51 protein-coding genes (2 of these 51 running past the window's edge) are annotated in these 57,671 nt (G+C 41.5%); 32 read left to right on the forward strand and 19 right to left on the reverse strand.

From position 1 onward, the window contains the following. The 13 genes from M3O96_RS07650 to M3O96_RS07710 form a co-directional block, all read left to right on the forward strand. Positions 1-2,165, forward strand: the 3' portion of a protein-coding gene (locus M3O96_RS07650) for an SLBB domain-containing protein (protein ID WP_502798905.1). It extends 451 nt beyond the left edge of the window; 2,165 of the gene's 2,616 nt are visible here — the last part of the coding sequence; its start codon lies beyond the left edge, outside the window; its stop codon occupies positions 2,163-2,165. A gap of 4 nt (positions 2,166-2,169) precedes the next feature. Further along, a complete protein-coding gene (locus M3O96_RS07655; RefSeq protein WP_249719741.1) occupies positions 2,170-3,234 on the forward strand; it encodes a Wzz/FepE/Etk N-terminal domain-containing protein in 1,065 nt (354 codons plus the stop codon). A 20-nt stretch (positions 3,235-3,254) separates the two neighbouring features. Further along, entirely contained in the window at positions 3,255-4,565 is a 1,311-nt protein-coding gene (locus M3O96_RS07660) for an oligosaccharide flippase family protein (RefSeq protein ID WP_249719742.1), read from the forward strand. Continuing rightward, entirely contained in the window at positions 4,555-5,481 is a 927-nt protein-coding gene (locus M3O96_RS07665) for a class I SAM-dependent methyltransferase (RefSeq protein WP_249719743.1), read from the forward strand. Before M3O96_RS07660 ends, M3O96_RS07665 begins: the two co-directional genes overlap by 11 nt. Positions 5,482-5,509: 28 nt before the next feature. After that, positions 5,510-6,436 (forward strand): glycosyltransferase family 2 protein, encoded by a 927-nt coding sequence (locus M3O96_RS07670; protein ID WP_249719744.1) that lies wholly within the window; start codon positions 5,510-5,512, stop codon positions 6,434-6,436. 8 nt (positions 6,437-6,444) lie between these two features. Then, positions 6,445-7,437 carry an NAD-dependent epimerase/dehydratase family protein gene (locus M3O96_RS07675; RefSeq protein ID WP_249719745.1) on the forward strand — a complete coding sequence of 331 codons (993 nt, stop codon included), beginning with the start codon at positions 6,445-6,447 and terminating at the stop codon, positions 7,435-7,437. Positions 7,438-7,692: 255 nt separating this feature from the next. Next, complete coding sequence (locus tag M3O96_RS07680) at positions 7,693-7,986, forward strand: hypothetical protein (protein ID WP_249719746.1); 294 nt, start codon at positions 7,693-7,695, stop codon at positions 7,984-7,986. After that, positions 7,983-9,374 carry an O-antigen ligase family protein gene (locus tag M3O96_RS07685; RefSeq protein ID WP_283773966.1) on the forward strand — a complete coding sequence of 464 codons (1,392 nt, stop codon included), beginning with the start codon at positions 7,983-7,985 and terminating at the stop codon, positions 9,372-9,374. Before M3O96_RS07680 ends, M3O96_RS07685 begins: the two co-directional genes overlap by 4 nt. After that, positions 9,361-10,494 carry a glycosyltransferase family 4 protein gene (locus M3O96_RS07690; RefSeq protein WP_249719747.1) on the forward strand — a complete coding sequence of 378 codons (1,134 nt, stop codon included), beginning with the start codon at positions 9,361-9,363 and terminating at the stop codon, positions 10,492-10,494. The genes M3O96_RS07685 and M3O96_RS07690 overlap by 14 nt, the downstream gene beginning before the upstream one ends. After that, the gene (locus M3O96_RS07695; RefSeq protein WP_249719748.1) at positions 10,487-11,191 is read left to right on the forward strand and encodes an acyltransferase; all 705 of its coding nucleotides are present in this window, start codon (positions 10,487-10,489) and stop codon (positions 11,189-11,191) included. Before M3O96_RS07690 ends, M3O96_RS07695 begins: the two co-directional genes overlap by 8 nt. Continuing rightward, the gene (locus M3O96_RS07700; RefSeq protein WP_249719749.1) at positions 11,192-11,950 is read left to right on the forward strand and encodes a class I SAM-dependent methyltransferase; all 759 of its coding nucleotides are present in this window, start codon (positions 11,192-11,194) and stop codon (positions 11,948-11,950) included. Then, entirely contained in the window at positions 11,950-13,113 is a 1,164-nt protein-coding gene (locus M3O96_RS07705; protein ID WP_249719750.1) for a glycosyltransferase family 4 protein, read from the forward strand. Before M3O96_RS07700 ends, M3O96_RS07705 begins: the two co-directional genes overlap by 1 nt. Continuing rightward, positions 13,106-14,236 carry a DUF1972 domain-containing protein gene (locus M3O96_RS07710; protein ID WP_249719751.1) on the forward strand — a complete coding sequence of 377 codons (1,131 nt, stop codon included), beginning with the start codon at positions 13,106-13,108 and terminating at the stop codon, positions 14,234-14,236. The genes M3O96_RS07705 and M3O96_RS07710 overlap by 8 nt, the downstream gene beginning before the upstream one ends. A 64-nt stretch (positions 14,237-14,300) precedes the next feature. Here the strand turns inward: M3O96_RS07710 and M3O96_RS07715 are convergent, their stop codons facing one another. Together M3O96_RS07715 and M3O96_RS07720 are read right to left on the reverse strand one after the other, a co-directional pair. Beyond that, complete coding sequence (locus tag M3O96_RS07715) at positions 14,301-15,296, reverse strand: mannose-1-phosphate guanylyltransferase (protein WP_249719752.1); 996 nt, start codon at positions 15,294-15,296, stop codon at positions 14,301-14,303. A 147-nt stretch (positions 15,297-15,443) separates the two neighbouring features. After that, positions 15,444-16,013 carry a 2'-5' RNA ligase family protein gene (locus M3O96_RS07720; RefSeq protein ID WP_249719753.1) on the reverse strand — a complete coding sequence of 190 codons (570 nt, stop codon included), beginning with the start codon at positions 16,011-16,013 and terminating at the stop codon, positions 15,444-15,446. Positions 16,014-16,142: 129 nt separating this feature from the next. Between M3O96_RS07720 and M3O96_RS07725 the strand changes: the two genes are divergently transcribed. Continuing rightward, positions 16,143-17,054, forward strand: a complete 912-nt coding sequence (locus M3O96_RS07725) for a universal stress protein (RefSeq protein ID WP_249719754.1) — start codon at positions 16,143-16,145, stop codon at positions 17,052-17,054. A 95-nt stretch (positions 17,055-17,149) separates the two neighbouring features. Here the strand turns inward: M3O96_RS07725 and M3O96_RS07730 are convergent, their stop codons facing one another. Next, positions 17,150-18,520, reverse strand: a complete 1,371-nt coding sequence (locus tag M3O96_RS07730; RefSeq protein ID WP_249719755.1) for an exopolysaccharide biosynthesis polyprenyl glycosylphosphotransferase — start codon at positions 18,518-18,520, stop codon at positions 17,150-17,152. Between the two features lie 198 nt (positions 18,521-18,718). Between M3O96_RS07730 and M3O96_RS07735 the strand changes: the two genes are divergently transcribed. Further along, positions 18,719-19,390 (forward strand): class I SAM-dependent methyltransferase, encoded by a 672-nt coding sequence (locus M3O96_RS07735; RefSeq protein ID WP_249719756.1) that lies wholly within the window; start codon positions 18,719-18,721, stop codon positions 19,388-19,390. 34 nt (positions 19,391-19,424) lie between these two features. Here the strand turns inward: M3O96_RS07735 and M3O96_RS07740 are convergent, their stop codons facing one another. The 5 genes from M3O96_RS07740 to M3O96_RS07760 form a co-directional block, all read right to left on the reverse strand. Continuing rightward, positions 19,425-20,612 carry an NAD(P)-dependent oxidoreductase gene (locus M3O96_RS07740; RefSeq protein WP_249719757.1) on the reverse strand — a complete coding sequence of 396 codons (1,188 nt, stop codon included), beginning with the start codon at positions 20,610-20,612 and terminating at the stop codon, positions 19,425-19,427. A 302-nt stretch (positions 20,613-20,914) separates the two neighbouring features. Continuing rightward, the gene (locus M3O96_RS07745; protein WP_249719758.1) at positions 20,915-22,015 is read right to left on the reverse strand and encodes a glycoside hydrolase family 130 protein; all 1,101 of its coding nucleotides are present in this window, start codon (positions 22,013-22,015) and stop codon (positions 20,915-20,917) included. Between the two features lie 47 nt (positions 22,016-22,062). Beyond that, entirely contained in the window at positions 22,063-22,635 is a 573-nt protein-coding gene (locus M3O96_RS07750) for an HNH endonuclease (protein WP_249719759.1), read from the reverse strand. A gap of 36 nt (positions 22,636-22,671) precedes the next feature. Beyond that, positions 22,672-23,103 (reverse strand): MaoC family dehydratase, encoded by a 432-nt coding sequence (locus tag M3O96_RS07755; protein WP_249719760.1) that lies wholly within the window; start codon positions 23,101-23,103, stop codon positions 22,672-22,674. Then, complete coding sequence (locus M3O96_RS07760) at positions 23,100-24,218, reverse strand: NADPH:quinone oxidoreductase family protein (RefSeq protein WP_249719761.1); 1,119 nt, start codon at positions 24,216-24,218, stop codon at positions 23,100-23,102. Before M3O96_RS07760 ends, M3O96_RS07755 begins: the two co-directional genes overlap by 4 nt. Before the next feature lie 162 nt (positions 24,219-24,380). Between M3O96_RS07760 and M3O96_RS07765 the strand changes: the two genes are divergently transcribed. From M3O96_RS07765 to M3O96_RS07775, 3 genes are all read left to right on the forward strand, one after another. Further along, a complete protein-coding gene (locus tag M3O96_RS07765; RefSeq protein WP_249719762.1) occupies positions 24,381-25,769 on the forward strand; it encodes a dipeptidase in 1,389 nt (462 codons plus the stop codon). 153 nt (positions 25,770-25,922) lie between these two features. Next, the gene (locus tag M3O96_RS07770; RefSeq protein ID WP_249719763.1) at positions 25,923-28,007 is read left to right on the forward strand and encodes a protein-disulfide reductase DsbD family protein; all 2,085 of its coding nucleotides are present in this window, start codon (positions 25,923-25,925) and stop codon (positions 28,005-28,007) included. A gap of 97 nt (positions 28,008-28,104) precedes the next feature. Beyond that, complete coding sequence (locus M3O96_RS07775; protein ID WP_249719764.1) at positions 28,105-28,314, forward strand: hypothetical protein; 210 nt, start codon at positions 28,105-28,107, stop codon at positions 28,312-28,314. Between the two features lie 132 nt (positions 28,315-28,446). On the opposite strand, the gene M3O96_RS07780 is transcribed toward M3O96_RS07775, so the two are convergent. Then, positions 28,447-29,472, reverse strand: coding sequence for a phosphotransferase enzyme family protein (locus M3O96_RS07780; RefSeq protein WP_249719765.1), 1,026 nt, complete (start codon positions 29,470-29,472; stop codon positions 28,447-28,449). Positions 29,473-29,850: 378 nt separating this feature from the next. Between M3O96_RS07780 and M3O96_RS07785 the strand changes: the two genes are divergently transcribed. After that, positions 29,851-31,629 carry a sodium:solute symporter family protein gene (locus M3O96_RS07785; RefSeq protein WP_249719766.1) on the forward strand — a complete coding sequence of 593 codons (1,779 nt, stop codon included), beginning with the start codon at positions 29,851-29,853 and terminating at the stop codon, positions 31,627-31,629. A 51-nt stretch (positions 31,630-31,680) separates the two neighbouring features. On the opposite strand, the gene gldD is transcribed toward M3O96_RS07785, so the two are convergent. After that, on the reverse strand, positions 31,681-32,259 hold the full coding sequence (gldD, locus tag M3O96_RS07790) for a gliding motility lipoprotein GldD (protein ID WP_249719767.1): 579 nt from the start codon (positions 32,257-32,259) through the stop codon (positions 31,681-31,683). A gap of 76 nt (positions 32,260-32,335) precedes the next feature. On the opposite strand from gldD, the gene M3O96_RS07795 reads away from it, so the two are divergent. Beyond that, entirely contained in the window at positions 32,336-32,866 is a 531-nt protein-coding gene (locus tag M3O96_RS07795) for a DinB family protein (protein ID WP_249719768.1), read from the forward strand. 120 nt (positions 32,867-32,986) lie between these two features. On the opposite strand, the gene M3O96_RS07800 is transcribed toward M3O96_RS07795, so the two are convergent. After that, positions 32,987-33,589, reverse strand: a complete 603-nt coding sequence (locus M3O96_RS07800; protein WP_249719769.1) for a nitroreductase family protein — start codon at positions 33,587-33,589, stop codon at positions 32,987-32,989. Positions 33,590-33,722: 133 nt separating this feature from the next. On the opposite strand from M3O96_RS07800, the gene M3O96_RS07805 reads away from it, so the two are divergent. Together M3O96_RS07805 and M3O96_RS07810 are read left to right on the forward strand one after the other, a co-directional pair. Beyond that, positions 33,723-34,331, forward strand: coding sequence for a hypothetical protein (locus tag M3O96_RS07805; protein ID WP_249719770.1), 609 nt, complete (start codon positions 33,723-33,725; stop codon positions 34,329-34,331). Beyond that, positions 34,295-34,735, forward strand: a complete 441-nt coding sequence (locus M3O96_RS07810; RefSeq protein WP_249719771.1) for an RNA ligase family protein — start codon at positions 34,295-34,297, stop codon at positions 34,733-34,735. Before M3O96_RS07805 ends, M3O96_RS07810 begins: the two co-directional genes overlap by 37 nt. Before the next feature lie 63 nt (positions 34,736-34,798). Here the strand turns inward: M3O96_RS07810 and M3O96_RS07815 are convergent, their stop codons facing one another. The 4 genes from M3O96_RS07815 to M3O96_RS07830 form a co-directional block, all read right to left on the reverse strand. Further along, positions 34,799-35,377 (reverse strand): O-methyltransferase, encoded by a 579-nt coding sequence (locus M3O96_RS07815; RefSeq protein WP_249719772.1) that lies wholly within the window; start codon positions 35,375-35,377, stop codon positions 34,799-34,801. Positions 35,378-35,407: 30 nt separating this feature from the next. Then, positions 35,408-36,901 (reverse strand): S10 family peptidase, encoded by a 1,494-nt coding sequence (locus tag M3O96_RS07820; RefSeq protein ID WP_249719773.1) that lies wholly within the window; start codon positions 36,899-36,901, stop codon positions 35,408-35,410. 412 nt (positions 36,902-37,313) lie between these two features. After that, on the reverse strand, positions 37,314-38,774 hold the full coding sequence (locus tag M3O96_RS07825) for an aldo/keto reductase (protein ID WP_249719774.1): 1,461 nt from the start codon (positions 38,772-38,774) through the stop codon (positions 37,314-37,316). 1 nt (position 38,775) lies between these two features. Then, positions 38,776-40,248 carry an APC family permease gene (locus tag M3O96_RS07830; RefSeq protein WP_249719775.1) on the reverse strand — a complete coding sequence of 491 codons (1,473 nt, stop codon included), beginning with the start codon at positions 40,246-40,248 and terminating at the stop codon, positions 38,776-38,778. Between the two features lie 398 nt (positions 40,249-40,646). On the opposite strand from M3O96_RS07830, the gene M3O96_RS07835 reads away from it, so the two are divergent. The 6 genes from M3O96_RS07835 (at position 40,647) to M3O96_RS07860 (ending at position 49,699) form a co-directional block, all read left to right on the forward strand. After that, complete coding sequence (locus M3O96_RS07835; protein ID WP_249719776.1) at positions 40,647-43,580, forward strand: DEAD/DEAH box helicase; 2,934 nt, start codon at positions 40,647-40,649, stop codon at positions 43,578-43,580. 24 nt (positions 43,581-43,604) lie between these two features. Then, positions 43,605-44,459, forward strand: a complete 855-nt coding sequence (purU, locus tag M3O96_RS07840) for a formyltetrahydrofolate deformylase (protein WP_249719777.1) — start codon at positions 43,605-43,607, stop codon at positions 44,457-44,459. A gap of 67 nt (positions 44,460-44,526) precedes the next feature. Further along, on the forward strand, positions 44,527-45,108 hold the full coding sequence (locus tag M3O96_RS07845) for an RNA polymerase sigma factor (RefSeq protein ID WP_249719778.1): 582 nt from the start codon (positions 44,527-44,529) through the stop codon (positions 45,106-45,108). A gap of 52 nt (positions 45,109-45,160) precedes the next feature. Continuing rightward, complete coding sequence (locus tag M3O96_RS07850) at positions 45,161-46,129, forward strand: FecR family protein (RefSeq protein ID WP_249719779.1); 969 nt, start codon at positions 45,161-45,163, stop codon at positions 46,127-46,129. Next, positions 46,123-48,738 (forward strand): TonB-dependent receptor, encoded by a 2,616-nt coding sequence (locus tag M3O96_RS07855; RefSeq protein WP_249719780.1) that lies wholly within the window; start codon positions 46,123-46,125, stop codon positions 48,736-48,738. The genes M3O96_RS07850 and M3O96_RS07855 overlap by 7 nt, the downstream gene beginning before the upstream one ends. Beyond that, positions 48,722-49,699 carry a DUF4249 domain-containing protein gene (locus tag M3O96_RS07860; protein ID WP_249719781.1) on the forward strand — a complete coding sequence of 326 codons (978 nt, stop codon included), beginning with the start codon at positions 48,722-48,724 and terminating at the stop codon, positions 49,697-49,699. Before M3O96_RS07855 ends, M3O96_RS07860 begins: the two co-directional genes overlap by 17 nt. A 7-nt stretch (positions 49,700-49,706) precedes the next feature. Here the strand turns inward: M3O96_RS07860 and M3O96_RS22025 are convergent, their stop codons facing one another. After that, on the reverse strand, positions 49,707-49,832 hold the full coding sequence (locus M3O96_RS22025) for a hypothetical protein (RefSeq protein ID WP_283773967.1): 126 nt from the start codon (positions 49,830-49,832) through the stop codon (positions 49,707-49,709). A 113-nt stretch (positions 49,833-49,945) separates the two neighbouring features. Here M3O96_RS22025 and M3O96_RS07865 point away from each other — a divergent pair, with 113 nt between their 5' ends. The 4 genes from M3O96_RS07865 to M3O96_RS07880 all read left to right on the forward strand — a co-directional run bounded on the left by M3O96_RS07865 (position 49,946) and on the right by M3O96_RS07880 (position 54,665). Beyond that, positions 49,946-52,108: an alpha-galactosidase gene (locus M3O96_RS07865; RefSeq protein WP_249719782.1), complete on the forward strand. Its 2,163-nt coding sequence runs from the start codon at positions 49,946-49,948 to the stop codon at positions 52,106-52,108. Positions 52,109-52,225: 117 nt separating this feature from the next. Further along, positions 52,226-52,936: a carbonic anhydrase gene (locus tag M3O96_RS07870; RefSeq protein ID WP_249719783.1), complete on the forward strand. Its 711-nt coding sequence runs from the start codon at positions 52,226-52,228 to the stop codon at positions 52,934-52,936. Positions 52,937-53,043: 107 nt separating this feature from the next. Beyond that, positions 53,044-53,889: a polyphosphate kinase 2 gene (gene ppk2 / locus M3O96_RS07875; protein ID WP_249719784.1), complete on the forward strand. Its 846-nt coding sequence runs from the start codon at positions 53,044-53,046 to the stop codon at positions 53,887-53,889. Then, positions 53,889-54,665, forward strand: coding sequence for a polyphosphate kinase 2 family protein (locus M3O96_RS07880; RefSeq protein WP_249719785.1), 777 nt, complete (start codon positions 53,889-53,891; stop codon positions 54,663-54,665). Before ppk2 ends, M3O96_RS07880 begins: the two co-directional genes overlap by 1 nt. Here M3O96_RS07880 and M3O96_RS07885 read toward each other — a convergent pair. The 3 genes from M3O96_RS07885 to M3O96_RS07895 form a co-directional block, all read right to left on the reverse strand. Further along, complete coding sequence (locus tag M3O96_RS07885; RefSeq protein ID WP_249719786.1) at positions 54,653-55,207, reverse strand: hypothetical protein; 555 nt, start codon at positions 55,205-55,207, stop codon at positions 54,653-54,655. The genes M3O96_RS07880 and M3O96_RS07885 overlap by 13 nt on opposite strands. 474 nt (positions 55,208-55,681) lie before the next feature. After that, positions 55,682-57,151 carry a pyruvate kinase gene (locus M3O96_RS07890; protein WP_249719787.1) on the reverse strand — a complete coding sequence of 490 codons (1,470 nt, stop codon included), beginning with the start codon at positions 57,149-57,151 and terminating at the stop codon, positions 55,682-55,684. Between the two features lie 51 nt (positions 57,152-57,202). Continuing rightward, positions 57,203-57,671 carry the 3' portion of a calcineurin-like phosphoesterase C-terminal domain-containing protein gene (locus M3O96_RS07895; protein WP_249719788.1) on the reverse strand. 998 nt of this gene lie beyond the right edge of the window, so 469 of the gene's 1,467 nt are visible here — the last part of the coding sequence; its start codon lies off the right edge, out of view; its stop codon occupies positions 57,203-57,205.

Below are 57,671 nucleotides of genomic sequence, written 5' to 3' on the forward strand. Positions count from 1 at the left end.
GAAGGTTGAGTTTTGAACCCAACCTCAACATTGCGACTCCAAAGAATTATATACTTGGCCCAGGCGACTTGATATACATTGACGTCTATGGTCAGTCCGAAAAATACTACGAGGCTACTGTCAGTTCGGATGGATTCATCCTGCTTGACAATGTTGGACCGGTTGGTCTCTCAGGAAAAAGCATAGAAGATGCTGCCATCATCATCAAAAACAGACTCTCTAATTTTTATACAGGGATGTCCGGAAGCAATCCCAATACCTTCATGCAAGTTACCCTCGGTAACGTCAGGACGATCAAGGTACATTTGGTGGGTGAATTGAGATTGCCGGGAACATTTACATTAAGTGCTTTCAGTACTGTATTCAATGCGCTATATGCTGCCGGAGGACCTAGTGACAACGGGACCATGCGTGAAGTGAAAATTATCAGGGATGGCAAAATCATCTCCAAAGTTGATATTTATGATTTTTTGGTCAATGGCAATGCCAACCTCAACTTTCAGCTCAAAGATCAGGATGTAGTCATGGTGGATCCTTTTATGTCAAGAGTGAGGGTATTGGGAGAAGTTAAAAGACCTAAGATCTTTGAAGTAAAAGACGGCGAAACATTCGCTGACTTGTTGAAATATGCAGGAGGATTTACTGATGTAGCTTTCAAAGACCGGATAAACGTCATCAGAATCACTGGAAAAGAAAAGGCAGTTTCTGATATTTTCAATGAGCAGTTTGCTGTTTTTACTGTCAAAGGAGGCGATGAATATACAGTAACAAAAATATTGAACAGGTTTACCAATAGGGTTCAAATCAAAGGTGCGGTTTTTAGGGAAGGGAATTTTTCCCTCACTGAGGGTCTAACCCTTTCACAGCTGATCAAAAATGCAGATGGCATCCGTGGAGAAGCTTACCTCGAAAGGGCAAGCATCCTGAGAACCTTTGATGACCTGAGCACAGAAGTGATTTCTGTCAACCTCCGTGGAATCTTAGATGGGTCTGCTCCGGACATTCGCCTCCAAAGAGAGGATGTCGTCAGGGTTTCGAGTATCTATGACCTTCAGGAAGAGTTCTATGTGCAGATCAGCGGAGAAGTCAAAAACCCCGGAACATACCCTTTTTCCAAACAGATGACTGCCGAAGACTTGATCATTCTTGCTGGAGGATTGAGGGAATCCGCTAACACTTCCGACGTCGAAATTGCACGTAGGTCAGCATCTTCTGACTCTGGCACTTTTTCAGAGTTGGTTCCAATCAATATAAACATTGGGCTTGATATCCAAGAAAATCCTGTCATCCTTCAGCCTTATGACAATGTTGTGGTACGGAGAAAACCCAATTTTACGCTTAACAAACAGATCACCATCGAAGGTCAGGTCAATTCCCCGGGAATATTTTCAGTGCAGACAGCGGAAGAAAAGATCTCGGATGTGATCAAAAGAGCAGGGGGATTGACTCCCTATGCATACACAAAAGGAGCCACTTTGATCAGACGGACTGAGTTTTTTGATACCGAATCAGAGCAACTGAGAAGACAGCGAAATCTGCAGGACCTACAGCAGAGGCTTCAGCAGGATCCCAACAATACAGAAGCGCAAGAGCTACTTTTACAGAGATTATATTTGGAAATCGGGAATGTGGCCCTCGGAACTTCCGAAGGTTCCATAGCAGCTCAATCCAAAAGGGAGGCTATCACAGGAATCGCCGAAACCAAAGCAGACATGACCCCAATCAGGATCAGACAGACCGAAGCCGTTGCCATTGACTTGGAAGAGATTTTGAAAAATCCCGGTTCGGACAAGGACTTGATCCTGGAAGAAGGAGATGTGATTTCGATACCAAGACAACTTCAGACAGTCAGGATGAGAGGGGATGTGGTATATCCCGCTACCGTCAGGTTTGAAAAAGACAAAGGGACAAAATTCTATATCAACAGGGCAGGTGGATTTGATATCCGCGCCAATAGAAAAAGAACGTATGTTGTCTATGCCAACGGCGAAGTAGCCCGGACCAAGAGCTTTTTGGGAATCCGATCTTATCCCGCTGTAGCTCCCGGTGCAGAGGTAATCGTACCAACCAAAGGACCAAGGCTTCCTGTGAGACCGGGAGAAATTGTTGGAATTGCCACTGCCTTGGCGACGCTTGCCTTGGTACTCACCCAACTCAATCCATAACAATATGAATGGACAGCAACATATTTTGGATGATAAGATCACGCTCAAAGAAGTCATTCTTAACTTTAGGGTTTGGATTTCCTTTTTTCTAAGTCAGTGGAAAATTTTCCTTTTGGTAGCCCTGATAGGAATTGTATTGGGTGTTTTAGTATCTATATTCAAAAAACCTGTTTATCATGCGGAGACCACTTTCGTATTGGAGGAATCTGATATGGGGGGAATGGGTCAGGTTTCGGGGATCGCCTCGCTTTTGGGCATCAACTTAGGTTCGATGACGGGTCCTTCGGGAATTTTCCAAGGTGAAAACATCATGGAGCTATATAGATCCGACAATATGTTGGGAAAAACACTCCTAAGTCCATTTGATAACAAATCACTTCTGATCGACAAGTACATTGAATTCAACGAGCTTGACAGGAAATGGAACAAAGTGGATTTGGCAAAACTTGATTTCTCTATTCCTAGGGAGAATTTTAGTGTGACCCAGGATTCTGTGGTCAAGGAAATATCAAAGCTGATCCGGGAAAAGCATTTGTCAGTAGAAAAACCAAACCGAAAGCTGAGCATCATTTATGTCACGGTAAGTGCAAAGGATGAGCAATTTGCAAAGGTTTTCAACGAGTCAATGGTGGAGCGGGTCAATAACTTTTACCTCGAGACAAAAACAAAAAAGACAGCCGAAAATCTTTCCATCTTACAATCCCAAGCTGATAGTGTCAGAGCGGTATTGGATCAAAACCTGATGGAATTTGCTAATATGGCGGACAGGATCCCTTTCCCCAATTCACTTGTCCAAAGTGCTACTGTCGACAGTCGGAGAAAGCAGGTGGATATTCAGGCAGCCACTGCGGTATTTGCTGAGATTACTAAGAATCTAGAAATCGCCAAAGTCAACCATCGGAACAATTCCCCCTTAATTCAGATCATCGACTCGCCAAGATATCCGCTGAAAAGTTCAAGGATCAAACTCCTCAAGGGCATGGTTTATGGTGCGGCATTGATGGTCTTTGCAACCTTGTTTTTTCTTTACTTAAGACAATTATACCGACTTCATATCGAAGGGAGTTGAATTTTTGATCATGGGTTGATATGATAGAAAAATTCACTTCCTATTCTTTTACCGGCCTGTTTAAGAACAAATCGATACAGAACTTTATTTTTTTGATCACCATTCAGGCTTCCAATATTGTGATTACGCTGATATCTATGCCGATTCTGATCCAGTCTATTGGATTGGACCAGTTTGGTTTGGTCAATCTTTCGCTCTCCGTGATCATTCTTGCCAACATCGTGGTGGGATTCGGGTACAACCTCAGCGGTCCCAGGGAAGTTGCACTTTATCAAAACGACAAAGAATCCCTTTCACACATTGTTTCCAACATTGTGTTCAGCAAAGTATTGATGGCATTATTGGCCACAATAGGGATCATAGTGGCTGTTTTTGGGCTGAACATGTTCAAAGAGTACCAATGGATTCTGCTCTTTTCGGTTCTGCTACTATTTTCAGAAGCGACCCTTCCCCTATGGTTTTTTCAGGGAATGGAAAAAATGAAGTTGATTTCTATCGCCAATGTATTCAGTAAGCTACTTTACTTGTTAGGGATCGTACTTTTCATTCATTCACCTCATCAGGCAAAATGGGTAAATTTCATCATGGGCGGGGCAGGTCTTGGAATCAACGTCCTCTTGCTGCTATTTATCCATTACCAGCTCGAGATCAAGTTTTACAAACCCCGATTTGTCCAGCTTTTTGCCTCTCTCAAGGACAATGGACTACTTTTTCTTTCCAATATTGCTTCACATATTTCAGTCAATGGTGGCTTGATTGTACTGAGTTTCTTTTCAGTGGCGGAGGTCTTAGGGATGTTCAGTTTGGCAGAAAGGGTATCGATGGTCTTACGGATGTTTCCTTCTATGGTCATCCATTCTGTCTATCCCAATGCCACTAAGTTGTTTCAAAATGATTTACACAATTTTATCACCTATGTAAAAAAAGTAAGCTTCTTTTCTTTGGGTATCTCTTTGACAATTTCTTTTAGTGTATTCTTTTTGGCTCCCTTTATTATTCAATTGCTGGCAAAAAAGGAATTGGTTGAATCTACTTCTTACTTGAGGCTTTTAGCATTTATACCCTTCTTGGCCTCCTTGAACATCGTCAATGTGGTAATCTTCCTTGCTAAAGGCCAAAACAACCTGTTGTTCAAATCCTCATGGATGATGGGAATCTTTATGGTTTCAACCTCGGTTTACCTTACCAGCCAATATGGGGCAATTGGACTTTGCTTTGCGCTTTTGTCAACCGAAATTGTGGTGTTTTTGATATGCTGTGCCCTGAACTGGATTTATAATAAAGAGTTGATTTTAAATTTCCTTACAAAAAGTAGTAGAAATGAAAGTTGAAAGAAATAAGGCTTGCCTGGCTTGTGGAAACGAGAAAAATAATACGACTTTCGTTGCCCAAGAAAAGATGCTTGGTTTAGGAGGATCATTTGAATACCTAAACTGCGATGCATGCAAGTCCATTCAGCTGGTGGATATCCCTGCTGATATGGATGCTTACTATCCTTCAAACTACTATGCTTTCGGCAATCTAGTTGAAAGTCACGGTCTGATGAATGTGGTCAAAAAACTGAGAAAAACTCTCTTTGATCGAAACCTGTGGGTGTTTGGTTATCCTGAATACTACAAATGGTTGGCTCCTATCGAAATAGAAAAGGATGCTTCCATTGCTGATATTGGCTGTGGAAACGGACAATTGGTGTATGAATTGAAGTGGGCCGGATTTAAAAATCTGTATGGATTTGATCCCTATCTACCGGAAGAGAAGTCAATGGAAGGCCTTCGCCTGGAGAGAAAAGATGTGTACAAAGTATCAGGACAATACGACCTTGTCATGCTTCACCATTCATTTGAGCATATGGAGAACCCAGTTCAAGTGATGGAGAAATTAAATACCATTCTTAAAAAAGGGGGTAAACTTTTGATTCGTGTACCGGTAACAGATGCGGAAGTCTGGAAACAGGAAAAAACAGATTGGTTTCAGATTGATGCCCCAAGACATTTTTTTATACCAAGCAAAAATGCGATGAAAATACTCGGAGAAAAATGCGGACTTAAACTCACACAAGTGATTTTTGACAGCAATGAATTCCAGTTTATCATCACTGATATGTATAAAAATAATCAACCAATGATCGGAAATAATCCGAATAAGTCGGTGAATCGAGAGACGAGAGTTAAATTACAGCAAAAAGCCAAAATACTAAACGCGACGGATCAAGGCGATCAGGCATGTTTCTATTTTGAGAAAGCCTGAAATAAATAAGAAAAAACAAAATTATTACATGGAAAGTGTAAGAAATCCCTCTGTAGGAATAGTGATAATCAATTGGAATAGTTATGTCCATACGCACCAATGCCTGCTTTCATTGAAAAAAGTCATCTACCCAAATTTTAAAGTATTCATCGTAGACAATAGATCCACGGATGGATCCGGGAGACAATTGAAGGAAGAGCATGGGGATTTTGCCCATTTTATCTTCCATCATGAAAATGCGGGCTTTGCGGGAGGTAACAATATCGGTATTGCTGAAGTAATAAGACAAGGGTTCGATTACCTGATGCTTCTCAATAATGACACGGAATCTAAACCTGATTTCCTGAATCATTTAGTGAAAACATTAGAAGAAAACCCCTCTATTGGAGCAGTTCAACCCAAGTTTTTTTTTCTCTTGAATAAAACTAAAATCTGGAATGCCGGAGGAAAGTTCGTTTCTTTTTTAGGCATTAGCAGGACAATCGGCTATAATCAGGCAGATCAGAAAAAATTTAACCAACCCAAAACCATTGATTGGATTACAGGTTGTGGGTTTATGGTTTCCACAGCTATCATTAAGGAAGTTGGCATGCTAAATGAAAAATTCTTTATCTACTACGAGGATGTGGATTGGTCCTTTCGTATAAGAAAAGCAGGATTTAAGCTGGCATATGAGCCTAAATCAGTAGTGTATCATGAAGCCGGCATGGCCCATAAATCCAAAGTGAAAAAAAAAGAAGGGTATGTCAATCCATTCGTCCATTACCTTAGGAGCAGAAATCAAATATGGTTGTTGAGGAAATATACCCCATGGTATTTTGCTCCAACTGTTACCTTATTTATGATGTTCAAGAACCTTGCTATTATGGCATACTTTGTTTTCCGTAAAAGATTTAAAAAGCTTACTTTTGCAGCCAAAGGTTTAAAAGAAGGAATTTTCCACGAAGGAATTTAAATTAAATAATGAAATCTATATTAATTACAGGTGTAGCGGGGCTTTTGGGTTCCCGGCTTGCAGATTGGTTGCTTACAAACAAAAAAGAATATCAAATTATTGGAATAGATAACCTCTCCGGAGGATATACCGAAAACATTCCTTCAGGAGTTAAATTCCACAACATAGACATCGCCACAGGGGATCTATCAGCTATTTTTTCTCAGAATAATGTGGAGTACGTTTTTCATCTCGCTGCTTATGCAGCGGAAGGTCTCAGCCCGTTTATCAGGATGTTCAATTATACCAACAATCTTGTAGCCACAGCCAATATTGTCAATAACTGTATCATCTATAACACCAAGCGATTGGTATTTACCTCCAGTATGGCCACCTACGGAGTGGGGAATCCCCCCTTTGATGAGAGCCATCAGCCGGCACCCATTGACCCATACGGAGTAGCCAAATATGCATGTGAATTAGACATTCAGATTGCTGGCGACCAACACGGACTTGATTGGTGCATTCTCCGACCTCATAATGTTTATGGTTTAAACCAAAATATTTGGGACAAATACAGAAATGTTCTTGGGATCTGGATGTATCAGAAACTGAACGGAGAGCCTTTCTCCATTTTTGGGACAGGAGAACAATTGCGGGCCTTTACCTATATAGATGACATATTGGAACCACTTTGGCTTGCAGCCACTAAGCTCGAAGCATCCAAGCACATCATCAACTTAGGAGGGACTAAGGAATTTAGTATTAAAGAATCCGCAGAAATGCTTGCTGAGATTGTCGGTGGCCATGAAATCGAGTATTTTGAGTCTAGACATGAAGTTAAATTAGCTTTTGCTACCCATGAGAAATCAAAAGAAATTTTGAATTTTGAAGATAAGACAAGCCTGAGAGACGGTTTGCAAATAATGTGGGATTGGGCAAAAAAACAACCTAAAAGGGAGCGGTTCCAATGGGAGGAATATGAGGTTGAAAAAGGTATTTATTCCTTTTGGAAGAAATAGAATGACTGACAACACGAAACCTGATGAGTCCCATTTTCCAGACATTGAAGCTTATTCTAAATAAATTGGTGGGAGCTCGGAGGTTCTTGAAGAAGCTTTCAAACTCAAAAACCAATACCATAAATTGTTGGTCAATGAAAAAAACGCCCATAAAAGGGAGACTTTGTACGCCTAATTCTAACCAAATCTCCTTCGGTTTTATGGCAGGACAGCCAAATAGGATGATTCTGTACCGGAAGAAAATTTATCCTTGTGATGCCAAATATACTTTTTGGACCAATAGCTGTAACCATGATTCATGACAATTCCAGCTCCGGCGGGTTGGTCAGGACCTTGGGCGAAACCAGATTTGTTAACTATGAAACTGTATTGCCAATCCCCAAATACAAATACAGTACTTTTAAAAATAACAGGATCAAGCCTGATTGGATCATCGGTATAGAACAAAGTAAGTTTTTATTGAATATATTCAGGGGGATAAAAGTCAAAGGAAGATGCCCTGTGAGATTTACCGTGACTTTGATCTGCCAAAAGCCTGAAATGCATTGATCGCACAGATACTCTTTATTTTTGCCCTTTTGGGTTATGCCATACTCCTGTATTATACGCTGAAGGCCATGGCCTTCAAAGGGAAATGGGAGTATGTCGTCTATTTCCTTGCAGCATATCTTCCATTCCACATTACTTTTTTGAGCTTGGTTTTTCAGGCTACCGAATCTACACTGCCAGTCACCTTGGTCCAACTGGCTAAAGACCTGATGGTCATTTTTGCAGTACTGCTTTTTGTATTGTACAACAGAAAAATATTTGATTACCCCTTCAGGATTCAGATTGTCGACTACCTGTTTTTAGCATTCATAGGACTAGCTTTCCTGTTTCTTTTATTGCCCATCGGCGAAACAGGTTTTGTCAACAAAGCCCTTTATTTCAAAACAATGCTTATTCCCTGCCTGGTTTATTTTGTCGGACGGAATACGGTATTTGAAGACCTGGAAGTCAAGCGGCTCTTTCAGGTTATTTTTATAATTACACTTTCCGCATTTGCTGTCAACCTTCTTGAAGGCTTTTTCAATGTCCATTTACAGAATTTTACAGGATATGCAGTTTTCAATCAGGTGGTCTACAACATGGAGCCATCCGGAAACTTTGGATTAGCCTGGACATTTGAAACACAGGCGATAACAAAGCGGTTTGCTTCCTTCTTTTCAGACCCTTTGGAACTCGCAAGTTCAGTTCTCTTAGGTTTTGCTGCCGGTCTGATCTGGTTTTTGACTTCCAAAAGAGAACATTCATTTCCTTACATTTTGGTCATGATCTGTGCCATGGGAAGCTTGTTTTTCTCAAGTTCAAGGGCGGCATTTGGGGCATTTTTTATCATGATATTTTTTATTGCAGTGATTTTCAAACTCAACAGATTGATTCTTTTTGGGTTTGGTTTGTTCTTGTCCTTTGTAATTTTCGTGATATTCTTTGCGTCGGAGGATTTCTATTATTTCGTGGTGGATACACTTACTTTCCAAAATGCCTCTAGTGTCGGCCACGTGGTAGAATGGCTAATAGCGCTCGAATCTATGATTGCAAACCCTCTAGGAATCGGACTCGCCATGAGTGGCAACTCCGGAAGCGTAACAGAAGAAGCTAGGGTCGGTGGGGAAAATCAATTCCTGATTTATGGTGTACAGTTAGGTTTATTAGGATTGCTTTTGTTTATTATTTTGCTTTACTACGCAATCCAACGGTCCATCAAGGTTTTTAGAATGACTGACAATGTCATGTCAGCAAGGATAGCATTTACCGGGGCTGCGGTAAAAACCGGGCTCTTGTTGCCCTTATTTACCGCCAATGCTGATCTGTACGCTTATGTTAGCTGGATTTCATGGTGGATGATAGGCTACTCAATGAACGAATATTCCAAAATCAAGCATGGGAAGGGCTAAGTCAAAAGTACTGGTGGATGTGTTTTACCTGTATGTGGCCCAAACAGGAATCAAGACATATATGCTCACACTTTGCGAGGAGATTTCGAATAATCCCGATAGCGAATTTGATTATGTCATCAGCCCGGATTTTCGGAAAGTCAACCAAAATCAGTTCTTCCGTGGCAAAACTGCCAAATGGAAAAATATCCTTTTCCAACTCCTCTACTTCGTCAGAAAACAGTTTGCACTTCCAGTTCTTTCCTATGTCAACCAGGCAGATCTTGTTTTGAGCCCAGACATAATGAGTCCGATTTGGGCAAGAGGGAAAAAGGTTTCGGTCATTCATGACACTTTCTTTTGGGACAATCCTGAGCATTACCAAAGTCTCTGGTTAAAGTATTACTTGTATTATCTGGAAAAAGGTTTGAGGAAAAACGGAGAAATCATCACCATCACCCATTTTTCAAAAATGAAGTTGCAGGAATTACCCGCCTTCAAATCCATTCCCATCAGGGTGGTGTACCAAGCTTCAGGACTTTCGGAAGCAAAATTGGAAATTGCCCATGCCGAAAAATCCCCAAGGTATTTCCTTCATGTGGGCGTATTGGAAAAAAGGAAAAATCTCGGCTTGCTGATTTCAGCTTTTGAGAAACTTGTCCGGCAGCAGGATTACGAAGATATTCAGCTTGTCTTGGTGGGCCAAAGAGGACCACGGGAAACACTCGATGACCACGATCATTTGATCAGTTTGGTAGATTCCTTGGGACTGAAAAGCAAAGTCATTTTCACAGGATATGTTACCCAAGAAAAACTTGCTTCCTATTTCCAACACGCATTGGCTTATGTCTTCCCCTCGGCCAATGAAGGCTTTGGGTTGCCGATTTTGGAGGCTTTTTCTTTTGGATTGCCCGTCATCATCTCCAGACAGGGAGCATTGATGGAAGTAGCAGGAGGTGCTGCTTTGGTTTTGGAAAATAATGACACCCCATCCTTGCAGAAAGCCATGGAACTTTTGGTGAAGGATTCTGACCTCAGAAAGGAATTGGGTGAAAAGGGGAGAATCAGGTTGAAGGAATTTTCCACGGAGAAGTTTTTCCTATCTTTGGAGCAGGCATTTAAAGAAATTCTGAATGGGTAATTTCCTAGGCAAAACCGTCTCCAAACTCACAGGCATCGACCTCAGCGACCGCTTTGGTGGTAAATGGGACTCCATTTCGACTTTGGGGGTGATGGCAAGGATGGGAATCTGGATGGTCCGGGGATTGTGGCTCCGATGGAGATTTGGAGCTGTCAAAGGGCTATTTTTGATCGGAAAAGGTGTGACTGTCAGACAGGCATCTTATATCCACGTAGGCCGCAATTTCATTGCCCAAGACCATTGTGAGATCAATGGACTGTCCCAAAAAGGATTAATTTTCGGAGATAAAGTCACCATTGGGAGTTATGCCATCATCAGACCGACTAACCTGTATGGTGGTGAAGCCGGAGTCGGACTGAAAGTCGGAAACAACAGCAGCATCGGGCCTTATGCATATATCGGCTGCTCAGGCTATATCGAAATCGGGGATAACGTGATGATGTCACCAAGGGTGAGTATTTATTCTGAAAACCATAATTTTTCTCAAACCGAAAGCCCCATGATTGAACAGGGAGTTACCCGCTCTTTCGTAAAAATAGAAGATGACTGTTGGTTAGCTGCCAATTCTGTCATCCTCGCAGGCGTGACTGTGGGCAAAGGTTCAGTTGTCGCAGCAGGGAGTATCGTCACCAAAGATGTGCCACCATACAGCATCGTGGGAGGAAATCCTGCCCGGATCATCAAAAGCAGAAAGTAAATGAGGAATAAATCGGTAAATACATGGAAACATTTCGGAAAAGAGGACCCTTATTATGGGGTACTTTCTGACCAAAAATATAAATCCGAAAACCTTACCTCAGAAGGCTTGACCGAGTTTTTTGCGACCGGAGAGGTCTATGTGGCTGAGACCCTTCAAAAGATCAAACAATTATACAATTCTGATTTATCCAACTCCGCTATCCTAGATTTTGGTTGTGGAGTCGGCCGATTGGCGATTCCCTTTTCTTTTGTCACCAAAAACAAGACCATGGGAATCGATGTTTCCCAAGACATCTTGGAAAAGGCAAAAAACCATGCAGTAGAAATGGGAGCTGAAAATGTGGAATTCCTACTATCTGAAGGCAAGGCCCTGCCCGATACCGACAAATTTGATTTTATCAATTCCTATATTGTCCTGCAACATATTGAGACAAAAACCGGGTTGGCGATCATCCAACAGCTTTTGGACAAACTTGAAATCGGTGGCGTCATGCAGATTCAGGCCACATATGGCAATAATTGGCCCAAGATCAAATATTACCATTATTACCTCAGGGCAAATTATTCCCTGTACAACTTTGTGTATTCCAGTCTCAAAAATCGAAAATTGGAAGCTGAGCCAATGATGCAGATGAACAGCTATGACCCTAAGATACTGTTCGGTCTTTTTTCGAAATATTCCAATTCCATCCATGTGGAGCTGACAGACCATACAGGATTTTTGGGAGCTTCATACCTATTCAAAAGGGAATTTTGATGGCAAAAAAACAATCCCCCTCCAAAAAAAACATCCTCATGCTCCACGGTTCATCGGACCTGTATGGGGCGAGTAAAATATTCTTGGAATCTGTACGTACACTGATGCATGCAGATTATGGGGTGATTGTTGTCCTTTCGGAAGAGGGTCCTTTGGTCCAAGAGTTACAAAGTTTGGGTACGACAGTCCATATCCATAAACTTGGGATATTGCGCAGAAAATATTTCAACCCACCAGGACTACTCAATAGGATCAAAACGATCCTGAAGGCCAAAACCTACTTGGAAACATTGATGGTGCAAAACAACATTACGCATATTTATTCCAACACTTCTGCGGTTTTGGTTGGAGCTTTTTTGAAACGCAAAAATGAAGTAAGACATATATGGCATCTCCATGAGATCTTGGTTTCTCCAAGATGGTTTGTGAAGACAATTGGTAAAATCGTCAATAGGAATGCCGACAAGGTGGTCGTGGTGTCACAGGCCGTATGGGACAATTGGAAGGAAAAAGTAGATAAATCCAAAATGGTCTTGGTGCACAATGGCATCGATTACCGTCCGTATCTGGAAACCAAAACCGATATCCGTAATCAGATATCCGGCATTGATAGAAAGGTCTTGATTGGGATGATCGGCCGGATCAACCATTGGAAAGGTCAAGATTACTTCTTGGAAATAGCCCAAAAATTAGTTCAACAACATGACAACATCCATTTTGTAATAGTCGGGGATGCTTATCCAGGAACAGAAATTTTGGTAGCCGAGATGAAAGAAAAAATCGAAAAAACAGGATTACAGCCACATGTCAGCTATTTGGGTTTCCGAAAGGATATCCCTGAGATTTTGAAAACTTTGGATATTTTTGTCTTGCCATCCATACTTCCTGATCCTTTTCCGACCGTCATCTTGGAAGCGATGGCCTCAGGCAAACCCGTCGTAGCAACTGCCCATGGTGGTGCCAATGAAATGGTTTTAGAAGGTGAAACAGGATTTTTGATCCCTTGGGATGATGCCGAATCGGCAGCAGCGACAATTTCTGCTTTGGTAAATGATGAGGTTTTACGAAAAGAAATGGGAGACAAAGGTAGATCAAGGGTTTTGAAAAAATTCTCTCCTGAGGCTTTTCAGAAAAAATTTATTAGCCTTTTTGAAAATGAGTAAGGAAAAAAAGATTCTTAAAATAGCGATACTTGGCGCAAAAGGATATCCTTATGTTTATGGGGGCTATGATACCTTGGTTAAGGAATTGGGTGAGCGGCTTCAAAAAAGGGGGGTAGATGTGCAAGTCTATTGTCACAGGTCACTGTTCAAAGAAAGACCTACAAGTGTAAATGGAATCAAACTTATCTACATACCTGCGGTCGAAACCAAAAGTCTGACGCAGTTGACGCATTCATTTTTTTCGATGATCCATGCTTGTTTATCTGACGTCGATGTAATTTTTGTAGTAAACAGCGCAAATGGCCCCTTTGGCTTGATTTCCAAAATTATTGGAAAACCGACAGCCATCAATGTGGATGGACTAGAATGGCTCCGACCAAAGTGGAAAGGTTTTGGATCGAAATATTTTTTTTGGGCATCCAAAATAGCCACCAAATTATATGATCAGGTTATCAACGATTCTGAGGAAATGAGGAGGATCTATCTTGAGCTTTTTCAGGCTGAATCCAAAGTTATTGCATATGGAGCGAATCCCTCTTTCGATTCAGATCCCAACAAACTGGAAAAATGGAAACTGCAAAAAGAAAGCTATTACCTGATTGTCGGAAGGTTGGTTCCTGATAACAACGCAGACTTGATCATTGGAGGATTTATCCAATCGGACAGCAAAAGGAAATTGGTCATCGTGGGCGATGTTCCCTATCAAGATGCTTATGCCGAAGGACTCAAATCCATGCAGGATGAAAGACTTGTCTTTACCGGTTATGTCACTGATCCAGAAGAGTTAAAGGCGCTCTACCACAATTGCTTCGCATACCTTCATGGGCATGAGTACGGAGGAACAAATCCTGCGATGCTAAAGGCATTGGGATATGGCTGTGCAATATTGGCTTTGGACACCCCATTCAATCAGGAAATGCTCCAAAACGGCAAACATGGTTGGTACTTTCCCAAAAACAAAGAATCAGTTTCAGTCTTGATTTCCAAAGCAGAAAAAAGCCCAAAAGAACTTGCTCACCTTCGGCTTACCGCAAGGGAAGGACTTACCAAAAAATACGATTGGGAACATGTCACAGAACAGTATCTTGAGGTTTTTGAGGAGTTGAGGAAACGGAAAAAATGATTGAGGAAAACAAATTTGTACATTTACCTAAGCAGAGAAGGAACTTTTGAATCCTCCTGATTATTTATTTCAGGTAATCGGGATTTTCTTTTTCAAGCCTTTCATATACCTTCTTGACATCTTGGGCCATGTCTTTATTTAGAACCAGAATTGCATCTTCTGTCTCTACCAAAATAAGATTTTCAACCCCGATGAATTCCACCAATTTATCGGTATTCAAAGAAAGGTTTGAGCCAGATTTTCTAATATCGTTTGCCGGAATATTATCATAGATCGCTAAGAAACTGCCCATATCTGACCAATCGAAAAATGACGGTACTACTTTTATTTTATCGGTTCGTTCCATTACAGCATAATCTACACTGATGGATGGTATCTCCATAGAAAGTGATTCATCTAAATAAATCTCGATTTTATTGTCAAATACTTTTCTACTTGTCTCAAAAACCACAGGCTCATATTTTTTCAGTTCATCCAGATATACCCCAGCTTTGAAGCAAAACATTCCACTATTCCAGAGAAAATTTCGGGATTTTACAAATGCTTCTGCCAATTCTTTGGACGGTTTTTCCCTAAAAGAAACAACCTCATTCCCATTATATTCAATGTACCCAAATCCTGTTTCAGGATTTTTGGGTTGAAGTCCGAAAGTGACAATGTAATCGCTTTTTGCTAATGCGATGGCAGCATGGATAGAATCTAGGTACAGATCTTCGTTTTTAATCAAATGATCGGAAGGTGATATTAAAAGTATATCATCAGGTTGCGCTTGGAAAGCTGCAAAAGCAATTGCAGCAGCAGTATTTCGTGGAGTGGCTTCAACTATTTCATGGTATTGGCTAATTCCCAAATTCTCTATAATTTCTCTCGAAAGTTGGTAGTTAGTAATTCCCCCCACCACAAATAATTCTTCGCAGATTGACCTGTTTCTCTCAATTGTTAATTCAAACAATGATTTATTCTCAAAAAGCGGAAGATATTGCTTAGGTTTAGATTTCCTTGAAAGTGGCCATAACCTACTGCCTACTCCGCCTGATAATATCACGTTGATGATTTTCATTAATAATTGGTTTTAATTAAGGCGTATTTTCCACAAAATCAATTATTTATATATTTAAATAATTAGGAAATAGATGGAATTACTCACCTTGTGTTTATTGTCCGTAAAATTAGGATAATAATAGAAAATAAATTTTACTCGAAATTTTTAATAAACCAAATAACCCGCCTCACCCAATTTAAACCTCCTCACAACTACCCATCTTCCTTCTATTCTTTTGAGCAAGGCAATATCATTGACTTCCTGTTTGGCATCGAATTTTTGCTTTTTGATAAAATCCCAATAGGCGTCAAAATGGATCAATTTGATATCCTTGAAAGCCAAAGTCATATGGGGATGATAGGCTCTATCACTGAGTTCCTCTACTAATTTGAGGTCTGTTTTGCAGTATTTAGAAAGGGCAAGCTGAATTGAAAATAGTGCGGAGTCTTCCATTACTTTAATAAAAATCACCCTTCGCCCAAAACGGTCAAATCCTGAATAACTGAGGTCAAAAGGCGAAAAGTTTTCAAAAAAGCTTTGTAAGAGCCCATTCAACTTATCCTCTTTGGCTTCATTCCAATTGAATGGCATCTTCAGTGTGACATGAGCAGGAGATTTGAGGGCATACTTGAGGTTAAAATTATCTTTCAACAATACCTTCAATTCTGTAGCTTTTTGTTGGATTTCGCCCTCAGGCACGATTGCGATAAAATATTTACCTATGGATTTTGCCATTTAACACAAATATAAATCATTTAGAAAATGCGGATCAGATTAAATCAGGGAATCGGATAAATTGTAGTAGGTATTATTCCAAAGAAAATTTTAAAATCGTACCTTGAACAGGTAATTAGCGGCAAGACTATGGAGAATTTTGAAAAGGCAATGATCGGGATGGACCTGACGGAAATGGATGATATTTTGATTTCCAAAATGGGGGTTTTATCCGAAATATTAGGTATCAAAAAACTCTATTTTATCCATGTCTCCAAAAACCTTTCACTGCCAGATGAAATAAGGGAAAAATTCCCCGATTTGATAGCTCCGGCAGATGAAGCCATAGAGGCGGAGATCATGACCATCATCAAACAAAACAATTACCCTGATAATGTGGAGATTGAAGTTTTTGCTGAAGAGGGAAGTCCGATGCCTACTTTTCTCAGGTGGGCAAAACTCAAGGACGTTGATCTCATTGTCATGGGAAGGAAAATTACACTCAAGGGCAGTGGATCACTAGCTAAAACAATGGCCCAAAAGGCACCTTGTTCGGTCCTATTCCTTCCTGAAAGGGTCGAAATGAAAGTTCCTAAAAAGATTTTGATTCCCATGGACTTTTCTGAGCATACCAATATGACTATCAATTTTGCTCAAAAAGCTGCCGAAGAATTTGATGCAAAGATCTATGCTTTACACCTATTCGAAGTACCAACAGGATACCACAAAACAGGTAAATCTTTTGAAGAATTTGCAGAAATCATGGAGGAGAATTCAAAAAAGGATTATGAGAAATTTATAAAAAAGCATAATCATCCAGAATATGATTGTCTTTTTGTTTTATCGAATGACGGAGAGCCTGGCCACCTGATTATAGAAAAGGCCAAAGAACATGGGATAGATTTGATTTTGATGGGGAGTAGAGGAAGAACCGCATCAGCTGCCGTATTACTCGGGAGTGTTGCTGAAAAGCTGGTACAAGTTAATAATGAAATTCCAATGTTAATTTTCAAGATAAAAGGAGAAACTATGGGATTTTTTGATGCCTTATTTAAGATTTAATCGCACCAGACTATCCTTAGGCTTAAAAAGATTTAAAACCCAAGATGCTTTGGCTTGGGCGATTTTTTCCAATAAAATGAAAGGCTATTACTTTGTCAGTAGGCATTCTCCCTGTTTACTATCAATTCATATACAGTCAGGATGCAGATTTTGAGGTCAAGCAAAATTGACCAGTTTTGTATATAAAAATAATCAAGTTTTACCCTTGACCGGATTTGGTAAGGATTCTCAATTTCTCCTCTATAGCCTTTTACTTGTGCTAAGCCTGTGATTCCGGGCTTGATTTTATGTCGGCTATTGTATTTTTCAATCTGGGTTTTGAAGACTTGGTTCATCGGGATTGTATGTGGCCTTGGGCCTACAATAGACATGTCACCAAGCAAAACGTTGATAAACTGGGGCATTTCATCCAAGGAGGTCATTCTTAGAAAAGAACCGATTCTCGTTATTCTTGGGTCATTTTTGACGGCTTGGTGTGTATCAGAATAATCGTTAGGTGTCATGGACCGGAATTTCAGACACAAGAAAACTTTATTGTTTTCACCATTTCTTTCCTGTATAAAAAATATTGGACCTTTCGATTCCAGCTTGATCAACAGACCTACCAAAGGAATCAGCCAACTAAGAATAAAAACCAGCACAAAGAGAGAGAAAATAATGTCAAATGCCCTTTTAAATACTCTATTGAAAGCATTGTCAAGAGGGATTTCATTGACATTGATCACAAAGAAATCCCCGTATTTAGAAAAAGAGAGGTTCTTCTCCAATTGAAGCGATCCACCCGGGATTACCTTGACTTTAATGTAATGTTCGTCTGCAAAATTGATGATTTTTCTAACCTTTTTCTCCTCTAAATGTTCGCTGATATATATTTGATCTATGTTGAGGTCAATGGCTTCTTGAAAAAACTTCTTGATATCTCCACGGGTCTCACCGGATACATCCTTGTCATCGTAGTATCCCAAAAACTTGATACCAAAATCCCTCCTCAAGCGGAAAACCTGAGCAAGTTGATCGCTGGTTCCCCCTGTTCCCAAGATGACTGCCCTTCTAAAATTATGACCGGTTTCACGGTATTTTCTCAATATGAGATGTACACCGACCCTGTATATTCCAAGAAAAACCAACAAACTCGCTGCTAGGGAAAGAAAAGACAACAACCTTAAAGAATTATCATGGAATGGCATCCAGATCATGGAGATGATCACCAAAAACCATGCAAGCGAGCCTAAAAGTTTTTTGAAAGTCTGGTCTGATTCGTTTGTTCTCCCGATTTTGAAATCTTCTTTCAGGACAGTGATTACCATCCAGATCATCATAAATGCAGGAAAAGTGGGGAAGTCAAGCCCTTGAAATTCTTCAAATGGCTGAAATAATTTGTTGGATATAAAAAATGAAAATGAAACTGTCAAGATGTCTCCCAAAACAAAAAGCCATGGAAAATATTTGTAAAAGCGTTTTTTCATAAAAATCAATAATCTTTCATTCTTTTTACGGTTCTTTTTACCAAAATGGTTTCAATGTTCCGGAATATGATGAAAGGGATTATAATTAATTCAAATTATCAACAAAAGTAAAAAAGAATATGATTGACCTCTTACTTTTTACATAATTAATTTATTAAAATAAATAGCTTTGAGTTCTCAAAAAAATGATGTTCGAAAATGATGAATTTAAAGGCTTTATTGGCTTCATCCGATAATCCCAATTCTTTAGGAAATAAATTTAGAAAACAACGTTTTCAATATTTCGAGGATCTACTCCATGCAAACTTTGGCGATAATTATCCCATCAAAATATTAGATATCGGGGGGATGGTCCATTTTTGGAAAGACCAGGAATTGTTGAAATCAGGAAAGGTTGAAATTGTAATACTCAACCTCAGTGCAGAGGTTGCTACCATTCATAATCTGAGCAGCATGGCCGGTGATGCTACAGATTTATCCCAGTTTGCTGACGGTAGCTTTGATCTGGTATTTTCCAATTCCGTTATTGAGCATCTATACACTTGGGAAAATCAGAGGAAAATGGCGAAAGAAGCCATCCGTGTGGGTAAGAAATATTTTATTCAGACCCCTAACAGACACTTTTTTATGGAAGCCCATTATGCTCTCCCTTTTGTTCAGTATTTACCAAAGAACCTGACCCGATTTATATTGACCAAAACAAAGCTGAGCAGAGGAGCTCAATGGGACCCCAAGGATGCACAGCAATACCTGGATGAAATTAGGTTGTTGACTTATGCAGAGATGAAAACGTTATTTCCCGGCGCAAAGATGTATAAGGAGAAATTTTTTAGGATGGACAAATCATTTACGGCCCATACCTTGACTTGATTCAAAGTTTCAACGGTTCTCGTAATATAAGAAATTAAACATTTTCAGTTTCAGATGCCTTTTCGAAATTTAACTTTAAACATTTCAGCGTATCAAACCATGCTTTCACCGCCAAAGAAGGAGGAATTTCTATATCAGAAAATTTTATTATCTGTCCCTCTTCAATATTTTCCTTCAGTCTTGCATTTTGAAGTAAACCAATGGGAACATGATTAGGCTCATCAGCGATTTTTACAGCTATCCCTCTAGTATCAAAACTACCTATCCCCTTCTTGATAAAATCCCCTTTTGAAATCTTTCTTTTGGCAATTGCCGCCACACTTGTACTTGGATTATTGCTATTGTCAATCAGTATTTCCTTTTGATAAAAAAGTCGCTTAATTGTTCCGGGAATCTCAAAGAAACAAAGATGGATGGGTTTATAATGATGATAAAATGGTCCATCTCCCATCTTATATGTTCTAAGTTCATTCCTCAGGTTTTCATCATGCTTGCTCACGATAAATACTCCCGGAGGGGCAGTTTTAGACAAAATAAAATCGCTTATAGGCATTCCAATACTGTCTGCAACTTCTGCTATTTTGAAACTAGAACCTTCAAAATCTTCTGTTTGTAGTCCTATTAAACCCGGCTTCGCAATAGTCGCTCCAAAAGCATTAGCTACCAAAGCTTGTTCAATCTGCACTTTAGTCCCATCTGTAAAAGATGTCACAGATTCTACAGAAAAGCCTTGCTTCAAAGCCCAATAATTCATCTCATCCGGAACCGGATTAAGATTTAAAAATCCTTTAATATTACCATATACAATAGGGGTAAAACCCATATCTAGAACTTCTTGTCTTAGGGATGCAAGACAACCTGGTTGATCACCATTTGATTCTGTTATAAGACCTTGCTTGGATAGCCAAGTACCTGTAGTCACCATTGTATCTGCATCCATTGTGACCACAGGAAGATTATATTGAAATGCAGCATTAATCATTTCAGTACTGTAAATAGGATCACCTGTACTGACAACAATGATATCAGATTTTAAAAATAACTTCTCAGGAATTTGATGTACAAGATCATTTGAAACTTCAAGATCTTCAATTAGACCAATTCTTCTGGTAAGAATTCCTGAAACTACCATTTCAGAACTCAAATTAATAAGTTTTACGAGACCTCTTATAATTGTCCCTGAACCAACTAACCCTACTTTAATTTTATCTTTACTTTGCATTATGAAGAATGTTTAAATTTCAATATCCAAAGATGTTAATAATATTTTAAAAAACATAATTATGTATTCAAAATACAGTTATGTTCGAAAATAATGATTCTTAATTATAACTGCAAATATAACCAGATGACAAAAAGTACAGCTTTATGAATTTAACTACGAGGATCCGTGTGATTTTCAATGCATGCAAGTAATTGAAATTAAATTGTAATTATCAACCAAAAGAGAAAAATACCATTCATGAAACTGATTTTTTACAAGCATTCACAACCCTCTTCTTGATAATACCTGGGAAGATTCATTTATTTATCCTTAGCTCTAACCACCCCCACCATCGAATCCGCAGTACCATAATAGAGATACCACTGTTTTTTGAAATAGACCAATCCTTCCACAAAAGTAGTCCCATCAACATACTGCCCAGATTTTTCAAAGGGAAGTTCGGGTTTTAAGAATGGCTGTTCGGTTCGGTCTAAAAGTTTCCAAGGCTCATTTCTATCAAACAAGGCCTGTCCAGCAGTGTAAACCCTGTTTCCTAATTCTTTGACACCAATGTCTTTTTGGTTGCCTGCATTGTAGAGGACAACTATACCATCTTTGGTCAGTAATGGTGGAGGACCTGCTTCTACCAGCCATGAGTCAAAGTACCCCAATCTCGGGCTAAGCACAGGGGCGATATTTCCGTCGCTTCCTTCAAGCGGTTCCCAATGAACCAAATCTTCCGAACTCGCCAACCAGATGTGGGGCACGCCAAAGTACATCCAATATTTGCCATGAATTTTGGCAGCTACGAGTTTGCCGTTTTTGAGTTCTGTGACGATGGCACCTGATTTAGTTTCACGGTTGTGGTATTTGCCATCTTTGAATTCTCTAAAAATCGGACCGTGCTTTTCCCATGTTTTCAAGTCTTTGGATGTAGCCACCGCCAAGCGTGGAAATTCCCTGTTCCACTGGGTATAAGTCAAAACAAATAAACCGTCCTCAGTCTGCACGATCCTTGGGTCTTCTGTGCCCCCGGTCCATTCAAATTCTTTTTGGTTGTCATTGGTAGGAAAAAAAATAGGCTCAGGCTGTCTGATGTAGGTTTTTCCATCCTCGCTGATCGCCAAGCCAAGGCGAGAGGTATGGCCACCGATTTCTTTTTCTCCGAGCTTTTCTTCCGCACGGTAGAGGATGTGGATCTTCCCATCTTTGAGGATTGCCGCCGGATTGAAAGTAGCCATGGATTCCCATTTAACCGATCTTCCCGACATCGGATCCTGAAAGGAGGTCTCATCGGTGGGAGAAATGATGGGCTGGGCATTTTCTGGGCGCAGAAAAGGACCCAGCATCCAGGGTTTATCTTGGGAGAAAGCTGTTAAAGAAGAAATGAATACGGCAAGAAATAATAGCGTCTTTTTCATTTTGGGTTTTTATAATCAGTATCTATCCATCAATGCGGAATGGCAATTCATTTTTTAATATTTTCCGAAATACTTAAAATCAGGGATTTTGGATTAGGAAAACTTGTAGGAATCAAATGTATTTTAAAAGGTAATTCCAATAATTCCAATTCATCTATCTTTTTGTCTAGCAGATGATATTCTTTGCAGTAGTTAAATGTCAATTTCAAATACCTCCTAACTATCATAAGTGGTAAAAATTCACCTTTAAATAACATCCATTCCATAAGATCTTTCTTTCCTTTTGAACTATTGCGGGTTCTGCAAGCAAAAATTAGATTTTCCGCAGCGTCAAGGCCCCCATATTTTTGAGGGAAAATATGATCAAGGGCAAGTTTATCGCTTGATCCACAATAATTGCAAATTTTCCCTGTTTGGATTTTGATTTTCTCATCATCAAATATTGTCCTAATATTCATTGTACCGTCTTTTAGCCCTTTAAATAATTTAGCTCTTATTACATAGTTGAATGTTCCGTATTTTTCCTGATTACGTTCAACTGCTGAATGAGCCATAGCAAGATTTGCATAGGAATAGAAAATAAGTTCTCTTACGTTTTCAATTTTCTTTTTTGCCATCATTTCAATTTTTTAGACCTTAAATTGATAGAACCAATTTCAAAACCTCACCAAGGTAATCAATTCAGCCACACAGACAGGCTTGTCGGCATGGTTTGATTCCATAGTGGCATGGATAAAAAGCTTAGTGTTCCCATCGGGACTTTCTTCCACATTGGACAAAGTGGCTTTGAGCCGGATCTGATCTCCAGAATAAACCGGAGCGGGGAATCTGACCTTATTTACACCATAATTCAGCGCCATTTGAACACCTTCCAAAGGCAGGATTTCATATATCAATTTGGGGACAAGTGACAAAGTCAGGTATCCGTGGGCCAAGTTTTTCCCTCCCGGCAATAAGGCTGCTGCTTTCTCGGTATCAATATGGATCCACTGAAAATCCTCTGTGGCTTCGGCAAACTTCTGAATCACTTCTTGGGAAACCGTAGTCCAACTACTTGTTCCCAAAAACTTTCCAATCTGCTTTTTCAAATCTTCCACACTTCTATAAACTCCTTCGCCCACTTCGGAAGGTTTCTCTTCATTGCTCTTGATATTTGCATCTTGATACTTGATATTCTCATCTCGCATTGTTTGGTCCCTGAGCCTGTCGAAGGGCTCGCTTCTTTCCCTTCAACAACAACCATCGCTTTTCCCACCACCTTTCTGTCCATCATATCCCGCAATGCCTGCGGTGATTCTTCCAATGAATATACTTTGTGAATATGTTGGCGGATTTTTCCCGATTGGATCATGCCTACAAGGTCCATGATGTTTTGTTGGTTTTGCTTTGGTTCTTCGGTAGAAAATCTCCCCCAAAAAATGCCCATGACATCACAACCTTTAAGCAGCGCCAAGTTGAATGGCAATTTGGGTATATCACCTGCCGCAAATCCGACCACGAGGTACCTGCCTTTCCAAGCCATTCCCCGCAGCGAAGGTTCCGCGTATTTGCCGCCCACGACATCCAAGACCACATCCACCCCTTTGCCATCAGTGAGTATTTTGATTCTTTCTTTGAGGTCTTCGCTTTCGTAATTGATCAGGTGGTCAGCTCCTTTTTCTTTGCAAACAGCCAATTTCTCAGCAGTGGAAGCCGCAGCGATTACTGTCGCACCCAGTACTTTTCCGAGTTCAACAGCTGCCAATCCCACTCCACCGGAAGCGCCGAGAACCAAGAGGGTTTCTCCGGATTGAATTTTTGCCCGGTCCTTCAAGGCATGGTAGGCAGTTCCAAAAGTGTATAGCGTAGATGCCGCCGTCATGTAATCCATTTGGGGAGGAATCGGGAAAACGCGGTCAGAGGTGACCTTTACTTTTTCTGCAAACCCACCCCAACCACAAAGTGCCAAAACCCTTTGTCCTTCTTTGAGGTGTTTGACTCCCGAACCGACTTTTTCGATCACACCCGAAACTTCCCCTCCGGGTGAAAAGGGCAGTGGAGGCTTAAACTGGTATTTGTCCTGAATCAGTAACACGTCAGGAAAATTGACAGCACATGCCTTGACTTGGATGAGAACCTCTTTTTCTTCCAAAACAGGATCATCGATATCAGAATAGGTCAAAGTTTCAGGGATTCCGTGATAGGTACAAAGGATGGCTTTCATAGATAAAAGTTTTTGGTAAAATAGGCAATTCCTTATTTAAAACGTAATTTTGCCCCCAATAGAAGTTAATCTTCCTGCAGAGAACTGGATTGTCAAAGCGCCTGAAACCATGATGATTTCTATGCGTCTTTGCGCCTTTGCGGGATATTAAAACCCCCAAATATGTCTGTAAAACAATATATCCAAGAAAATCAGGACAGGTTCCTGAACGAACTTTTAGACTTATTGCGCATTCCATCCGTGAGCGCTGATCCCAAATTTAAAAATGATGTTTTTGCAGCCGCTGACTTTGTCAAAGAAAGTCTGATTAAAGCCGGTGCCGACAAAGCAGAAATCTGTCAGACCGCTGGTTATCCGATTGTCTACGGCGAAAAGATCATCGATCCAGCATTACCGACGGTATTGGTCTACGGCCATTACGATGTGCAGCCTGCAGATCCTTATGAATTGTGGGATTCGCCGCCATTTGAACCGGTCATCAAAAAAACCGAAAGACATCCTGGTGGAGCGATTTTTGCCCGTGGTTCAGCAGACGATAAGGGGCAATTTTACATGCATGTGAAGGCTTTTGAAGCCATGATGGCCAGCAATGCTTTGCCCTGCAATATCAAGTTCATGATCGAAGGGGAAGAGGAAGTTGGTTCTGAAAACCTGGATATTTTTGTCAAGGAAAATCTCGACAAGCTAAAGGCAGACGTGATCATCATATCGGATACGCACATGATTTCCATGGAAGATCCATCAGTCACTGTAGGTTTGAGGGGATTGGCTTACATGCAGGTGGAAGTGACGGGCCCAAACAAAGACCTTCATTCCGGGACTTTTGGGGGTGCTGTCGCCAATCCGATCAATACGCTTTGCAAAATGATTGCCTCCCTCCATGATGAAAACAACCATGTGACCATACCGGGATTTTATGACAAAGTGGAGGAATATTCGGCTGCTTACCGCAAGGAATTGAACAAAGCGCCTTTTGACTTGGAGGATTATAAAAAGAAACTCGACATCGCAGAAGTATCGGGTGAAAAAGGATATATCACCATCGAGCGGGTTGGAATCCGTCCGACTTTAGATGTCAACGGCATTTGGGGCGGTTATACCGGCGAAGGTGCAAAGACGGTACTTCCTTCCAAGGCTTTTGCAAAGATCTCCATGCGGCTTGTTCCCGACCAAGACCACAAGGAAATCGCCCAATTGTTTGAAGACCATTTCAAATCCATCGCTCCGGCATCGGTTAAAGTAAAAGTAATCTCCCATCACGGTGGGGCAGCAGCAGTGGTGCCGACAGATTCTCCGGGCTATAGGGCTGCAGAAGGTGCGATTATGGAAGCCTTTGGCAAAAAAGCCATCCCGACAAGAGAAGGAGGTTCCATTCCTATTTGTGCTTTGTTCCAAAAAGTAATGGGGCTTGATCCAATATTGTTGGGATTCGGTTTGGATACCGATGCTCTGCATTCCCCCAATGAGCATTATGGACTCAAAAACTATTTTATGGGAATAGAGACGATTGCTTTGTTTTTCAAACACTTCAAAGAACAAGCCACCAAATAAAAGTCTCCCACGAAGACACGGAGGCACAAAGCATTTTTTAATTTGTGTCTCTGTATCTTAGTGTCTTCGTGGGAAAAGTTTCGTGCCTTTCATTACTGAACTATTTTGCTGAAAACCAACTTTACCAATCAGATTCGCCTACATCACGCCGCAATGTCAAAATACATCCAACCTTCACTGCTTTTTTTCTTCCTACTTCTTCTAAGCCAATCCTCCTTTGGTCAAGTGGTATCACCGCCAAAGTGGAATATTCAATTGGCCGATACAGACCTCAAAGTTGGAGCAGATGCAGAAATCGTTTTGAAAGCATCAATTCCTAGAAATTGGTATATCTATTCCAATGACTTTGATGAGAATGCAGGCCCGGTACTTACAAGCCTTAGCCTGGATGGGTCAAAGGGGATCTCGGCTACTGAGAAGCTGAAACCGATCAATCCGAAAAAGAAATTTGATGAGGTTTGGGAGGCAGATATTACCTATTTTTCAATTGCAGCAGAGTTTCGGCAGAAAGTATCAATCACTGATCCAAATGTAGAAATCAAAGGAACGGTGGAATACCAAATGTGCTCAGATGTAACCGGGCAGTGTATCCTTTATGAGGAAGATTTTACGATCGAGGCTACTGCACAGGGATCGGCCAAATTAGCCTCCCCTTCGACTGAATCGACTTCTCAAAATGTTATTGAAAGTAAAACCGAAGTTGATTCTACCCAGTCTGCTATTGAACCTGTTCAGGAAAAAACAGAAGACACCGACGCAAGCCAAGAAAGGTCTTTTGTGAACATTGAAGACGAAGGTAGTAAAGGCGGATTGTTGGGATTTATGTTTGTGGCATTTTTGGCAGGTTTGGCGGCATTGTTGACACCTTGTGTGTTTCCGATGATTCCGATGACGGTCACTTTCTTTACCGGAAGATCCAAGTCCAGGATATCAGGAATACGAAATGCCGGGATTTATGGCTTGTCAATTATCGCTATTTATACCATCGCGGGGACGGCAGTTGCGGCGATCCAAGGACCTGAATTTGCCAATTGGCTTTCTACCCATTGGCTTCCCAACGTATTCTTCTTTCTGATTTTCATCTTCTTTGCCTTTGCTTTCTTGGGCATGTTTGAGATCACATTGCCAAGCAGTTTTGTGAATAAGATCGATGCCAAAGCGGACAAAGGCGGAATGGCAGGGATTTTTTTTATGGCCTTCACCTTGGTTTTGGTATCGTTTTCTTGCACAGGACCGATTGTGGGTTCTATTCTGATCAAAGCTGCCGGTGGTGATTTCATTACTCCGATTGCAGGGATGTTTGCCTTTTCGCTTGCCTTCGCAATTCCCTTCACCTTATTTGCGATATTCCCCGAATGGCTCAATTCCCTTCCAAAATCCGGCGGTTGGCTGAATTCCGTCAAAGTGGTATTGGGATTTTTGGAATTGGCTTTGGCTTTCAAATTCCTTTCCGTCGCCGATCAGGTTTATCATTGGGGATTGCTCGACAGGGATATTTATATCGCAATCTGGATCGTAATTTTCTTCCTGTTGGGATTGTACCTTTTGGGCAAACTCAGGACCAAGCACGATTCACCGATGGATTATATCGGAGTTCCAAGGCTGATGTTGGCTATTACCACTTTCGTATTTGTGGTCTATCTGATTCCAGGACTTTGGGGAGCGCCTTTGAAAGCACTGAGCGGCTACCTTCCTCCGCTGGCAACCCATGATTTCAATGTGATGGAAAGCAGGGCAGGTGCGGTCACTAAAGAAAACCAATTGGGAGAAATTCCAAAATATGCCGATTTCCTGCATTTCCCTCATGGCATCCAAGGGTATTTTGATTACAACCAAGCTTTGGCAGCAGCGCAGAAGCAGGGCAAACCCTTGTTCATTGACTTCACAGGACACGGCTGCGTCAACTGCCGCGAAATGGAAGCGCGGGTATGGTCCGATCCTCAGGTTTTGCAAAGGCTGAAAGAAGATTTTGTGATGGTGGCTTTGTATATCGATGAGCGGTATGAACTGCAGGAAGCCGAATGGTATGTGTCTGATTATGATGGAAAAGAGAAAAAAACCATTGGCAAGCAGAACGCTGATTTCCAGATCACAAAGTTCAACAACAACGCCCAGCCCTATTATGTGATCTTGGACCACAATGAGGAATTGCTTGTCAAACCCAAAGCCTATGACACCAATATCCTGAATTTTGTCAGTTTCTTAGAAGAGGCGAAAGCGGAGTTTGGGAGAAGGTGATTTTCAATTTTGAAATCCATGAAGATAATACTCTGGATGCCATTGCTTTGATTGATGTATTAAATTCTTGTATTTTAATTTAAAAAAGTACAAAGCCATGAAAGAAATCACACTTAAAGTAAAAAATGAAAAATATAAGTTTTTCATGGAATTGATCAAAAGTTTGGATTTTGTTCAGGTTGACGAAGAAGTTGATTCCAAAGAAGAAATTATTGCTAATATTAGACAAGGTTTTAAAGAAATGAAAGCCATAGAAGAAGGAACGATGGAAGCTACTTCTCTTCAAGATTTTTTGGATGAGCTATAATATCCGACTTTTCGAAAACTTTTAAAGGAAGGCCAAACGTCGATTTACAACAAAGGGGAAAAAGAGACTATTTCAGACGAAGAAATCAAAAATCTGTTGAAGGAATTATTGTAATCCAAATCCCAATCAATTTTAAATCTCCCTCAAGCCCTTCAACAAATACATCTGATTTTTGGCGCGGTGGAGGTTTTGTTCTTCATAATGGATAGCGTAGTAGATATTGCCATTCAGATAATCAGCCAAAAACCTAAATCCCATAATGCAGGTCATCATGAGTCCGCCAAAGGGAAGTGAATTGATTTCCTCTTCAGTAAACACCCCTTTACCCACTTCTAAAAATCCTTTTAAAAGCGCTTCATATTTGGAATGATCTACTTTGATTTTTTCCCAATCCTGTGAACTTTCGCCTTCCGTACAAGCTACTGTCCTGACCAAATCCCCAAAATCATAATAGATATATCCCGCCATCAAGGTATCAAGGTCAATCACAGCATTGACTTTGGAAAAGTCCTCAGCAAAAATCAAGTTGTTGATTTTGGTGTCACTGTGCGTCAATCGCAAAGGCAATTTTTCCTTCCAAATGAGATATTGTTCCACCAAGTCTTTTTGTGCCAAATAGAATTCGACCAACTCTTTCAAATCCCCAATAATATCTCTTTTTGTGTTTTTCAATGCCTCCAACAATTGGTTGTATCGGAGTTCTAGGTTGTGAAATCGCGGAATGGCTTCCTGAAACTCCGATGCCGGGATGTGGATTCCTGCTTTGATAAACTGGGCAAATGCTTGTGCAGCGAGATAGGCCTGATGGGGATTTTCGATCTCATTGATGCATTTGCCTGCTACAAATGGAGAAATCCTAAAGTATTTCCCATCAATAACCGTAAACAAATCCCCGGCTAAGTTGGGGATAGGTAAAGGTAAAATATAAGGCAGGTCTTCAGGGTTTATCCTGTCGATCAAAAGCGACTGATTGTGGGAAATCCTGTCAGGAAATTTGAAAACGCTGTTGTTGAAACGTTGAAGGATGAGTTTTTTTTCTCCTGATTCAATCAAAAAAGTCTGATGGATATGACCGTCACCAAATGGCCATATTTGGGAGGGATGGATTTCCAAACCGTATTGTGTTTTGAGAGCAGGTAACCAAGAAAAAGAGGACATGTCAGAAAATCAAGTTCAGCCGCAAAAGTAGGTTTTTGGAATCAATTCAGCGGTAAATTCTTTAACTCCATTGTTACCTGATATAATTGAAATGATAAAAAGCATTTCTGTCCCAAGTTAGATTGGTAATCTTATAAAATTATTGGTAGATAATAGCGTGGCTCGTTTCCATTTTTTTGTCTCAAGCCATATTCTTTAGAAAATGGACCATATCAGTTAAATTGTTAATAACCCTATTTTTGAACAGGTAAAATCCTAACTTTTGCAATTCTTTAGATATTTTTTACATTAGTGAAATTTATTAAAGAAGTTTAGAGTAGTAAAATAAAAAAATTAACAAACTTGCCCTAATTTAAAACCCTTCCAACCCAAATCTTTATGAATATATCTTTCATTGACTGGGCTATCATTGCGGCCTTTTTTATCATCTCCATGTTGATAGGTGTGTTTGCCTCAAAGACAGCCGGAGCCTCAGCCAAAGAATTCTTCCTTTCGGGAAGAAACATGCCTTGGTGGCTTCTAGGCGTATCGATGGTTGCGACCACATTTTCTGCAGATACTCCCAATCTGGTCACTGACATTGTAAGAAAACAAGGAGTGTCGGGCAACTGGGTTTGGTGGGCATTTTTGCTGACAGGGATGTTGACGGTGTTTGTCTATGCCAGGCTTTGGAGAAGGTCTGAATTGACCACCGACCTTGAATTCTACGAAATGAGGTATAGTGGCAAGCCCGCCGCTTTCCTCAGGGCGTTCCGTGCATTGTATTTGGGTGTGTTTTTCAATGTGGTGATCATGGCGACGGTTTCACTTGCTGCTATCAAAATCGGAGGAGTCATGCTTGGATTGAGTCCTTATGAGACTTTACTAATTGCATCTGTGGTGACGGTGATTTACAGTTCCCTAGGAGGGTTGAAAGGCGTATTGTTGACTGATTTTTTCCAGTTCTTTATTGCCATGGCCGGATCTATTGGCGCGGCTTTTTATATTCTTGATATGCCTGAAATCGGCTCTTTGAATAATTTGTTGACCCATCCAAATGTGGCCGATAAGCTCAATTTCCTTCCTGATTTCAATGATTGGAATCTCATCATTCCATTGCTGATCATGCCACTCGCCATACAGTGGTGGGCTACTTGGTATCCAGGTGCTGAGCCAGGTGGTGGCGGATACATTGCACAAAGGATGCTTTCAGCCAAAGATGAGAAGAATGCAATTGGAGCAACTTTGTTTTTTAATATTGCCCATTATGCCATGAGACCTTGGCCTTGGATTCTGGTGGCCCTATCTTCATTGATCCTTTTTCCTCAAATCTCCGATTTAGGTGCAGCTTTTCCCAATATCCCCGCGGACAAGTTGGGTGATGACTTGGCTTATTCAGCGATGTTGACTTTTCTGCCAACTGGTCTGATTGGGATTGTATTAGCTTCTCTGATAGCTGCTGTGATGTCCACACTTTCGACCCACCTCAATTGGGGATCTTCCTACGTGGTGAATGATTTTTATCTCCGGTTTTTGAAACCAACAGCTACAGACAAAGAGCTTGTCATGGTGGGTAGAATTTCCACTGTTTTGTTGATGGTTTTTGCTGCGATCCTTGCTTTGGCACTTTCCAATGCATTGGAAGCTTTCAATATTTTGCTTCAGATCGGTGCTGGAACAGGTTTGATATTTATCCTTCGCTGGTTTTGGTGGAGGATCAATGCTTACACAGAGATATTTGCGATGTTGATTTCATTCATAGTAGCGATATTCTTTGAGGTGATTAATCCCAAAGTAGGATGGATCTTAATTCCCGAAAATCAAGCTTATTTGAAATTGTTGTATGGTGTTGGAATCACTACCGTGGGTTGGGTGCTTGTGACATTATTTACCAAGCCTGAAAATGATGAAATCTTATTGTCATTTTACAGAAAAGTAAGACCGGCATCTTTTGGATGGAAAAAACTATTGGACCGATATCCAAATGAAAAGCAAGAACAGGGACAGTTGCCGATGGAAATCGGATTGATGCTCGTCGGGTCGGTGATGGTATATGCAGCTTTGTTTGCAGTTGGGTTTTGGATCTATGGAAATGTACTACCTGCAAGTATTGCAACCGTTGTAGCCACTATTGGAGGTGCCATTATCATCAAAAGCTGGAAAAAATTGACTTTCTAAAGATCCCTAATTTTTAATAAAACCATCCAATTCTGCATAGTTTTGGTGGTTTTATTTTTTGAACTCCAAGGTATTGATCAGGTGGATCATGTCCGCTTTGATATATTCTATAGCCGGAGCAAGGGAGTCATTTTTCATAGCAGTATTGAAATACAATGCTCCGCGTAGAAAATTTTTGGTAGAATCTGTGACAAAAAACTGGAATTGGGTGGGAACTTCGCCTGACAACTCGGCTACCACACCGGTATATCCTTTTGGTGTCATCATCATGGATTCTTCAATCCCATAGGCTTTTATCTGATGTTTTGCGGTAAGGTTGATGACGTCATTTATTACTGTTTTGATGTCTTTTCCTTCTGTATCCAAGGCGAAATATGTCAGGTGGATTTTTCCTCCTAAACTTTGATAATTAAGGTTGATTCTGGTTTTGTCTGCAAGGTTAAATGAATCTTGTTCCACAATAGCATTCACTGAGTGCTCAAAAGAATAGGGCACATCATTGATTAAGGCGGTGAATCCCCTTTCAGGAAGATCGATACGGTTGTATCCTTTGGGTTTGGGAAGGTAATCGGATCCACAACTTCCAAGAGCAAAAAGTAAAATCAACAGAATAAAATTTCTTATTATCATGCTTCAAATTTATCAAAATCGTTTGATATGCATTGGCAAAAGAAGATATTTATGGTATAACCATAAAACCAATTTTATGAAAGCCAAAAACAATATTTTCAAATCAGCAATGATGCTTTTCGCCATTATCGGCATCCAAAGTATCGCTTCAGCACAGACTACAATGGAGGAATTTGTAGCCAAATGGGACAACAGTAAGCAGTTTACGCTAGAAGTTGTGGACAAAATGCCTGATAACCTTTTCGATTACAAGCCTGATGCAGGAGCGATGAGTTTCAAAGAACAGATTACTCACCTATCCGGTGCAATGGTAATGATCAGTTCAAGATTTTTGAATGGTGCAGCACCAAGTTTTGCCGCTGATGCCAAGCCCGCCACAAAAGCGGAATTGAAAACGTTTGTAGAGAATTGTTATGCCTACACCAAAGCAACCGTAGGTAAACTTAGCGAAGCTCAATTAGCTGAAGTAGTTGAAATATTTGGAGGAAAAGGTTCAAGGCGACAAGTAATTGGCTTGATAGATGACCACACCACCCATCACAGGGGAGCAGCCATTTCTTACATTCGCGCCAATGGCATCGAGCCTCCGGCATTTAGAGGGATGTAAGTTATCATTTGAAATTAAAATGGTGAGGGATACGAGGTGACAGTTGCATCACCTCTTACTTCTCACCTCTTACTTTTTACCTAATACTTTTTACCTCTTACCTCTCACTTATTTTTACTTTCACCTAACCCAATCTGTTTTTTCCGTAGCCGGTTTTCTTTTTCCAATCGGCCAATTTTCAGTGGCAGGCTTGGCGATATAAAAGAATCCCATCAGCATATCATCTTCTTCCAGTCCGAACCAAGGCTTCGCTTCAGGCCAAAATGTAGGCCCTCCTGTCCCCCAAAACGCGGCCAAGCCATGCGCCGAGGCAGATAGGTACATATTCTGAACCGCCATGGCTACTGCTGCAATTTCCTCCATCACAGGAAGACCTGCTTTGGGATCATGTTTCATTTTGATAGCGATGATATGGGAAGCTTTCAAAGGATTTTCCTTGAACCTCATGTAAGCCGCTTCATTGAAAGTGCCGTTTTTGGTTGTTCTTTCTTTGTATAACTCAGATTGATAGTCCGCAAATTTCTGTCTTCCCTCTCCTGCAAATACAATGAAGCTCCATGGTTCCGTCAATTTGTGGGTTGGCGCCCAAGTGGCATTTTCCAAAATTTCCTCGATGATGGCATCATCGACTGGATCATTTTCTTTGAATTGGGCAAAAAACATGGACCTGCGTCCTCGGATGATTTTATTGACTTCGGCGATATTGAAATCCGGCTTTTCCATAAAGGTTATTTTTGATTGATATTGTCAGGTTTGTAAATGCGAAAAAAAGAAAAATGGTTTCCTTTTTCGCTAAATTGTAATTTAAACCTTTGGGTAGAATTGAAAAATAATTTCACCAAAACGAATCTGTAATATGAGAAAACTTGCAAGTTTCCAACGAATTAAAGCCTTGGAACCTATCGAAGGTGCAGATTCGATTGAAAAGGCCACTGTTTTGGGTTGGCAATTGGTTGTCAAAAAGGGGGAATTTAATACTGGGGATTTGGTCATTTATTGTGAGATAGACAGTTTGTTGCCTGATAGACCGGAGTTCGCATTTCTAAAGCCAAGGGGAATGCGCATCAGGACGATCAGGTTGCGGGGACAAATCTCTCAGGGAATTTGCCTTCCATTGACCCTATTGCCTGACCACATCGATCCTCAGGAGGACTTGGACCTAACCGAAATACTTGGCATTATCAAATATGAAGCACCGATTCCTGCCTATCTGAGCGGAAAGGTAAAAGGGAAGTTTCCATCTTTTATCCCAAAAACTGACGAAACCCGGGTGCAAGTCCTGCAAAAAGTCCTTGACAAATACCAAGGGGTATCTTGCTATATCAGCGAGAAACTCGATGGAAGTTCGGCTACATACTTCTTAAAAGACGGCGAATTTGGGGTTTGCAGCAGAAATATGGAACTGTATGAGGATAATGAAAATAGCTTATGGAAAGTTGCCAGAGGGATATCGAGAATAAATTAAGAAGCATTCATAAAAATATCGCCATTCAGGGTGAACTGATCGGCGAAGGTATTCAGGACAACAGACTTAAACTGCGCGGACAGACCGTCAGGATTTTCAAAGCCTTCGATATCGACAAGTTTGAATATCTGCCCTATCAGGATCTGATAGATTTGATGCAAAAACTGGATCTGCCCATTGTTCCCATCATGGAAACTGATTATAAACTTGAAAACGACATCGAGGAAATTGTGAAAAAAGCTATTGTGAAAAGTGTGATCTGCAAAGACGTATGGGCAGAAGGCATCGTCATCCGACCTCATCTAGAGAAGTTTGACCTACTATTGTCCATCGAAAGTTTCAACACAGGCCGTGTGAGTTTCAAAGCTATAAACCCGGAATTTTTGCTTAAGTATGGGGAATGAGTGCGACATGCCAATTCTATCAATATTGAAAGAAAATTCCAATTGGATCATTGTATTTCACGATCACTTCTTAACCGCAATAATTATCCCAGTGGCCCAATTCAGTTTGGACAATGTCAGGTCAGCTCTTTCTTCCAATTTCTTAACAAAGTTGACGGCTTTTTCTGCATGGCCCTCAGGCCAGTTTGGTTGAGCCAACATATCATCCACGATATATAAGCCTCCGGGATTGAGCATATTCAAAACTTCTTCCAAAAGCAGGTATTTTCCATGCCAAGTATCTGCAAAAATGTAATCAAAACGCAAATCTAAATTGCCAAGAACCCAATCTTCCCCATCGCTAAGAACAAGGGATAGTCGGGAGTCATTTCCAACATGCGTTTTGGCAATATTCAAAACCGCCTCGTCATTGTCGATGGAAACCAATGTGCTTTCGGTATCCATACCGTCGAGGATCCAAGAAGCGGAAAGTCCTGTTCCCGTTCCGAGTTCAAGAAATTTCCCCGATGGTTTAGACGCTGCCAACGTTCTCACCAGCGAACAAGTCAGTAAGTCTGATGGCATCGTGAAGCCAAGTTCTTTGGTAGCCTGATCAATCGCATAATAGGAGTCAGGGATGTTTTGGATGTCGTGATCGGTCATTTTGGTATTGATTTTTTAAATTCCTTTCTATTATTTTCCCATAAATTCCCGGATATCCTTCACCAATTTTTCGAAATCCGGTCGGTGGTTGTACATCATGTGGCCACCTTCGTAATAAAACATCTGCACCCTTTCCATCGGGATATCATGTCGTGCAAAGGTGTATTCTGCATCCAAAAAGGGAGTGATCAGGTCATAATATCCATTGGCCACCATGACTTTCAGGTCTTTGTTGCGGCGCATAGATTCTCCGAGACTTGGAGCGACATTGACATAGGAAGGTTCCCAATAAGAGCCCTCAGGAACAGGCTTCCAATTCCATTTGCCTCCGATACTTCCGTTTGAGGTCAGGTAAGGACGGTCCACATTGACTTGTAATGTTTTGGCGAAATAATCCTGTAAAGCAGCCGTGTAAGCCGCATCAATCCCGTAGCTCGATGGATCGCCCAAGGTCGGTGAGGCAGCCGTTTGGTCTCCTTCTTCTCCGAGATACCTTCCATCAAGCGTACCGATGGTTTTTCCTTCTCTGCGGAGCAATTCCTTTTTGAATCTGTCAGTCAGGATTCTGTTGTCGGAAAGGAGGACGTATTCCTTTTCCAGTCCTAAGAAATAGGAAATCCTGTTGGCAATTTTTTCCTTTTCTATAACAGTGGATTGGTTGCCTTTGTACAATGCTGGTAAATACTCTGTGTATGCAAATCCTCGTGCTTCCGCAACGAAATCCTCAAGTTTTTTCCCTTGACCGGCTTTACTATGGTACCAAGCTGTGGCTGCCATGGTGGGAAAGTAGGTGAAATAGGAGGCGATATTGTCATGCACTGAAGTCGAACCTTGGTAATCCAAAGCCTGTGAAATCAGGATCAAGCCATTCAAAGCCACGGCCTGACCACTTCCTTCCAATGCTGCGGTGACAGCGGAAGCCCTCGTCGTACCGTAGCTTTCCCCTGCAATGTATTTTGGAGATTGCCATCTTTGATGCTTTGTGATCCAAAGTCGGATAAATTGCGCAATAGACTTGGCGTCTTCCGTCAAACCCCAAAAATCTTCTTCCTTGCCTTTGCCAATCACCTTGCTGTAGCCCGTCCCAACAGGATCGATAAACACCAAGTCAGTGATGTCCAACAAAGCCAATTCATTGTTGACCATATTGAAAGGCGCTGCTCCATCATCAGTTTTTGCCTCTGAATCCACCTTTACTATTTTTGGCCCAAAAACACCCATGTGTAACCATACTGAGGCTGAACCCGGACCACCGTTAAAAATAAAGGTGACGGGCCGCTTGCCTGAATCGGTTTCGGGTTTGATATAGGATGTGGACCAAAGTGCTGCCACTGGTTCACCTTCATTGTTTTTGAGAAATGTCTCTCCGGAGATGGCTTTGTAGCTGATAGATTTCCCATGGAAAGTCCCCAGATGCGATGTTTCAAAGACAATCGGATCGGGAATTGGAGTTTGCTTTTCGGCTTCTTGGGCAAACCCTGTCGAAAAAATGAAAAACATCAGGGGAAAGAGAAATTTTTTCATGGATACTTTTTTTTAAAATATAAGAATTTAAATCAAGGGATTTTGGTGCAAAAACAATACTTATCTGCTCTCCAATATACAGTTTCACAATATATCCTGCTTCCGGAGAAGCAGGATAACTAAGCAATTCAGTGGAAGTTTATTTGGCTTTCACTTTTGGCGACTTTGCGTCTTTGCGTGAATAAAGAAATATTGGCATTGGAATCCTGCTTCCGGAGAAGCAGGATAACTAAGCGGTTCATTGGAAATTTATTTGGCTTTCACTTTTGGCGACTTTGCATCTTTGCGTGAATAAAGAAATATTGGCATTGGAATCCTGCTTCCGGAGAAGCAGGATAACCATTTATTCAGGATAACGAAGATACTTTCTATTTTCACATTTTGCGCCTTTGCGTCTTTGCGTGAAACACACCTACAAAATCTCCACTTCTGCCTCAATCTCTACCAAATATCCCTCTCCGACCAATTTTGCCTCCACCAAAGTGTTGGCGGGCTGAATGTCTGCAAACCGCTGTCCATGTGCCCTAGCCACAGGTTCCCAGTCATTGATATTGTTTACAAATATCCTGGTGCGGATCACATCTTCCATTTTTCCACCGAGGGAGGTGATTGCCGCTTCGATTTTGTCCAATACAAAATGTGCCTGGGCGCCTGCATCATTTCCGCCGATCATGCGATGCCCATGGGTGGCAGTGGTGCCGGAAACAGAAATCCTGTTGCCCCGTCTCGTCGCACGGCTGTATCCTGCCATTCCCTCCCATACTGTCCCGCTGAATACCTGTAAACTTCCGTTGGTGCCAAGCTGAACTTCAAATGGTTTGGGAAAGGAATCAAGGTGATGGCTGAGGTCGCCGGAGGCGGTGAGAAAGGGTGGTTTCCTATACTCGTCTCCACAGTCTCCAGGAATCGGAGTCAACATGGATTGTGCTTCATGGATGATTGCTTTGTCTTTTTCTGACAAGGAAAAGGAAAAAAGTTTCATCGTTTCCTCCACATGGGCACTTTGTCCCAATCTTGCACCGATGATGACACCACCTACTTGAGGTTGCTCGAGGATGAATTTGGTAGCTACATTTGCAATCGAAACTAGGTGTTTTTCAGCTATTCCCGAAACGGCCTCCAATAGATTTTGGAATTTTTCCCAACCTCCGGCCGCATCGATAAATCTTTTATACTTCATCTGAGACCAAGTAGCCTCATTTTCCAAAATCGGTTCTGTTTTTCCCAACCATTTTTCTGAAAGAAATCCACCTGCCAAAGTTCCAAAGGCCAGGATTTTCACGCCATATTGCTGACAAACCTGAGTCATTTCTCCGGAAGCCCGTTGGTCGATCAGGGAGTGGCAAATCTGATTGGATACAATCGGAATCCCCGAAGCACAGGCTATACGCAAGTGTGCAGAATCAAAATTGGTCAAACCGATATGCTTGATCAAACCTTCCTCTTTCAATTCCTTAAGCCAAAACAATTGGTCCAACCAAGTGGGGTCAGGGTAACTCCAGGCATGGAACTGCATCAGATCAATCTGCTTGGTCTGAAGTCGGTCAAGAGAAATCTGGATGGCAGCCCTAGTTTCTTCCAAGCTTGATTTGCCCGGTTTGGGAACCCACTTGGTCAAAAGCGTGGCTTGTTTGCCAAGCGAGTGCGTATTTTTGAAAGTTCCGGCGATGACTTCTGCCGAACCGTAATGATCCGCCATGTCAAAGGATGTCAGTCCGGCTTCCACATATGGTGCCATGGCAAGGGAGGTGACATTCGGGTCAAGGATATTGCCATCCTTTTCCATATCAGCGATCTGCCAAAGTCCGGTCAACACCTTGGAAATAGTAAGGTTAGGAGCCAATTCTGTGTATAAATCATTCATCTTGTTCATATCAGGGCAATTTTTCAAATAGAGATTTGGTGTCTATTCCTTTGTTTTTCAATTGATTGAATTTAAAATAGAAAATCAGGGAGGCCAGACCCATCACAATCAGCCAAATCGGAGACGAATGGAAATACCAGGCTTCTGTGCTGCTGTTGAGGTCTTTCCAAGTGTGGATCGCCAGGAAGAAGACCAGGATCAATGTCCCAGCCCAACCCAATGACCTCCGTATTTTTCGGTTCTTTATGATTTTGATATCTGAAGCCAGGGTTGGATTTACTTTGTCGATGGTCAATAAAGTCACGCACATTAGCAGAAAATTCACCATCATGGAAGTGACCATGATATCAATTCCCAAAAAGAAATTTCCTGCAAAGTGACTTCCCAATATCCCTACACTTGCCATGACTCCGCTGAGAATTACCGCAGCATAGGGTGTATGAAAACGAGGATGGATTTTGGTGAAATATTTTGGAAATATACCATCCTCAGCCCAGGCAAACATCAGCCTCGAAACGGATAGCAACATGGCAGGCAAATCATTGATCAAAGCTATCGCCGCTCCCGCTACAATCACCACTGTCAATCCTGATGGAAGTAAATAACCCATCAAACCAGGAGCAGTAATGTCTTTTTGCGCAGCTTCTTCCGCAACAAAAGACCATGGGATAGCATGATATACAGCGCTTGTAAACAATATATAATAACCTCCTACTATGACAATCGTCAATGCAATTGCCAATGGGAGTCTTTTGGTGGGATTCTTGGCCTCTCCTCCTGCCTGTGCAATGCTATCAAAACCAATAAAGCTTGCAAACAACAAGGCACCTGCCGATAGGAAAGTTGGTAAATGGAATTCTGTACCCATTGAAGGCGAAATCACCCTTCCTTCTTTCTCCAATATGGATTGCGCAAAATCTATTTGTGTAAATGAAAAACCTGCTACGATTACTACTCCGCCCATGATAAACATCAGGATCATCAAAGGAATAACCGTCTTTTCGTACAGACTTGCCCCTCTGATATTGACCCATACAAATAGCCATACCAGACCCAAAGCTAAGGTCACACGGATAAACCCGTTTTCCAATAGTGCTGCCAAAGAAGTCCATTCCAGTGCCGTAGCAATATCTCTCAGGAAAGGAACGGTCACATAAGCCACCACCCCGATGACAATGGAGAGTCCAAACCATTGGGAAAAGCTAGCCACAAATCCCAAATAGGGATTCAGCCCCCGGCTGGCATAGACATAACTTCCCCCTGCCCTTGGCATGGCTGTGGCAAGAAGGCTATAGGCAAAAGCAGCCAATAGTGCAGGAATCGCAGCAAAAATAAATGCGGGCAATACGTAAGGTCCGATTCCCGGAACATGCCGCTGAATCATAAAAGGCACAACATTGATAGAAGCACCAAGCATCGAACATACGCCTGTGGCCACTAGGCCCATCAGCCCAAGCTGCCTGCTAAGCGTGGGATTTGTCATGATAAAATACTTTGAGATTTACCCATTGGACCAAATATCAATTTATTTCCCGTATTTCAAAATCAGGAATTTTGGGTGGGCATATGAGGTTTTAATTGCTTTGAAGCGACTTTGAATTTTTTGGCGAAGTAGATGAACCAAGACACTAAATCATGCTGGGCAATACAAAATAATAAAGATGGGATATGTTTGCCTGTTCTGTAGCAAAAAAGCAATTATGCACCAATCCGCAGATTTCTATAACCTTTAATCAGATAACCAAACTGTTAAATTATCATTAACCAAATCTTAATCCCATTTATTTTAATACTGAATTTTATTCTGTATTTTTCGAGCTAGTTTAATTGCAAAAAACTGTTTTAGTTGGCGGATTTGTTCCGTTGATTGATTTTGACACCATGAAAGTATCCCCAGAAAAACCATTTCAAATCATATATTCTTTGTTCAGCCACGAATTTCTCGGGCTGTTGTTTGAGTCCTTTATGGTTCAGTTGGATGAAAAAGGAAGGCTTTCATTCGCCCATCAGAATATTTCGCATGTTAACGCACCGGAATTTGCATCCGGCCTTGATGAAACTGATTTTAAGTTGATCAAATGGATGGATGACATGCAGCAGGAGTCCATTGTCAAAAAATTTGACATCAAAAAGCTTAAACCTAAAGAATACCTTAGAAAGATTTACGATCCAAAGACAGGAAATAAAGTTGTCCAAGAATTGATCGAGCATAAACTTGAAAGTCTGCGGGCTAAAGTTCTTGAAAATCTGTCTGGGAAAAGGTTTTTTGAAATGGGCAATGATGGCAATCCGATTTGGAGAGAAATCAATATCATGCCTGAAAAAGCGGCGGTTCTTTTTCATTTTAGGAGAAATGAGGAAAATACACATTATTTCCCAACCATCAAGTACAGGGATGTGCCCTTAGAATGGCAATACCGAAATGCGTATCTGATCTGTCACGAACCGGCCTGGCTCGTAGTAGACTACAACTTATACAATTTCAAGAAGGGTGTTGATGGTAAAAAACTCCAACCTTTTCTCAACAAAAAGTTCATAGTGGTTCCAAGAAAGGTCGAGGACCAGTATTACAAAAAGTTTGTTACACAGCTTGTTGCTTCTTTTGATGTTTATGCCAAAGGATTTGACATTAAAGTGGAAAGGTCCATGCCTAGGCCTGTGTTGAGTTTGAGTGACTTACCATCCAATCCCAAAATAGACCTTTTTGGAAACAAATTGGAAGAAGAGGAGGAAGACAAAATCGTTTTTGACCTACAGTTTCAATATGGCGATTATGCTTTCCGATCGGAAGAAAAAGCTTCCAACAATGTAGAACTGGAACATATTGGAGACAACTATATTTTTCATAAAGTAATCAGGGACCTTGAAAAGGAAAAATCGTACGGCGATTATCTCAAAGATCTTGGATTACCCGTCAAGCATGCGCGGTATTCGATCTGTAAGTCCAAGGCGTTTGGATGGATCAATGCCTACAAAGACAACCTCGAGGAAATGGGTATCCGGATCCAACAGGCACCTACTCAAAAAGGGAAAAGATATTTTATCGGGCACGCCAACATTTCTGTTGAAGTCAAGGAAAACATTGATTGGTTTGATGTCAACGCAGTAATCAGATTTGGCACTTATGAGATCCCGTTCCATAAGATTAGAAGACTTTTGCTTCAGGGTAAAACTGAGTTTGACCTACCAAACGGAGAGATTGCGGTCATTCCCAATTCGTGGTTTGTCAATTACTCCGAAATGTTTGCCTTCATGGAAGACCATGAATCCAATACCGACCATCAGTCACTCGTTCTTAAAAAACACCATATTGCCCTAGCCCAAGAGCTACAAAACAGTAATCTTCTCCACCTTAAGTTGAGTCAAAAACTTGAGAAATTGAGGAACTTCAATCAGATAGAGGATTATGAATTGCCGGTAACCTTCAAAGGTATTCTCCGGCCATACCAAAAAGCCGGGTACAATTGGATGCGGTTTCTGAACGAGTTCCGTTTTGGAGGATGCCTAGCTGATGACATGGGATTGGGAAAAACCGTGCAGACTTTGGCACTTTTGGCACATGAAAAAGAGCAAAATCCAGATGCTACTTCCTTACTTGTCATGCCGACTTCCTTAATTTACAACTGGGAATTGGAAGCAAGGAAGTTTACCCCTAAGCTCAAAATCCTCACTTATACCGGAAGCCAAAGAATCAAGGACATCAGCCGTTTTGCAAAATATGATCTGGTCCTCACCTCTTATGGGATTACAAGGATGGATGTGGATATGCTGAAGGGATTCTATTTCAATTATGTCATCTTGGACGAATCCCAAGCAATCAAAAACCCAAGTAGCATCATCGCCAAGGCAGTAAATGAACTGACCTGCAGACAGCGGTTGATCCTGACAGGAACACCGGTCGAGAATGGAACCATGGACCTTTGGTCCCAAATGAATTTTATCAATAGGGGTCTTTTGGGTAACCAAAACATGTTCAAGAAGCAGTTTTTATTGCCAATAGAAAAGAAGAATGACCAAGACAAGGCGGCCAAACTGCACGCCATGATCAAGCCCTTTATCCTCAGAAGGTTAAAAAGCCAGGTAGCGACTGATCTGCCTGAGAAAGTCATCAATGTCAAATATTCGACCATGACACCTGAGCAGGAAAAAGCTTATGAAGAGGTCAAAGGATATTACAGGGAAAAGATCACCAAGGAAATGTTTGTTCCGGGAATGAAAAACCAGCAGTTCACCTTACTCCGCGGACTCACCCAACTCCGACAGTTGGCAAACCACCCAAGGTTAACAGACAAAGACTACACAGGTGATTCTGGCAAGATGGAAGATGTGACGCACATGATAGAATCAACTGTCAGTGAGGGTCACAAAGTTTTGGTTTTCAGTCAATTTGTAAGACATCTTGCCATCGTCAAAGAGTACCTAGAAAAAGAGAACATCAAATACGCCTATCTTGATGGAACCACAAAAAACCGTCAGGCTCAGGTAGAATCATTTCAGGAGAATGAAGAGATCAAAATTTTTCTGATTTCCCTTAAAGCGGGCGGCGTGGGTTTGAACCTGACCAAAGCCGAATATGTCTTTTTACTAGACCCTTGGTGGAATCCTGCCGTAGAAGCCCAAGCCATAGACAGGGCACACAGAATCGGTCAGCAAAACAAAGTAATCATCTACAAATTTATCACCCGAAACACAGTAGAGGAAAAAATCATGGCACTGCAGGAAAGGAAAACTGCGCTCGCCGGAGAATTGATCAGTACAGAAGAAAGTTTTATGAAAAGCCTCAGCAAGGAAGATGTCGAGGCATTATTGGATTGATAAACCACACTTACTCGCAAATAAATGAAAAAAGCAATTTTGATTATCCAATGCAAGGATCAGAAAGGCATTGTTGCCAGTGTTTCTGAATTTTTATATTCCTATCAGGGAAATATCCTTGAAATTGACCAACATGTGGACGGTGAAGTCGGGATGTTTTTTATGCGGGTTTCTTGGCAATTAGAAAGTTTTGGACTGAAAAGAGAAGAAATCGAACCTATTTTTGAAGCCAAAGTCGGGAAGAAATTTGACATGGAATTTGAATTGTTTTTCAATTTCCGAAAGCCAAGGATGGCAGTTTTTGTATCCAAGCTTTCCCATTGTCTGATCGATATATTGAGCAGACACTATTCAGGACAGTTTGATGTGGACATTCCTGTGGTGATTTCCAACCATGCCGACCACAAAAAGGTGGTAGAAGCCTTTGGCATTCCTTTCCACTATTTTGCTGTGGACAAAGCCAACAGGATGGATGTGGAAGAAAAGCAATTGGAATTGCTAAATCAATACAGAACGGATTTTGTGGTCTTGGCCAGGTACATGCAAATCTTGAGCGAGGATTTTATTAGGAATTATCCCAACAAAATTATCAACATCCACCATTCATTCTTACCTGCTTTTGTGGGAGCCAAGCCTTACCATGCCGCCTACGAGCGTGGCGTCAAAATCATCGGTGCGACAGCACATTATGTTACTGAGGAATTGGATGCAGGGCCGATCATCGAACAGGAAGTGGCCCGCGTACGCCACCATAACTCCCCGGCTGATCTTGTCCAGATCGGACAGGATGTAGAAAAAGTGGTTCTTTCCAAAGCCATCAAATACCACCTTGAAAGGAAAATATTGGCTTACAGAAACAAGACGATCATATTTTATTGATCTCCAATTGTTTGACGCACGGTCATCCAAACATTTTAAATTAATCCATGTTGCATAGGTGTCTGTTTTGTCAGATATCTACCTTGCCATGGCCTTATTTGACAAAAAATTAAAAAACCCTGACTTTGGGAACGAAAAGTCCTTCAGGGATTTTTTCGACAGCCATTATTCATTTGTATATCGGAGATTATATTCCCTATTAGGAGATTCTCAGCTTTCTGAAGAATTGTGTCAGGACATCTTTGTGAGCCTTTGGCAAAGGAGATTTGAACTGCCCGCCATTGAAAGTTGGAACAGTTACCTGCTGAAATCCGCCACCTTCAAAGCCATAGATTACCGAAGGAAAAGAAAGGATATCCTAAAATTTGCAGAAGACATTGATGCTGAGGGAATCATTGCCGAAGTCGAAGAGTCGAAGGACGAAGACATCCAATTAGAACTGCTTGATAAAGAGATTGCGGCACTTCCCGATCGTTGCCAAATGATATTCAAGCTCAGTCGATTTGAGAATATGAGCTATGCCGAGATCGCCAAAACTCTGGATATCAGTCCAAAAACGGTCGAAAACCAAATCGGTAAAGCCCTCAAAATTTTAAGAAAAAACCTCCTTCCTCAACTTTTTTTCGGATTGCTGCAAATTTTTCAGTAACAGGATGGGGGTTTTGAAGCCACTTCCCGACTTATAGGGAAAGAGGAAACCAATGGAACCTACAGACGAACAATTGGCAAGATGGCTCGAAAGTCCGAGTCAGGAAGATATTCAGGAATTGCATGTGTGGCTTGACAAAAGTCCCGAGAATCTCCAGAAATGGGAGAGCTACCATTTGCTCTGGCAAAATTCGGCAAAGTTGGCTTCCAGGATTCCTCTACCTGACAGGGGAAGGATTTGGTCAGGAATTGAAGCAGAAATCGGGGAAAAGAAGACTTTTACTATTCCTGCCTTTTTCAAATATGCAGCGGCAGCGGCTGTCATCCTGACGATTTCTCTATCCGTTTGGCTTTCGATTTCACCCAAGCAGGAGCATTACATTGCAGGAAATGGACCATTGGAGGTTTGGCTGTCCGACAGTTCCCGCGTAGTCTTGAAAGAGGGGGCTGAACTGAAAGTTTCGAAGGACTATTTGGAGGAGGAGCGAACGGTCATTTTGGAAGGCGATGCATTTTTTGAGATAAAAAGAAATGTGCAAAAGCCATTTTTGGTCCAATCCGAATCACATTTTGTCAAGGTATTGGGAACATCCTTTTTGGTCCAATCCGCCAAACCGGAAGAAGCTACTGTCTCTGTTTTTTCAGGTAAAGTGGAATTTGGAGTCCCTTCAGGTCAAAGCAGTATCCTGACAAAGGACATGTCACTGACCATTTTGGGCGATCAGTTCATAGAAAAGGAAAAAAGTGCCAATGACCTCGCTTGGTGGACAGGTGAACTGAAGTATGACAATGCGCCTTTGTCTCAGTTTGTCGCCGACATGGCTTATAATTTTGGCATCGTAATCAAGTTATCGTCTGATTCTTTGTTAGGCTGTAGACTCACGGCCAAGTTTGAGGGATTGACTCCCGATGAGATGGTACAGGCTGTCGCCATAACCTTTGGAAGTGAACTGCAGCAATCCTCCAAATCAACTATGCTACTAGAAGGTGGAAATTGTGAAAAGGGAGGTGCCTCATGGTAAGGTTGTTTTTGATTTTCACGCTTTGTTTTTTGTCTTTTTGTGCAAAAGCTCAGGACCGGATAAGCCTAAAAGGAAACTATTCCCCTCCGCAACTGATCGAAAGCATTGAGCAGCAGACTGCTTTCCGATTTGTCTATCAAAGCCAAATCCTTCCAAAAGAAAAGGCTGTGGACATAAATTTTGAGCAGGCTAAACTTGAAGAAATCCTTTCTTTTTGGACAGCTGCCTTACAATTGGAATATAAGATTCAGGGGAATCTGATCTTATTGTCACCTGCCGCTTCCTCCAGAAGATTCCTCAGCGGCTATGTGACCAATCATGGTGATGGAGAAAAGCTCATCGGTGCCAACATTCAGGTCTTGGGCACAGGAATCGGAATTACCACCAACGAATATGGGTACTTCGCACTATCCATTCCACAGGGCAACTACAAGGTAAAGATTTCTTATGTGGGTTTTCAGACCCTGACCGAAGAGGTTGCTTTATTCCAAGACATTGCGAAGAATTTCCAGCTCCAAATTGCCAATGTGCTATTGGATGAGGTATCCGTAGTCTCGGTGGAAGACAAGGTGGAGGAAATTCAGATGAGTACCTTCAAGGTAAATATGGCCTTGGTCCGAAAGCTGCCTGCAATCGGCGGAGAGATCGATCCCCTGCGGATTCTTCAGCTGCTTCCGGGCGTGCAGTTTGGTACCGAGGGCACATCGGGCTTCAATGTACGTGGCGGTTCTCAGGATCAAAATCTGATCCTATTGGACGGCGTGCCTATGTACAATGTCTCCCATCTTTTTGGCTTTCTCTCGGTATTCAATGCCGATGCGATCCAAAACATGGATTTGACCAAAGGAGCTTTTCCAGCCCGATATGGAGGAAGACTTTCCTCAGTCTTGGACATCAGCATGAAAGAAGGCACTAAGGAAAGGATTTCGGGAAATGTCGGACTCAGTACCTTTGCCTCGAAGTTTTTTTTGGAAGGGCCGATGGCGGGGGAGAAAATGACCTTTATGGTTTCGGCCCGGAGAAGCTTTTTGGATCCCATTTTGATTCCTGTTACCAGAAGGCAAAAAATGGAAAATGGTGCCGACGGAGGCCAAAGCAATTATTCCTTCTACGATGTCAATGCCAAGGTTAACTATACTTTTTCTGCCAAGGATCGGATCTACCTGAGCATTTATCAGGGAAATGACCGCTATAATGACAATACGCTAAGAATAAGCTCCTTCGGAAACTCCACGGTAGAAAGTGAACAAGATGTCAAACTTGGATGGGGCAATCAGGTGGCCTCTTTGCGATGGAACCACGTCTTTCAGCCAACCCTGTTTTCCAATGTCAATCTTTTTACAAGCAGGTATCAGTTGAATACCGTTTCGGATAACAATGTAGAAATAAGATCAGGGGGTGAACGGATATTCAGTGAGGACTTTTCAGACCAACAGTCCTCCATCCGGGACTATGGGGGAAAAATTGATTTCAGCTATTTCCCAAATCCAACCCACTTTGTGAAATTTGGCGGACTTCTACTCAGACATCGATTTGTAAATCAATTTCAGTCCAACTTCTCCATTACCCGCAACAACCAACGGGAGGAGGATTCTTCAAGCTTGAGGGAAGAGAATAACGCATGGGAAGGGTTTGTTTTTGTGGAGGACGAGATAACGATCAACCGAAAGTTGGGCGTCAATGTCGGTATCCATGCCAGTAATTTTTGGTCGGGTGGCGTCAGTTATCCTTCCATTCAGCCCAGGGCTTCCTTTAGATGGGCAATCAATGAATCAAACGCCATCAAGGGAGGGTACGCAAAAATGACCCAATACCTTCATCTGCTGACCAACAGTGGTATCGGGCTGCCAACTGATCTTTGGTTAGGTTCCAGTCCGGAGATAGGCCCACAAAATGCCAATCAGTGGTCTTTGGGGTATACTAAAACGTTTTCCAGAGGTGTTGATTTTACGGTAGAAGGCTTCCATAAGAAAATGGAAGGCCTCTTGGATTTCAAAGACGGGGTAACATTTTTTATGAATACGGGAAGTATAAGTGAGAAGGTGACCACCGGAGATGGATTAGCCAAAGGGGTGGAAATGATGCTGCAAAAGCAGGTGGGGAAAACACAGGGTTGGATATCCTATACTTGGTCTAAATCGGACCGGATTTTCCAAGAAATCAATAACGGAGAACCGTTCCCTTTCATTTTCGACAGAAGACATGATTTTTCAGCCTTGATCAATCAGCAAGTTGGTAAACGATGGAATCTCAGTGCCACTTGGATCTACCTGACAGGAAGGGCGGTGACATTGCCTGTTACGACTTTTGTTGAAAATGTTGTGATCCCTGGCGATAGGATAGGAAACGTTGCAGATTTAGTCGAGTACAGTACCCGAAATGCTTATCGCTTCAAGCCCTATCACCGATTGGATATTTCTGCCAATTACGAAAAAACCACCACATGGGGAGGGCACCGCTTTTCAGTCAGTGTGTACAATCTATACAATCGGCAAAACACCTTCTTCCTATCCCAAGATCCTGGAGCAGCATCTGACGGATCCATCCAACTCATAGACAATCCCTTATTTCCACTTATCCCTGGTTTTTCATATGGAATATTCTTCTAATGTCATCCGAAATTTAGCAGCGCTTGGGTTGCTTTATGCGACCAGTTCCTGCCTGTTTGAGTCTCCTTCCCCAATTGAAATCATTGATTCCCAAAAGAAATTGGTAGTCAATGGTCATATCAGCCCCGATGCACCTTTGCTGATATCCGTGACCAATAACATCCCATTTACCACTACCATGTTAGCCTTGCAGAATATTCCGGATGCCAGAGTAGAACTGTGGGAAGGAGGCCAGAAGTTGGAGGAGGGTACGTTCCAGCCTTCAGCAACTGTCACTGTGGGCTTGCCTGAAATTGAAAAAAAGTTTCCAAATCATTTTGCTTACAGGGCCTTTTTTGCATTTGAGTCCGTGCCTGAGGCAGGTAAGTCCTATTCGCTCAAAGTCAATGCTCCCGGATATCCGGCTGTGGAAACCACGGATCGGGTCCCTGAGAATGCAGCAGAGGCACCCACATTCCGAATCCTATCCATCAACAGGGCCAATGGCCTAATCACAGTAGAAGTGGATTTAGAGCTTTTGGATGAAAAAAATTACTTCCATTTGCAGTTTTTTGTCAGGACAAACGGATTTAATGACGTTGAACAAGTTGAACAAGTCAAGGTGGTGTTGGACAACGAAGGATTGTTAAATGTCGATAATAATGGCGTGGCCTTCGAAGGAGGACTAAATTCAGGTATTATGTATAATCCCAACGTCTTTGGATCAAAAAGCAACAAGCGAATCATCGTGTTGGAATATTTATCGGTTATTTTCTTCCCCGAGATTCAATATGAACTAAGTGCAGAACTACGGACCATCAGCAAAAGCTACTATGACTATTATGTGGCTGTAATCCAGCAAAAATATTATGGTGACTACCCTTTTGTTACTTCAATTAGGATTCCTAACAATGTGCAGGGTGGCTTGGGTAACTTTTCTGCTTTCACATCCCGAAAATCAGGATGGTTGGATTTGAAATAAGTAAAGGTTAATACCTCCACTTATTTGCCATAGCAACCAAACTCAGCATCATCTGCACTTCTTCCAATTCGCCGCCGACTGTCACTAGGGCACAAAGCTTTCTAATCCAAAGGGTGCTTTGATTTCTGACCATGCCGACTCAAAAGGAAAAATAATCCAAATGCAAACTCCGCAACTTGGTGCTGCTTTCTAGCTTATTTTTTAAATTGATCAAAACATTAACTCTACCTTCATATACATCATTCTATGATAACCCAAACAGCACGGATTGTCTGTATTTTTATTTTAGCTGGCCTCATTTCCTGCAATTCTCATGAGGAGCACGAGGACTTTGCCGATTGGCTTGTCGACGGCCAACAAAGGAAAGCCGAAATCATCCTATTGGATAATAAAGAAATCCATATGGACAATGGCCTGATCCGTAGAAGTTTTGTCCTGTCACCCAATCTCACTTGTTTTGATTTTACCAACCTGATGACAGGAGAGCAAATGCTTCGGACCGTCATGCCCGAAGCCCGGATTATCCTGAATGGTAAAACCTATCAGATCGGTGGCCTTAGCGGACAACAAGAAAGGGGATTTTTCCGAAAAGAGTGGTTGGGCGAAATGGAGTCATCATCGGAAGATTTCCAATACCAATCCTACGAAATCGGTGAAATCACGACCCATTTTCCTACCAAAACTGTTTTTTGGACAGGCCATAAAAAAGACGCTAACGGCAAAAAGATAAGCTTTAGCTATAGCCATCCTGATTTTGACAACCTCATTTTGAAAATCCATTACGAGCTCTTTGATGACCTTCCGCTGATGGGGAAATACCTGACATTGGAAAATGCAGGGAATGAAAGCATCCATATAAATCAGGTGGTCAATGAAATTCTCGGAATAGTGGAAGAAGAGTCTGCCGTGGTCGGCAGTACAGATAAGATGAAAAAGCCGCACCAACTGTATATCGAAAACAACTTTGCCTTCAACAACGCCATGCATGCCGAACTCAGCAGTCAGGCAACACATTGGAAGCCGGATTCAAGCTACACTTCCCAAGTCAATTATGAATTGCGGACGCCCAATATCCTTGAAGTCTATCCCGAAAGGGGGATTGGAATCGACCTGAAACCGGGAGAAAATTTCCAGTCTATCCGTACTTATGAATTGGTTTTGGACAGTTATGACAGGGAAAGAAATGGTCTGGCAAGGAGGAAAATGTACCGGGCTTTGGCACCTTGGACTTTGCAAAATCCCATTTTTATGCATTTGGTGAGCAAAAACGACGGGGAAGTCAAGACTGCCATTGACCAATGTGTAGCCACGGGATATGAGGCTTTGATTCTGAGTTTTGGAAGCCATATCAACATGGAGGATATTTCTCCTGAAAATATGAGCCGATGGAAAACCCTTGCGGATTATGCCCATCAAAAAGGGATCAAAATCGGTGGCTATTCGCTGTTTAGCTCCCGCAAAATAAGCGATGAACACGATGTCATCAGTCCAATCACTGGCAAGCCTGGCGGGGCTTTTTTTGGAAATGCCCCTTGTATGGCAAGCGAATGGGGTCTCGATTACCTTGACAAGCTCCGGTTTTTCTTTGAAAACACCGGTTTCGATATTTTTGAAAATGACGGACCTTATCCCGGGGACGTCTGTGCCTCTACTTCCCATCCTGGTCACGAGGGTCTGCATGATTCACAGTGGGTACAGATCAATCTCCAAAAGGGACTTTACCAATGGATGAATGCCCGCGGAATCTATATCAATGCGCCGGATTGGTACTTTTTGGATGGGACACACAAGATCGCTTTGGGCTATCGGGAGGTGAATTTTTCCCTGCCAAGAGAAAGGCAAAAAATCCTAAACAGGCAAAATATTCATGACGGAACTTGGGAGAAAACACCCTCGATGGGCTGGGGTTTTGTACCCTTAACTGCATATCATGGCGGAGGAGCCGATGCGGTATTGGAACCGCTTAGTGAGCATCTTGAAGATTACAGGCAATTGATGATGCAATATTATGGTGCAGGTGTACAGGCTTGCTACCGTGGTCCTAGATTGTACGACACCGAGGAAACAAAAGCAATGGTCATCTCTGTCATTGATTGGTACAAAAAATACAGAGATATCCTCAATGCAGACATCATCCGACTCCGACGTGCAGACGGAAGGGATTGGGATGGGTGGATGCACGTCGATCCAAAAGGGAAAGAAAAAGCCCTCATCATGCTGTTCAATCCCACTCAGGAAGATATCGGAAGAGTACTGGAAATACCTCTATATTATATTGGGGAAAAAAATCAGGTCACAGTAAATGTGGAAGGGGAAAAAGCAACTAATTATAAATTGACTCAAAAGCAGGAACTCATCATAAACGTTACCATCCCTGCAGATAGCTTTACATGGTTGGTAATAAAGTAAAACAGAATTTTTTAAGGGGTAAAAAATGATAAATATCACCTACAACAGTGCTTAATATCACTTTTAAAGGCTCAAATAAGAATGAGATTTGATTAAGAAAATCAAAGAATCTATACTATGATTCACTATAAAAAAAAATATTCCCAGCTGATCTGGCTTGTGCCTGTGGGGATGATGTTCATTGTTTTTAGCTTTAACAGTTCTAAAAGTACGCTTGAATCCGAAGAAATACCAAGAGAACAATTTCTGGACTTTTTACTAGACGGTAACGATAGGTTTACCAAGAAAAATCCGGTTCATTTTGGACAAAACAAGATGAGAACTAATAACCATAATCAAGGTCAACACCCAGGTGCCGCGATCATAAGTTGTGCAGATTCAAGGGTGTCCCCTGAGTTGGTTTTTGATCAGGGTTTGGGAGATTTGTTTGTTATCAGAAATGCAGGAAATATTGTTGGTGCAAATGAAATCGGAAGCGTGGAATTTGCCATTGAATACCTTGGGGTTCCATTGGTGATTATTTTAGGACATACCAACTGTGGGGCAATCGGCGCATTTGTGGAGCATGACCATGACCATTCCCATATTTATCCTGAAAACATTCAAAAAATCATTGACTTTATAGATGCTGAGGAAGAAGAAAAAGCTCTCATAAGAACCTCCCCTAATTTTTTTGAAAAAGCTGTAGAAGCCAATGTTTTGCATGGAATCCATGCGCTCAAAGCATCGATTCCATCGATAGATTCTCTTATCAACAATGGTAAACTGAGAGTGGTCGGTGCAGTTTATAATATGGAATCGGGAAAGGTGAAAATCTTAGAAGAATAAATATTTTTTTATGAATATTTTTTTGGTTCTGGAAGAATAAAGGATGAAATACTTGGAAATCCCAATCATTATCACAAATTTTAGTTATAATTTTTAAACAATTTCCAATGTTTTCAGCCGAACAATTAGAAAATATCAAAACCAGAAAAGAACTGGTGGCCTTGTCTAAAATTGAAGGGATCAACCTAAAGAAATCCATCAAACGGGCAAAATATGAAGAAGACTTGAAGCTTCTTCAGACTGAACTTGCTCTCCTTCAGGAGCACATTGAGAAAAAAAACCTTCGGGTTGCTGTGATCTTCGAAGGCCGAGATGCAGCCGGAAAAGGAGGTTCCATCAAGCGCTTTGTAGAATTCCTCAATCCAAATTCTACCGGTGTTGTTGCGCTAAGCAAACCTACGGATGTCGAAAGGGGACAATGGTACTTTCAGAGGTACATTGAGGAACTTCCCAACAGTGGACAAATCAAATTTTTTGACAGGAGCTGGTACAACCGGGCCGTTGTGGAGCCTGTGATGGGATTTTGCTCCGAGAAACAATATGAAACATTTATGAAGCAGGTTCCCAATTTTGAACACATGCTCTATGAAGATGGTATCATAGTGATCAAATTCTGGTTTGATATCAGCAGAGATGAGCAGCAGAAGCGGTTTGATGCCCGACTTGGCAATCCGCTCAAGGAATGGAAATTCAGTCCTGTGGACCTCAAAGGTCAAGAACTTTGGGACGAATTGACTGAGTACAAAGAAATGATGTTTACCGAGACCCACACTTCCTATTGCCCATGGGTAATAGTGGAAACCAACGACAAGGAAGAAGCCAGACTGGAAAGTTTACGATATGTATTGTCAAGGTTCAAATATCCCCGCAAAGGCAAAACCAAAGCCAATCTGAAGAATGACCCAAATGTGATTTTTAAATATTTCCGTAAGAACCAAAAATTTGACCTTTAATGACCATGGTACTTTCAAAAGAAGATGTAGAGGTATTGAACTCTAAAATTGGCATCAAACACTTGTTGGCCAATAAAAAAATCAATCTGGAAAAAGTCTTGAAAGCAACCCGCCATGAACTCAAATTGAGGGAGATCCAATCGGAGTTGGTCAGACTGCAGCTTTGGGTCATTGCAAATGGCAAAAAGGTGGTCGTTTTATTTCATGGTGGTGATTCATCAGAGAAAAGTACGGTTATCCGTAAGATTTTTTCACACAACAATCCAAGGCATTACAGGATAGAAGTAAATCTTCCGGAGAAAAATGAGTTGGGTAACGACGAATATTATTTTAAAAAGTTTGTAGAAAAATTGCCCCAGGCAGGGGAAATAGTGTTGTGGGATAGAAGCTGGTACAATAGGGCGCTTTTTGAACCCATCCTCGGAATGTGTACCAATGAAGAATATGACCAATTCATGGAGCAAGTCAATAATTTTGACAAAATGATGGTTGATTCGGGAATCATATTGGTCAAATTCTATTTTACGGTCAGTCCTGATGAGCAGGCAGACCGATACAAAGAATTGAAAAAATCTCCTCTGACAAGGTGGAAAACGGAACATTGGCTCAAAGATTCGCCTAAAATATGGAAGAAATACATCAAATTGAAGGAAGCTATGTTTGAAAAAACCAGTACAGACTATGCCCCTTGGATCGAAATAGACAAGGATACCAGGGAAGAGGAACTCATCGCTGCTGCGGAACATTTGCTGAGTAGTATACCTTACAAAGAATAATTCACCAAACAATTGGAAAGGGTGGTAATCTCAGAAATTACTACCCGTTTTTTTTTCTTACCCACTTTTGATTGGGCAACAACAATCAACACAAGTCCACCCAATAATCCCACAATCGCAAAAAAGAACTTGAGCTTGACCATGGTTTCAAAGAATAGCATGTCCCCTACAAATCCCTGTTGGATCCATTGTGTCAGCCTGATATTTTCGCTGATATCAAAAATCAGAGCAAGAAACTGAAATGCCGCTAGGAAAAGCAGTAAGTTTTTGTGGAATTGGAATTTGTTAGGATAATGATGCTTCAATTCTAGGACTTGGAAATTTTTCCTTGCCCATAAGCAAAGGATAAAAATGGTTGGAAACAAAGTTGACATAAAGAGGTAATCCAACTTCAGCTGTTGCAGGACAAATGCCTTTTGTGCCGGTTCGCCCCAAGATGCAATCAACCCCTTCAGCCTTTCGGCACTCCCCGGAAGCTCAAATTCCATCACATTGAATTTCAACCCTGTGGCAGCTTCAAATTGGAATTGGTGGTACCTCATCAACCCAAACGCGATGAAAGTAAGCAGAAGGAAAATGAAGAAGGAAAATGAAGAAGGAATATTTCAGTTTCATATACGCTTAGGGTTATCATGGTACATTTCTCTCCGGATATCTTCTTTTTTCTGCGGCCTTCTTCGAAATCTGCGGGATATATTTGAATCACTTTTCTCTAATGTAGGAATGCTAATTTAAAGGCTCCCGCAGATCTGCTCGGACTATATGTGAGTACTTACCTTGCAATTGTCAAAGTCATCCTATTTTATGGTAAGGTGGATACATCAGCTGTGACGTAGAAACTACAAATCAAGAAGATTATTTACCTTTTCGAAATGGAATCATATGGCTTATTTTTTTTCTGCGTAGTTCTGCGAAATCTGCGAGAAAATAATTTTTCAAAGTCTCCCACAGACTGGCACAGACAGGAAAGAAGAGGTGCAATCTATTTTTAACTGCCAAGTAGGTCAATTGGAAAATTAAGAATTCAAAAACCGCTCTGCAATTTTGAGTTGACGGAAACGGAATCTTTTCTTTACCCGATGTTCAGCGCTTCTTTGCAGGATGTCTTTGAGGGTTTCCATCACTTCGATTGTGTGGTCACCTTTATTGACCATGACACACTCTGCGTTGGCAGCTTGACCGGCATCTGTGATTTCTGATCGGGTGGCCATACCGGATTTGTTGAGACTTTCGAGTACTTGGGTTGCCCAAACAACGGGCACATGGGCAGCTTCACAGATCCACAGGATTTCCTCCTGTATTTCTCCCATTCTCTCAAATCCAATCTCCACAGCGAGGTCACCGCGAGCGATCATTACCCCAAAAGCCCTTTGTTTCATACCTTCAATTAGCAGTGAGGGTAAATTGCTTACTGCTTCGGGTGTCTCTATTTTAAGGATCACATGGGGAGGATTGTCCGAAATCGCCTTTAGCTCAGACTGGAGGTTGCTGATATCTAAGGCTGTCCTTACAAAAGAATACCCTACCAAATCCGCATTTTCACAGATAAATGGCAGGCAAGCTTTGTCGAAGTCTGTAAGAGATGGAATCTCAATCATAGTATCTGGAAAGTTGATTCCTTTCTCAGCTTTGATCCTGCTTTTTTCGGAAGAGATCCGTGTTATTCTGATTCCGGCCTTATCTGATTTGGTTTTTTCGACAATTGCTCTTATCACCCCGTCATCAATGTAGACACGATTACCTTTTTTGAGGAAGGAAATAATTCCTGGCACATTTGGGCTAATGACGATATCGTCTTTGGCAAATCCTTTTCCATCCTCTGCCATCCAGATGAGGTCACCTTCTTTCACTTGGACTTTCCCTTTGTCCTTTCCTTTTCCGAGTAGAACTGTGCGGATTTTGGGACCGGCCATGTCCATGTATATTTTACAATCAATCCCAGTTTGCTTACTTGCCTTCCGGAGTTTGTTGATCATCTTGGACCAAGTCGCCTCATCATCATGGGCGCAGTTGATCCGGGCTACATTCATGCCGTTTTCAAGCAAACTTTTGATCACAGCATAACTATCCGCAAATCCAGAGTCAAACGTGACCATCAAAGATGGAATGCTGGGAATGGTTTTGTTCCCAAAAAGTAAATGGCTCTTCTCATCTATTTTCTTTTTGCTGAATGAAAAATCGCAGATGTCTATGTTTTCTACAGGTATAGTTTCCCCCAACCGCTCCAAAATTGCCTGTACTTGTCTTCTGACGTGACTTTCGCTACTGGCAAGAGAGGACAAGCCATGGACATGGAGAGCATCTTGAAGCACGCGTAAATCCCTGTTTCGGACACTCAGGTATTCCACCATATTTTTGGCAGCTTCCTTTTGATCCTTGTGTAAGCTTGCAATGATTCCGGACTTATGGACAACATCGGCGGCCATAGATTTTTCTAAAGAAATGAGTTCATTTTTGATGAATTCAAGAGATTCTGAACCAGTCATTTGGCAGGGGTTTATTATCTAAATCTAATGTTAAAAATTCAGGTTTTCGAATCAGTCGAGGCCTTTTTTGAATTTGTTCCCAAATCTGTCGATTACCTCCACTTCCACTTTTAATTCGGGGTTGTTTGGCTTAAAAATAAACATATGTCCATTTTTTTGTGCTGAGATCCAAGGCTGCTTTTTTGGTTTTCCCGGCCCATAGATTTCCATTGCCAAAGGATCCGTGGCGATGACTTGCGTGGGTTGGACCGTTTTGGTTTCGTTTTCATAGATATTGATTTTCCACTCAGGGTCCCAATTCCAGATATTAAGCATATAGTCATTGGGGAATTCCGGGTGGGTTCCCGGACGGTAAATACGGAACTGAAAACCCAGGTTTTCACCCACACTTTGGTAATGCCATGATAAATCTCCTGCCTCAGATCTGTAGACCCCATAGCCTTTTGGCGTGCCATCATAGCAGATGCCGGACCACCATGCCCCGCTGATAGCGGCGGTGTTGTGCTCAAAAATATTTCCA

This window comes from Aquiflexum sp. TKW24L (assembly GCF_023502205.1).
Lineage (GTDB): Bacteria > Bacteroidota > Bacteroidia > Cytophagales > Cyclobacteriaceae > Cognataquiflexum.

Excerpts from the sequence above, each read along its gene's own strand:
- M3O96_RS07655 (WP_249719741.1), top strand. The coding sequence starts at position 2,170 with ATGAATGGACAGCAACATATTTTGGATGATAAGATCACGCTCAAAGAA.
- M3O96_RS07660 (WP_249719742.1), top strand. The coding sequence starts at position 3,255 with ATGATAGAAAAATTCACTTCCTATTCTTTTACCGGCCTGTTTAAGAAC.
- M3O96_RS07665 (WP_249719743.1), top strand. The coding sequence starts at position 4,555 with ATGAAAGTTGAAAGAAATAAGGCTTGCCTGGCTTGTGGAAACGAGAAA.
- M3O96_RS07670 (WP_249719744.1), top strand. The coding sequence starts at position 5,510 with ATGGAAAGTGTAAGAAATCCCTCTGTAGGAATAGTGATAATCAATTGG.
- M3O96_RS07675 (WP_249719745.1), top strand. The coding sequence starts at position 6,445 with ATGAAATCTATATTAATTACAGGTGTAGCGGGGCTTTTGGGTTCCCGG.
- M3O96_RS07680 (WP_249719746.1), top strand. The coding sequence starts at position 7,693 with ATGCCAAATATACTTTTTGGACCAATAGCTGTAACCATGATTCATGAC.
- M3O96_RS07690 (WP_249719747.1), top strand. The coding sequence starts at position 9,361 with ATGGGAAGGGCTAAGTCAAAAGTACTGGTGGATGTGTTTTACCTGTAT.
- M3O96_RS07695 (WP_249719748.1), top strand. The coding sequence starts at position 10,487 with ATGGGTAATTTCCTAGGCAAAACCGTCTCCAAACTCACAGGCATCGAC.
- M3O96_RS07700 (WP_249719749.1), top strand. The coding sequence starts at position 11,192 with ATGAGGAATAAATCGGTAAATACATGGAAACATTTCGGAAAAGAGGAC.
- M3O96_RS07705 (WP_249719750.1), top strand. The coding sequence starts at position 11,950 with ATGGCAAAAAAACAATCCCCCTCCAAAAAAAACATCCTCATGCTCCAC.
- M3O96_RS07710 (WP_249719751.1), top strand. The coding sequence starts at position 13,106 with ATGAGTAAGGAAAAAAAGATTCTTAAAATAGCGATACTTGGCGCAAAA.
- M3O96_RS07715 (WP_249719752.1), bottom strand. The coding sequence starts at position 15,296 with ATGAAAATCATCAACGTGATATTATCAGGCGGAGTAGGCAGTAGGTTA.
- M3O96_RS07720 (WP_249719753.1), bottom strand. The coding sequence starts at position 16,013 with ATGGCAAAATCCATAGGTAAATATTTTATCGCAATCGTGCCTGAGGGC.
- M3O96_RS07725 (WP_249719754.1), top strand. The coding sequence starts at position 16,143 with ATGGAGAATTTTGAAAAGGCAATGATCGGGATGGACCTGACGGAAATG.
- M3O96_RS07730 (WP_249719755.1), bottom strand. The coding sequence starts at position 18,520 with ATGAAAAAACGCTTTTACAAATATTTTCCATGGCTTTTTGTTTTGGGA.
- M3O96_RS07735 (WP_249719756.1), top strand. The coding sequence starts at position 18,719 with ATGATGAATTTAAAGGCTTTATTGGCTTCATCCGATAATCCCAATTCT.
- M3O96_RS07740 (WP_249719757.1), bottom strand. The coding sequence starts at position 20,612 with ATGCAAAGTAAAGATAAAATTAAAGTAGGGTTAGTTGGTTCAGGGACA.
- M3O96_RS07745 (WP_249719758.1), bottom strand. The coding sequence starts at position 22,015 with ATGAAAAAGACGCTATTATTTCTTGCCGTATTCATTTCTTCTTTAACA.
- M3O96_RS07750 (WP_249719759.1), bottom strand. The coding sequence starts at position 22,635 with ATGATGGCAAAAAAGAAAATTGAAAACGTAAGAGAACTTATTTTCTAT.
- M3O96_RS07760 (WP_249719761.1), bottom strand. The coding sequence starts at position 24,218 with ATGAAAGCCATCCTTTGTACCTATCACGGAATCCCTGAAACTTTGACC.
- M3O96_RS07765 (WP_249719762.1), top strand. The coding sequence starts at position 24,381 with ATGTCTGTAAAACAATATATCCAAGAAAATCAGGACAGGTTCCTGAAC.
- M3O96_RS07770 (WP_249719763.1), top strand. The coding sequence starts at position 25,923 with ATGTCAAAATACATCCAACCTTCACTGCTTTTTTTCTTCCTACTTCTT.
- M3O96_RS07775 (WP_249719764.1), top strand. The coding sequence starts at position 28,105 with ATGAAAGAAATCACACTTAAAGTAAAAAATGAAAAATATAAGTTTTTC.
- M3O96_RS07780 (WP_249719765.1), bottom strand. The coding sequence starts at position 29,472 with ATGTCCTCTTTTTCTTGGTTACCTGCTCTCAAAACACAATACGGTTTG.
- M3O96_RS07785 (WP_249719766.1), top strand. The coding sequence starts at position 29,851 with ATGAATATATCTTTCATTGACTGGGCTATCATTGCGGCCTTTTTTATC.
- gldD (WP_249719767.1), bottom strand. The coding sequence starts at position 32,259 with ATGATAATAAGAAATTTTATTCTGTTGATTTTACTTTTTGCTCTTGGA.
- M3O96_RS07795 (WP_249719768.1), top strand. The coding sequence starts at position 32,336 with ATGAAAGCCAAAAACAATATTTTCAAATCAGCAATGATGCTTTTCGCC.
- M3O96_RS07800 (WP_249719769.1), bottom strand. The coding sequence starts at position 33,589 with ATGGAAAAGCCGGATTTCAATATCGCCGAAGTCAATAAAATCATCCGA.
- M3O96_RS07805 (WP_249719770.1), top strand. The coding sequence starts at position 33,723 with ATGAGAAAACTTGCAAGTTTCCAACGAATTAAAGCCTTGGAACCTATC.
- M3O96_RS07810 (WP_249719771.1), top strand. The coding sequence starts at position 34,295 with ATGGAAAGTTGCCAGAGGGATATCGAGAATAAATTAAGAAGCATTCAT.
- M3O96_RS07815 (WP_249719772.1), bottom strand. The coding sequence starts at position 35,377 with ATGACCGATCACGACATCCAAAACATCCCTGACTCCTATTATGCGATT.
- M3O96_RS07820 (WP_249719773.1), bottom strand. The coding sequence starts at position 36,901 with ATGAAAAAATTTCTCTTTCCCCTGATGTTTTTCATTTTTTCGACAGGG.
- M3O96_RS07825 (WP_249719774.1), bottom strand. The coding sequence starts at position 38,774 with ATGAACAAGATGAATGATTTATACACAGAATTGGCTCCTAACCTTACT.
- M3O96_RS07830 (WP_249719775.1), bottom strand. The coding sequence starts at position 40,248 with ATGACAAATCCCACGCTTAGCAGGCAGCTTGGGCTGATGGGCCTAGTG.
- M3O96_RS07835 (WP_249719776.1), top strand. The coding sequence starts at position 40,647 with ATGAAAGTATCCCCAGAAAAACCATTTCAAATCATATATTCTTTGTTC.
- purU (WP_249719777.1), top strand. The coding sequence starts at position 43,605 with ATGAAAAAAGCAATTTTGATTATCCAATGCAAGGATCAGAAAGGCATT.
- M3O96_RS07850 (WP_249719779.1), top strand. The coding sequence starts at position 45,161 with ATGGAACCTACAGACGAACAATTGGCAAGATGGCTCGAAAGTCCGAGT.
- M3O96_RS07855 (WP_249719780.1), top strand. The coding sequence starts at position 46,123 with ATGGTAAGGTTGTTTTTGATTTTCACGCTTTGTTTTTTGTCTTTTTGT.
- M3O96_RS07860 (WP_249719781.1), top strand. The coding sequence starts at position 48,722 with ATGGAATATTCTTCTAATGTCATCCGAAATTTAGCAGCGCTTGGGTTG.
- M3O96_RS22025 (WP_283773967.1), bottom strand. The coding sequence starts at position 49,832 with ATGGTCAGAAATCAAAGCACCCTTTGGATTAGAAAGCTTTGTGCCCTA.
- M3O96_RS07865 (WP_249719782.1), top strand. The coding sequence starts at position 49,946 with ATGATAACCCAAACAGCACGGATTGTCTGTATTTTTATTTTAGCTGGC.
- M3O96_RS07870 (WP_249719783.1), top strand. The coding sequence starts at position 52,226 with ATGATTCACTATAAAAAAAAATATTCCCAGCTGATCTGGCTTGTGCCT.
- ppk2 (WP_249719784.1), top strand. The coding sequence starts at position 53,044 with ATGTTTTCAGCCGAACAATTAGAAAATATCAAAACCAGAAAAGAACTG.
- M3O96_RS07880 (WP_249719785.1), top strand. The coding sequence starts at position 53,889 with ATGACCATGGTACTTTCAAAAGAAGATGTAGAGGTATTGAACTCTAAA.
- M3O96_RS07885 (WP_249719786.1), bottom strand. The coding sequence starts at position 55,207 with ATGAGGTACCACCAATTCCAATTTGAAGCTGCCACAGGGTTGAAATTC.
- M3O96_RS07890 (WP_249719787.1), bottom strand. The coding sequence starts at position 57,151 with ATGACTGGTTCAGAATCTCTTGAATTCATCAAAAATGAACTCATTTCT.